General features: G+C 71.6%; 52 protein-coding genes (2 of these 52 running past the window's edge). 15 read left to right on the top strand and 37 right to left on the bottom strand.

Going from position 1 to position 56,453, the window contains the following annotated elements; genetic code table 11:
- A protein-coding gene (locus NNL39_RS07035) for an alpha-amylase family glycosyl hydrolase (RefSeq protein WP_255158340.1) crosses the window boundary here: on the top strand, window positions 1-954 show its 3' portion. 501 nt of this gene lie to the left of the window's left edge; 954 of the gene's 1,455 nt are visible here — the last part of the coding sequence; the start codon falls outside the window, past its left edge; it ends in the stop codon at window positions 952-954.
- 42 nt (window positions 955-996) lie between these two features.
- Here NNL39_RS07035 and chrA read toward each other — a convergent pair whose 3' ends face one another.
- The 11 genes from chrA to dhaK form a co-directional block, all read right to left on the bottom strand.
- Window positions 997-2,235 carry a chromate efflux transporter gene (chrA, locus tag NNL39_RS07030; RefSeq protein WP_255158337.1) on the bottom strand — a complete coding sequence of 413 codons (1,239 nt, stop codon included), beginning with the start codon at window positions 2,233-2,235 and terminating at the stop codon, window positions 997-999.
- A gap of 43 nt (window positions 2,236-2,278) precedes the next feature.
- Window positions 2,279-4,087, bottom strand: coding sequence for an ABC transporter ATP-binding protein (locus tag NNL39_RS07025; protein WP_255158335.1), 1,809 nt, complete (start codon window positions 4,085-4,087; stop codon window positions 2,279-2,281).
- Window positions 4,084-5,925 (bottom strand): ABC transporter ATP-binding protein, encoded by a 1,842-nt coding sequence (locus NNL39_RS07020; protein WP_255160908.1) that lies wholly within the window; start codon window positions 5,923-5,925, stop codon window positions 4,084-4,086. The genes NNL39_RS07025 and NNL39_RS07020 overlap by 4 nt, the downstream gene beginning before the upstream one ends.
- A 256-nt stretch (window positions 5,926-6,181) precedes the next feature.
- Complete coding sequence (gene ddaH / locus NNL39_RS13015; protein WP_322972904.1) at window positions 6,182-7,378, bottom strand: dimethylargininase; 1,197 nt, start codon at window positions 7,376-7,378, stop codon at window positions 6,182-6,184.
- A gap of 10 nt (window positions 7,379-7,388) precedes the next feature.
- Window positions 7,389-7,853: a hypothetical protein gene (locus NNL39_RS07010; protein WP_255158333.1), complete on the bottom strand. Its 465-nt coding sequence runs from the start codon at window positions 7,851-7,853 to the stop codon at window positions 7,389-7,391.
- Between the two features lie 83 nt (window positions 7,854-7,936).
- Window positions 7,937-9,532 carry a bifunctional phosphoribosylaminoimidazolecarboxamide formyltransferase/IMP cyclohydrolase gene (purH, locus tag NNL39_RS07005; protein ID WP_255158331.1) on the bottom strand — a complete coding sequence of 532 codons (1,596 nt, stop codon included), beginning with the start codon at window positions 9,530-9,532 and terminating at the stop codon, window positions 7,937-7,939.
- A gap of 18 nt (window positions 9,533-9,550) precedes the next feature.
- Complete coding sequence (gene purN / locus NNL39_RS07000; RefSeq protein WP_255158329.1) at window positions 9,551-10,144, bottom strand: phosphoribosylglycinamide formyltransferase; 594 nt, start codon at window positions 10,142-10,144, stop codon at window positions 9,551-9,553.
- A gap of 9 nt (window positions 10,145-10,153) precedes the next feature.
- On the bottom strand, window positions 10,154-11,377 hold the full coding sequence (locus NNL39_RS06995; protein ID WP_255158327.1) for a cell division protein PerM: 1,224 nt from the start codon (window positions 11,375-11,377) through the stop codon (window positions 10,154-10,156).
- A gap of 55 nt (window positions 11,378-11,432) precedes the next feature.
- On the bottom strand, window positions 11,433-12,974 hold the full coding sequence (locus NNL39_RS06990) for an APC family permease (RefSeq protein WP_255158325.1): 1,542 nt from the start codon (window positions 12,972-12,974) through the stop codon (window positions 11,433-11,435).
- 102 nt (window positions 12,975-13,076) lie between these two features.
- Window positions 13,077-16,268 carry a phosphoenolpyruvate--protein phosphotransferase gene (gene ptsP, locus NNL39_RS06985; protein ID WP_255158323.1) on the bottom strand — a complete coding sequence of 1,064 codons (3,192 nt, stop codon included), beginning with the start codon at window positions 16,266-16,268 and terminating at the stop codon, window positions 13,077-13,079.
- A 2-nt stretch (window positions 16,269-16,270) separates the two neighbouring features.
- Window positions 16,271-17,263, bottom strand: a complete 993-nt coding sequence (dhaK, locus tag NNL39_RS06980; RefSeq protein ID WP_255158321.1) for a dihydroxyacetone kinase subunit DhaK — start codon at window positions 17,261-17,263, stop codon at window positions 16,271-16,273.
- Window positions 17,264-17,307: 44 nt separating this feature from the next.
- On the opposite strand from dhaK, the gene NNL39_RS06975 reads away from it, so the two are divergent.
- Together NNL39_RS06975 and NNL39_RS06970 are read left to right on the top strand one after the other, a co-directional pair.
- A complete protein-coding gene (locus tag NNL39_RS06975) occupies window positions 17,308-17,916 on the top strand; it encodes an SRPBCC family protein (RefSeq protein ID WP_255158319.1) in 609 nt (202 codons plus the stop codon).
- On the top strand, window positions 17,913-18,605 hold the full coding sequence (locus NNL39_RS06970; RefSeq protein ID WP_255158317.1) for a DUF4166 domain-containing protein: 693 nt from the start codon (window positions 17,913-17,915) through the stop codon (window positions 18,603-18,605). The genes NNL39_RS06975 and NNL39_RS06970 overlap by 4 nt, the downstream gene beginning before the upstream one ends.
- 66 nt (window positions 18,606-18,671) lie before the next feature.
- On the opposite strand, the gene sucD is transcribed toward NNL39_RS06970, so the two are convergent.
- From sucD to NNL39_RS06940, 6 genes are all read right to left on the bottom strand, one after another.
- Window positions 18,672-19,574, bottom strand: coding sequence for a succinate--CoA ligase subunit alpha (sucD, locus tag NNL39_RS06965; protein WP_255158315.1), 903 nt, complete (start codon window positions 19,572-19,574; stop codon window positions 18,672-18,674).
- Between the two features lie 14 nt (window positions 19,575-19,588).
- Window positions 19,589-20,752, bottom strand: coding sequence for an ADP-forming succinate--CoA ligase subunit beta (gene sucC, locus NNL39_RS06960; RefSeq protein ID WP_255158313.1), 1,164 nt, complete (start codon window positions 20,750-20,752; stop codon window positions 19,589-19,591).
- 167 nt (window positions 20,753-20,919) lie between these two features.
- Window positions 20,920-22,530 carry a SpoIIE family protein phosphatase gene (locus NNL39_RS06955; RefSeq protein ID WP_255158311.1) on the bottom strand — a complete coding sequence of 537 codons (1,611 nt, stop codon included), beginning with the start codon at window positions 22,528-22,530 and terminating at the stop codon, window positions 20,920-20,922.
- On the bottom strand, window positions 22,523-22,858 hold the full coding sequence (locus NNL39_RS06950) for an STAS domain-containing protein (protein WP_255158309.1): 336 nt from the start codon (window positions 22,856-22,858) through the stop codon (window positions 22,523-22,525). Before NNL39_RS06950 ends, NNL39_RS06955 begins: the two co-directional genes overlap by 8 nt.
- Before the next feature lie 50 nt (window positions 22,859-22,908).
- Entirely contained in the window at window positions 22,909-25,242 is a 2,334-nt protein-coding gene (locus NNL39_RS06945) for an ATP-dependent helicase (RefSeq protein WP_255158307.1), read from the bottom strand.
- Window positions 25,243-25,306: 64 nt separating this feature from the next.
- Window positions 25,307-26,380: a glycerophosphodiester phosphodiesterase family protein gene (locus NNL39_RS06940; protein ID WP_407665096.1), complete on the bottom strand. Its 1,074-nt coding sequence runs from the start codon at window positions 26,378-26,380 to the stop codon at window positions 25,307-25,309.
- Window positions 26,381-26,411: 31 nt separating this feature from the next.
- On the opposite strand from NNL39_RS06940, the gene NNL39_RS06935 reads away from it, so the two are divergent.
- From NNL39_RS06935 to NNL39_RS06925, 3 genes are read left to right on the top strand one after another with little or no spacing between them, the layout of a single operon-like run.
- Window positions 26,412-26,783, top strand: coding sequence for a hypothetical protein (locus NNL39_RS06935; protein ID WP_255158303.1), 372 nt, complete (start codon window positions 26,412-26,414; stop codon window positions 26,781-26,783).
- Window positions 26,780-27,337, top strand: coding sequence for a hypothetical protein (locus NNL39_RS06930; protein ID WP_255158301.1), 558 nt, complete (start codon window positions 26,780-26,782; stop codon window positions 27,335-27,337). Before NNL39_RS06935 ends, NNL39_RS06930 begins: the two co-directional genes overlap by 4 nt.
- Before the next feature lie 44 nt (window positions 27,338-27,381).
- Complete coding sequence (locus NNL39_RS06925; protein ID WP_255158299.1) at window positions 27,382-28,185, top strand: Bax inhibitor-1/YccA family protein; 804 nt, start codon at window positions 27,382-27,384, stop codon at window positions 28,183-28,185.
- A 336-nt stretch (window positions 28,186-28,521) separates the two neighbouring features.
- Here the strand turns inward: NNL39_RS06925 and guaA are convergent, their stop codons facing one another.
- From guaA to NNL39_RS06905, 4 genes are read right to left on the bottom strand one after another with little or no spacing between them, the layout of a single operon-like run.
- A complete protein-coding gene (gene guaA / locus NNL39_RS06920; RefSeq protein WP_255158297.1) occupies window positions 28,522-30,096 on the bottom strand; it encodes a glutamine-hydrolyzing GMP synthase in 1,575 nt (524 codons plus the stop codon).
- Complete coding sequence (locus tag NNL39_RS06915) at window positions 30,093-30,509, bottom strand: DUF3817 domain-containing protein (protein ID WP_255158295.1); 417 nt, start codon at window positions 30,507-30,509, stop codon at window positions 30,093-30,095. Before NNL39_RS06915 ends, guaA begins: the two co-directional genes overlap by 4 nt.
- Window positions 30,510-30,513: 4 nt before the next feature.
- A complete protein-coding gene (locus NNL39_RS06910) occupies window positions 30,514-31,314 on the bottom strand; it encodes an SURF1 family protein (RefSeq protein ID WP_255158293.1) in 801 nt (266 codons plus the stop codon).
- Between the two features lie 37 nt (window positions 31,315-31,351).
- Complete coding sequence (locus NNL39_RS06905) at window positions 31,352-32,470, bottom strand: GuaB3 family IMP dehydrogenase-related protein (protein ID WP_255160906.1); 1,119 nt, start codon at window positions 32,468-32,470, stop codon at window positions 31,352-31,354.
- Between the two features lie 84 nt (window positions 32,471-32,554).
- Between NNL39_RS06905 and NNL39_RS06900 the strand changes: the two genes are divergently transcribed.
- Complete coding sequence (locus tag NNL39_RS06900; RefSeq protein WP_255158291.1) at window positions 32,555-33,586, top strand: Gfo/Idh/MocA family protein; 1,032 nt, start codon at window positions 32,555-32,557, stop codon at window positions 33,584-33,586.
- A gap of 118 nt (window positions 33,587-33,704) precedes the next feature.
- Here the strand turns inward: NNL39_RS06900 and NNL39_RS06895 are convergent, their stop codons facing one another.
- Window positions 33,705-34,652, bottom strand: a complete 948-nt coding sequence (locus tag NNL39_RS06895; protein WP_255158289.1) for an endonuclease domain-containing protein — start codon at window positions 34,650-34,652, stop codon at window positions 33,705-33,707.
- 199 nt (window positions 34,653-34,851) lie between these two features.
- Complete coding sequence (gene guaB, locus NNL39_RS06890) at window positions 34,852-36,354, bottom strand: IMP dehydrogenase (protein WP_255158287.1); 1,503 nt, start codon at window positions 36,352-36,354, stop codon at window positions 34,852-34,854.
- Between the two features lie 331 nt (window positions 36,355-36,685).
- Here guaB and NNL39_RS06885 point away from each other — a divergent pair, with 331 nt between their 5' ends.
- The 4 genes from NNL39_RS06885 to NNL39_RS06870 are packed head-to-tail and all read left to right on the top strand — an operon-like array spanning window position 36,686 to window position 40,602.
- Window positions 36,686-37,951 carry a branched-chain amino acid ABC transporter permease gene (locus tag NNL39_RS06885; RefSeq protein WP_255158285.1) on the top strand — a complete coding sequence of 422 codons (1,266 nt, stop codon included), beginning with the start codon at window positions 36,686-36,688 and terminating at the stop codon, window positions 37,949-37,951.
- A 12-nt stretch (window positions 37,952-37,963) separates the two neighbouring features.
- Window positions 37,964-38,944, top strand: a complete 981-nt coding sequence (locus tag NNL39_RS06880) for a branched-chain amino acid ABC transporter permease (protein ID WP_255160905.1) — start codon at window positions 37,964-37,966, stop codon at window positions 38,942-38,944.
- On the top strand, window positions 38,934-39,863 hold the full coding sequence (locus NNL39_RS06875) for an ABC transporter ATP-binding protein (protein ID WP_255158283.1): 930 nt from the start codon (window positions 38,934-38,936) through the stop codon (window positions 39,861-39,863). Before NNL39_RS06880 ends, NNL39_RS06875 begins: the two co-directional genes overlap by 11 nt.
- Entirely contained in the window at window positions 39,835-40,602 is a 768-nt protein-coding gene (locus tag NNL39_RS06870) for an ABC transporter ATP-binding protein (protein WP_407665095.1), read from the top strand. The genes NNL39_RS06875 and NNL39_RS06870 overlap by 29 nt, the downstream gene beginning before the upstream one ends.
- 184 nt (window positions 40,603-40,786) lie before the next feature.
- Here NNL39_RS06870 and NNL39_RS06865 read toward each other — a convergent pair whose 3' ends face one another.
- Both NNL39_RS06865 and NNL39_RS06860 read right to left on the bottom strand, forming a co-directional pair.
- Window positions 40,787-42,046, bottom strand: coding sequence for an ABC transporter substrate-binding protein (locus tag NNL39_RS06865; RefSeq protein ID WP_255158278.1), 1,260 nt, complete (start codon window positions 42,044-42,046; stop codon window positions 40,787-40,789).
- Window positions 42,047-42,238: 192 nt separating this feature from the next.
- A complete protein-coding gene (locus tag NNL39_RS06860) occupies window positions 42,239-43,498 on the bottom strand; it encodes an ABC transporter substrate-binding protein (protein ID WP_255158276.1) in 1,260 nt (419 codons plus the stop codon).
- Between the two features lie 66 nt (window positions 43,499-43,564).
- On the opposite strand from NNL39_RS06860, the gene NNL39_RS06855 reads away from it, so the two are divergent.
- Both NNL39_RS06855 and NNL39_RS06850 read left to right on the top strand, forming a co-directional pair.
- On the top strand, window positions 43,565-44,605 hold the full coding sequence (locus NNL39_RS06855; protein ID WP_255158273.1) for a phosphotransferase: 1,041 nt from the start codon (window positions 43,565-43,567) through the stop codon (window positions 44,603-44,605).
- Window positions 44,602-45,939, top strand: a complete 1,338-nt coding sequence (locus tag NNL39_RS06850) for an aspartate aminotransferase family protein (protein WP_255158271.1) — start codon at window positions 44,602-44,604, stop codon at window positions 45,937-45,939. The genes NNL39_RS06855 and NNL39_RS06850 overlap by 4 nt, the downstream gene beginning before the upstream one ends.
- 6 nt (window positions 45,940-45,945) lie before the next feature.
- Here NNL39_RS06850 and rarD read toward each other — a convergent pair whose 3' ends face one another.
- Both rarD and groES read right to left on the bottom strand, forming a co-directional pair.
- Complete coding sequence (rarD, locus tag NNL39_RS06845) at window positions 45,946-46,890, bottom strand: EamA family transporter RarD (protein WP_255158270.1); 945 nt, start codon at window positions 46,888-46,890, stop codon at window positions 45,946-45,948.
- A 107-nt stretch (window positions 46,891-46,997) separates the two neighbouring features.
- Window positions 46,998-47,294 (bottom strand): co-chaperone GroES, encoded by a 297-nt coding sequence (gene groES / locus NNL39_RS06840; protein WP_153982817.1) that lies wholly within the window; start codon window positions 47,292-47,294, stop codon window positions 46,998-47,000.
- 143 nt (window positions 47,295-47,437) lie between these two features.
- On the opposite strand from groES, the gene NNL39_RS06835 reads away from it, so the two are divergent.
- Window positions 47,438-48,619: a class I SAM-dependent methyltransferase gene (locus NNL39_RS06835; protein WP_255158268.1), complete on the top strand. Its 1,182-nt coding sequence runs from the start codon at window positions 47,438-47,440 to the stop codon at window positions 48,617-48,619.
- A gap of 24 nt (window positions 48,620-48,643) precedes the next feature.
- Here the strand turns inward: NNL39_RS06835 and NNL39_RS06830 are convergent, their stop codons facing one another.
- From NNL39_RS06830 to glmS, 10 genes are all read right to left on the bottom strand, one after another.
- The gene (locus tag NNL39_RS06830; protein ID WP_255158266.1) at window positions 48,644-49,381 is read right to left on the bottom strand and encodes a DUF4190 domain-containing protein; all 738 of its coding nucleotides are present in this window, start codon (window positions 49,379-49,381) and stop codon (window positions 48,644-48,646) included.
- 47 nt (window positions 49,382-49,428) lie between these two features.
- The gene (locus NNL39_RS06825; protein ID WP_255158264.1) at window positions 49,429-49,668 is read right to left on the bottom strand and encodes a DUF4190 domain-containing protein; all 240 of its coding nucleotides are present in this window, start codon (window positions 49,666-49,668) and stop codon (window positions 49,429-49,431) included.
- 102 nt (window positions 49,669-49,770) lie between these two features.
- Window positions 49,771-50,079, bottom strand: a complete 309-nt coding sequence (locus NNL39_RS06820; RefSeq protein WP_255158262.1) for a DUF4190 domain-containing protein — start codon at window positions 50,077-50,079, stop codon at window positions 49,771-49,773.
- A gap of 106 nt (window positions 50,080-50,185) precedes the next feature.
- Entirely contained in the window at window positions 50,186-51,244 is a 1,059-nt protein-coding gene (gene tsaD, locus NNL39_RS06815; RefSeq protein ID WP_255160904.1) for a tRNA (adenosine(37)-N6)-threonylcarbamoyltransferase complex transferase subunit TsaD, read from the bottom strand.
- Entirely contained in the window at window positions 51,238-51,702 is a 465-nt protein-coding gene (gene rimI, locus NNL39_RS06810) for a ribosomal protein S18-alanine N-acetyltransferase (RefSeq protein WP_255158260.1), read from the bottom strand. Before rimI ends, tsaD begins: the two co-directional genes overlap by 7 nt.
- A complete protein-coding gene (tsaB, locus tag NNL39_RS06805; RefSeq protein ID WP_255158258.1) occupies window positions 51,702-52,316 on the bottom strand; it encodes a tRNA (adenosine(37)-N6)-threonylcarbamoyltransferase complex dimerization subunit type 1 TsaB in 615 nt (204 codons plus the stop codon). Before tsaB ends, rimI begins: the two co-directional genes overlap by 1 nt.
- The gene (gene tsaE / locus NNL39_RS06800) at window positions 52,300-52,827 is read right to left on the bottom strand and encodes a tRNA (adenosine(37)-N6)-threonylcarbamoyltransferase complex ATPase subunit type 1 TsaE (protein WP_255158256.1); all 528 of its coding nucleotides are present in this window, start codon (window positions 52,825-52,827) and stop codon (window positions 52,300-52,302) included. Before tsaE ends, tsaB begins: the two co-directional genes overlap by 17 nt.
- Before the next feature lie 4 nt (window positions 52,828-52,831).
- On the bottom strand, window positions 52,832-53,926 hold the full coding sequence (gene alr / locus NNL39_RS06795) for an alanine racemase (RefSeq protein WP_255158255.1): 1,095 nt from the start codon (window positions 53,924-53,926) through the stop codon (window positions 52,832-52,834).
- Complete coding sequence (locus NNL39_RS06790; RefSeq protein ID WP_255158253.1) at window positions 53,923-54,279, bottom strand: holo-ACP synthase; 357 nt, start codon at window positions 54,277-54,279, stop codon at window positions 53,923-53,925. The genes alr and NNL39_RS06790 overlap by 4 nt, the downstream gene beginning before the upstream one ends.
- A 25-nt stretch (window positions 54,280-54,304) precedes the next feature.
- Complete coding sequence (gene glmS, locus NNL39_RS06785; protein WP_255158250.1) at window positions 54,305-56,155, bottom strand: glutamine--fructose-6-phosphate transaminase (isomerizing); 1,851 nt, start codon at window positions 56,153-56,155, stop codon at window positions 54,305-54,307.
- A gap of 58 nt (window positions 56,156-56,213) precedes the next feature.
- On the opposite strand from glmS, the gene coaA reads away from it, so the two are divergent.
- Window positions 56,214-56,453 carry the start of a type I pantothenate kinase gene (gene coaA / locus NNL39_RS06780; protein ID WP_255158248.1) on the top strand. It continues 705 nt past the right edge of the window, so the window shows 240 of its 945 coding nt (coding positions 1-240); it begins with the start codon at window positions 56,214-56,216; its stop codon lies off the right edge, out of view.

Below are 56,453 nucleotides of genomic sequence, written 5' to 3'. Positions count from 1 at the left end.
GAGGTGCAGACCTGCGAGCTCGTCAACCTCGCCGACCTGCGCACGGGCGAGCCGAGCGTGCAGCAGCGCCTGCGCGCCTACCTCGACGACCTGCTGTCGCTCGGCGTCGCGGGGTTCCGCATCGACGCGGCCAAGCACATGGCGCCCGACCACATCGCCGCGATCGTCGACGGTCTGCCCGCGGGCACGCGCGTGTACCAGGAGGTCATCCGCGGCCTCTCCGAACCCGTGCAGCCCGAGCAGTACCTCGCCACCGGCTCGGTCTGGGAGTTCACGTACGCCCGCACGCTCACGAGCATGGTCGAGAGCGGCCGACTGAACCCCGACGTCGTCTTCGGCCCCGAGGGCGGTTCGGTGCCGAGCGAGCAGGCGATCAGCTTCGTCGACAATCACGACACCGAGCGCAACGGCGAAACCCTGTCGTACGCCGACGGCGAGCAGTACGCGCTCGCCCTCGCGTTCCTGCTCGCCCACCCGTACGGCACGCCCCAGCTCACGAGTGGCTACGCCTTCGCCGGTCGGGATGCGGGGCCGCCGCTCGACACCGATGGCCGGGTGCTGCCGGCCTCGTGCGCCGATGCCGCGCCGTCGCCGCAGCCGCGATACGAGCCCGGCACATGGGTCTGCCCGCAGCGGTGGGATGTCGTGCGCGGCATGCTCGCCTTCCGCCAGGCGGTCGGCGACGCACCGCTCACCGACAGCGTCGAGTTCGTGCAGGCCGACGATGCCGCGCTCGAGCACGTGACGGGCTTCGGGCGCGGCGCTTTCGGCTTCGCCGCGTTCAACGCCGCAGCGACGAGCGCGACCGCGACCTTCGAGACCTCGCTCGCGCCGGGCCGCTACACCGAGGCCGTATCGGGAGCCGTCATCGAGGTCGACGGCGCCGGCCGCTTCACGGCCGAGGTTCCCGGCTTCGGCGTCGTCGCCCTGCACGTGGGCGCCGTCGAGCGCTGAGCGCGGTCAGAACGCGGGTCTCGGTCAGAACGCCGGTCTCGGTCAGAACGCGGAGAGCAGCATGCCGCCGCCGGCACCCACGATGACGACCGCCCACGCGGGCACCCGGACGACGACGAGCAGCACCGTGCACAGCACCGCGAGCGCGATCGTCGGCGCGTCGACGAGCGCGCTCGTCATGACGGGGTCGTAGAGCGCCGCCGCGAGCACGCCGACGACCGCGGCGTTCGCGCCGCGCACGAGCGCCTGCACCGCAGGCCGCCCCTGCAGCGCGCCCCAGAAGGGCAGCACGCCGGCGATGAGCAGCAGCCCCGGCAGGAAGATCGCCACGAGCGCCACGACGGCCAGCAGCACGCCCTCGGCGCCGGGCGCGATCGAGGCCCCGAGGAAGGCGGCGACGGTGAAGAGCGGGCCCGGCACGGCCTGCGCCGCGCCGTAGCCGGCCAGGAACTGCTGCTCGCTCACCCACCCCGGCGCGACGACCGCCGATTCGAGCAGCGGCAGCACGACGTGCCCGCCGCCGAACACGAGCGCCCCGGCGCGGAAGAACCCGTCGGCGACGGCGAGCGGCACGCTCGGCGCGAGCGCGGCGAGCACCGGCAGCGCCACGAGCAGCAGGGCGAGCAGGCCCAGGCTCGCCGCCCCGGCGCGACGCGAGATCGGGATGCGCACCGCCCCCGCGACCGGGGCCGCCCCCGCGCGGCACAGCAGCAGGCCGAGCACGGCGCCGGCCGCGATCGCCGCAAGCGTCGCCCACCCGGAGCCGACGAGCAGCACGAGCGCACCCGCGCCGACCGCGATCGCCGCACGCCGCAGGTCGGGCGTGAGCGTGCGCGCCATGCCGAGCACGGCGTGCGCCACGACCGCCACAGCGACGACCTTCAGCCCCGCGATGAGCCCCTCGGCGAGCGGCCCGTCGAGCAGCGGCGCTCCCAGCGCCGCGAGCACGAGCAGCACCGCACTCGGCAGCGTGAACGCCGCGAACGCGGCGAGCCCGCCGAGCAGGCCCGCGCGATGCAGCCCGAGCGCGAACCCGACCTGGCTCGACGCCGGGCCGGGCAGGAATTGCGCGAGCGCGACGAGGTCGGCGTACCCCTGCTCGCTGATCCACCGCCGGCGTACCACGAGGCGCTCGCGGAAATAGCCGAGGTGCGCCACGGGTCCGCCGAACGACGTGAGGCCGAGCACCGTGAACTGGCCGAGCACCTCGAGCGCCGAGCCGCGTGGAGCAGCCGCGGCGTCGTCGGACTCGAGCGCAGCATCCACGGGCCGATCGGTCACACGGCGAACCCTACCCAGGCGGCGTGAACGGCAGCAGCGCGCGCTAGACGAGCGACTCGCGCCAGGCCGCGTGCAGCTGGGCGAACTTGCCCGTGCCCGCGATGAGCTCGGCGGGCGTGCCGTCTTCGATCACGCGGCCGTGCTCCATGACGAGCACGCGGTCGGCGATCGCCACCGTCGAGAGCCGGTGCGCGATGATGACGGCCGTGCGGTCGGCCAGCAGGGTCTGCAAGGCCTGCTGCACGAGCCGCTCGCTCGGGATGTCGAGCGAGGCCGTGGCCTCGTCGAGGATGAGCACGGTCGGGTCGGCGAGGAACGCCCGCGCGAACGAGATGAGCTGCCGCTGCCCCGCCGAGACACGACCGCCGCGCTTGTTCACGTCGGTGTCGTAGCCGTTCGGCAGCGACTCGATGAACTCGTGCGCGCCGACGGCCTTCGCCGCCGCGACGATCTGGTCGCGAGTCGCGTCAGGGTTGCCGAGCGCGATGTTGTCGGCCACGGTGCCCGAGAACAGGTAGGCCTCCTGCGTCACCATGACGATCGCGCGCCGCAGGTCTTTCGGGTGCAGTTTGCGCAGGTCGACGCCGTCGAGCGTCACGGCTCCGCCGGTGGGGTCGTAGAAGCGCGCGATGAGCTTCGCGAGCGTCGACTTGCCCGCGCCGGTCGTTCCGACGAGCGCGATCGTCTGGCCGGCGGGGATGGTCAGTTCGAGGTCGGGCAGCACGACGGAGTCGTCGTTGTAGGAGAAGCGCACCTGATCGAAGTGCACCGTGCCGCGTGCCTTCCACAGGTCGATCGGCGTCGTCGGGTCGGGCACGCTCGGGGCCTCTTCGAGCACGCCCGAGATCTTCTCGAGCGCGGCCGCCGCCGACTGGTAGGAGTTGTAGAACATCGCCATCTCCTCGGCCGGATCGAAGAACCGGCGCGTGTAGAGCACGATGGCGAGCAGCGAGCCGATGAGCAGCGCGCCGTCGACGACGCGGAACGCCCCCACCACGAGCACGGCCGCGACCGTCACGTTGCCGATGAGAACGAGCCCCGGGTCGAAGATGCCGAACAGCCGGATGACGCGCGCGTTCGCGTCGCGGTAGTCCTCGACGTGGCCGGCGAACTGCCGCTCGTTGCGCGGCTCTTTGCGGAACGCCTTGACGGCGCGGATGCCCGTCATAGTCTCGACGAAGTGCACGATCAGCCGGGCCGAGGCCACGCGCGTCTGCCGGAAGAGCTTCTGCGAGCGCACCTGGAACCACCGCGTCAGCAGCAGCAGGGGAATGAGCGAGACCGCGAGCACGATGCCCGACACCGGGTCGAGCAGCACGAGCGCCGCCGCGGTGAAGCCCATGTAGAGCAGCCCCGAGACGAGCTGCGTGAGCCCCGAATCGAGCAGCTCGCGAATGGAGTCGAGGTCGCTCGTCTGGCGCGCGATGATGCGCCCCGAGGTGTACGACTCGTGGAACTCGAGCGAGAGGCGCTGCGTGTGCAGGAAGACACGCTTGCGCAGATCGAGCAGGATGGCCTGGCTCAAGCGCGCGCTGATCACTTGGAACGCGGCCGCGAGCGAGGCACCCGCGATGCCCGTGACGACGTAGGCGCCCACGATGAGCGCGACGGGCATCCAGTCGTTCTGATCGAGCAGCGCCGGCAGGCCCGTGTTGATGCCGAGGGCGATGAGCGCGGGGCCCGCCACCTGCAGCGCGATCGAGATGACGAGCACGACCATCGTGCCGACGATGCGCCAGCGCACCGGGCGCACGAGCGAGCCCAGCAGCCGCAGCGATCGGGCGCGGATCTGCTTCGATTCGGCGCGCGAGAAGTCGTCGCGCTCTTCTCCCTCGACCCCCGTGACGCTCATCGGGTCACCTCGCCCTCGTTGTCGATGACTCTGCTCTCGCGGTCGATCGCATCGCGGCGTCGACCCTCTTGCTCGGCGAGCTTGAGCTCGCGGTCGGCGCGTTCGGCCGCCGCGAGCTCCTCGTCCTCGAGCGACGAGATGACGTAGCGGTAGTGCTCGTTGCGCTTCAGCAGCTCGCTGTGCGTGCCCACGTCGGTGATGCGGCCCTCCTGCAGCAGCGCGACGCGGTCGGCCATCTGCACCGTGGACGGCCGGTGCGCGACGATGAGGCCCGTCGTCGTCGCGAGCACGCGCCGCAGCGCCGCCTCGACGAGGGCCTCGGTGTCGACGTCGAGCGCGCTCAGCGGGTCGTCGAGCACGAGCACGGCGGGGTTCGCGGCGACGGCGCGCGCGAGCGCGAGCCGCTGGCGCTGGCCGCCCGAGAGGCTCAGGCCCTCCTCGCCCACGGTCGTGTCGACGCCGTCGGGCAGGCTGTGCACGAAGTCGGCCTGGGCGATCTCGAGCGCCTCGGCGAGCACCCGCTCGGCCTCGGCGGCATCGGCCGGGTCGTCGCTCTCGGTGAGCTCCGGGCGGCCGAGCAGCACGTTGTCGCGCACGCTCGCCGAGAAGAGTGTCGCGTCTTCGAAGGCCATGGCGATGTGGCGGCGCAGCTCTTCGCGCGTGAGGTCGCGGATGTCGACGCCGTCGATGAGCACGCGCCCCGAGGTGACGTCGTACAGGCGCGTCGCGAGGGCCGTGAGCGTCGTCTTGCCGCTGCCCGTGATGCCCACGAGCGCCATGGTCTCGCCGGGTTCGAGCTCGAGGGTGACGCCGTCGAGGATTCCGGGCTGGTCGGCGGGAGCATCCTGATACCGGAACACCACGTTGTCGAACGTGAGCCGACCTGTGGGCGCCGCGACGGTGACCGGCGACGCGGGATCGGTGATCGTGTTGACCTCGTCCATGACCTCGAAGAAGCGGTCGGTGGCCGTGCGCGCATCGAAGGTCATCGAAAGCAGGAAGCCGATCGATTCGATGGGGAACCGCAGCACGGTCGCCGTCGCGAAGAACGCGAACAGCTCGCCCACCGTGAGCTCGCCGTTCGCCGCGAGCGCGACGCCGCCGAGCAGGCAGAGCGCGAACGCCACGTCGGGCACGAGCAGCAGCCAGAACCAGATGCCGGCGATCGCCTTCGCCTTCTCGATCTCGGTGCCGCGCAGCAGCTCGGCCTGATCGGCGAACTTCAGCAGCGAGTGCTTGCCGCGCCCGAAGGCCTTCAGCACGCGGATGCCGTGCACGCTCTCCTCGACCGCCGTGGCGAGGTCGCCCTGCTGGTCCTGCGCGCGGCGCGCGATGACGGAGTACTTGTTCTCGAACAGGTAGCCGTAGATCCACAGGGGGATGCTCATCACGAGGAAGAGCAGCCCGAGCCAGAGGCTCCAGTTGATGAGCACGACAAAGCCGATGACGATCGTCACCGAGTTGACGATGAGCAGCACGAAGCCGAACGACAGCCAGCGGCGGATGAGGTTGAGGTCGCTCACCGCGCGGCTCAGCAGCTGCCCCGACTGCCAGCGGTCGTGGAAGGCGACCGGCAGGTCTTGCAGCTGCGCGTAGAGCCCGTTGCGCATGCGCGCCTCGATGTGGGTGCCAGGGGTCAGCACGAACAAGCGGCGAAGCATGATGAACACGGCCTCGAGCACACCGAGCACGAGCACGATGATGGCGGCGGGCCAGATCTGCGCGGGGTCGCCGCTGCGCAGCGGACCGTCGACGAGGCCCTGCAGCACGATCGGGATGATGAGCGTGACGATGCCCGCGGCGAGCGCCGCGCCCATGCCCGCGTAGATCCACGGCATGGCGGGCTTCGCGTAGGGGTAGATGCGCGCGATCGCGCGGAAGGTGCTCAGGCGGGGCTGGTCTGGTTTCGTCGTCGACACGGTGCGTCCTCGATGGTGCTCCCCCGCTCGTGGCGGGGGGCGATGTTCAGTGGTGGCAGAAGGGGTTCCGGGGTGGCCGGGCGAAGCCTTCCAGCCTATGCGTTTGGTATGACGATTGTCGAACCTGGCCCGAATCGTGATGCGGGCGTTATCGGCGTTCGGCCTACGACCGAACTCAGCGCACGAGCACGCTCAAGCACGTGACGCAGCCCTCGAGCTTCTCGAACTCCGAGATGTCGACCGTCACCACGCGGTAGCCGAGCGAGCGGATGAGCTCGGCGCTCTGCGGCGCCGACGCTGCCATGAGCACGGCGTCGTCGCTCAGCACGACGACATGGCCGCCCTCGACCTCGGGCATGGGCAGGAAGTTGCGCCACATCGACACGTCATCGATGAGCGAGGGATGCCCCACCACGGTTCCGTCGGGCAGCGCGGTCACGGCGCTCTTGAGGTGCAGCGCCTTCGTCACGGGCACGGCGACGACATCGCGACCGTGCCGCCGCGCGATGGCCCGCAGCTGCCGGATGCCCTCGGCGTTCGTGCGGCCGCCGCGGCCGACGTAGAGCACGTCGCCGATGGGCAGCACATCGCCGCCGTCGAGCGTGCCCGGCTCGACGATGCGCTCGATGCGCAGACCCAGTTCCCGCGCGGTCTGCTCGGCGGCCTCGATCTCGGGGCGGCGCGACTCGGCACCCGGACGCGTGACGACCGCGGTGTCGCCGACCATCACGAGGGCGTCTTCGATGAACACCGAGTCGGCCAGCTCGTCGGCCGGCGGCACGTCGACGGGCGTGAAGCCCTCGGCACGCAGCGCCTCGACGTAGGCCTCCCACTGGGCGTCGGCGAGATCCATGTCGACGGGCACGCGCTCCTGGTGGGTCAGCTCGCCCTCCGCGAGGCGCGAGCTCGGCATGCGCACGATGGCCAGGCGGCGGGATGCCGCGGCGCCCGCCTGGCGCGCTATCCAGACCCGCCGGCCCACCGTGACCACCGCGAGCACGGCGACGACCTGGAACAGGAGGTTGAAGCCGAGCACGCTGATCCACAGGTAGTCGATGAGCTCGCCGCTGATCGGGTTGCCCGCCGCGACGATCGCGAGCAGCGCGCCGAGCCACGACGACACGAACGCGGCGAGCACCGCAACCGCGAGGGCGATCCAGCGGTTCTCGAGCACGCCCGCCGTGCCGATGACCGCGACGAAGACGAACAGCAGTATCGACGAGAACCCGAAGACCCCGTTGACCTGCGCGAGCACCTCGACCGTGGCGCCGTTGATCGCGGCGAACAGCACGACCGTCACGAGGTGCGTGACGAGGGCGACCGCGAGCGCGGCGAGGGCGGAGTCGAGCAGGCGGCGAGCGAGGGGCGTCATGGGTTTAACGCTACTGGGGGTTGTCGGTGCCCAGCTCCGCGATCCAGTCGTGCAACCGCACGGCGTCGGTCGGCCCTTCGAGGTACGGATTCGCGAGCACATGGATGATCGCGCGCACCCGCGCGTCCGTCATCGCGATGTCCTCCCGCACCTCGATGTCGTCGGCCCACTGCGCCAACTCCTCGACCGAGTGGGTGCCACGCGCTGTTCGCTCGAGCGTGACGCGCAGCATCCGCGGTTCAAGCTCGACAGCGCCGTCCGAGTCCCATGGGAACGCGCGCAGGGCTGCCAGGACGCGCTGTCGCTCCGGCGACAGATCGAGCAAGGCCAGCACCAGGTCGCGCCGTTCAGCCCGGAGTTCGGGCGGGAGTTCGGTCATGTCCACAGGGTCGCACGGATCGACGGCGCCGTGAGCGGTGCCCCCGATCGCATCCATCGGTCGCATGTTGCGAGGCGCACCGACGACGACGCTCATTCGGGACCGATCGACGCCCGCGATGCACAGGCCGACGCGTGCACGGACCCGTCCGGCGCGCAGAAGGCACCCGCAGCTCGCGGCTAGTGGAAGAAGTGCCGCTCGCCCGTGAGGTACATCGTCACGCCGGCCGCCTGGGCCGCCGCGACGACCTCCTCGTCGCGCACCGAGCCACCCGGCTGCACGACCGCCGCGACTCCCGCGTCGAGCAGCACCTGCAGGCCGTCGGCGAAGGGGAAGAACGCGTCCGACGCGGCGACCGAGCCGCGCGCCCGATCGCCGGCGCGCGACACGGCGAGGTGGCACGAGTCGACCCGGTTGACCTGCCCCATGCCCACGCCGACGGATGCTCCGCCCGAGGCCAGCAGAATGGCGTTCGACTTGACGGCTCGGCACGCGCGCCACGCGAATTCGAGGTCGGCCAGCTGCTCGGCCGAGGCGGCAGGGCCGGAGACGAGCTGCCAGTCGCTCGCGGGCGCGAACGCGCGGTCGGCGCTCTGCCGCAGCCACCCGCCGCTCACCTGGCGCAGCTCGACGTCGCCGAGCGCGAAGCCCGCGGGCAGCTCGATGAGCCGGATGTTCTTCTTCTCGCGCAACACGTCCAAAGCGGAAGGCTCGAAGCCGGGCGCAACGACGACCTCGGTGAAGATGGGCGCGATCGACTCGGCGGCCTCGCGCGTGATGACGCGGTTGGCGGCGATCACTCCCCCGAAGGCCGAGACCGGGTCGCAGGCGTGCGCGGCCGCGTGCGCTGAAGCGATCGAGTCGCCGACGGCGATGCCGCACGGGTTCGCGTGCTTGATGATCGCGACAGCGGGAGCCTCGTGGTCGTAGGCGGCGCGCACGGCGGCGTCGGCATCCACGAAATTGTTGTACGACATCTCCTTGCCGTGCAGCTGGGTCGCCTGCGCGATGCCGTGGCTGCCGTCGGCGCGGTAGAGCGCCGCGTGCTGGTGGCTGTTCTCGCCGTAGCGCAGCACCTGCTGCAGCCGCGCCGACACCTGCAGAGTCGAAGGGCTGCCGTCACTGGCCGGGTGCTCCGCCCGCACGCCGAGCGTGTCGGCGAACCAGCCCGCGACGGCGGTGTCGTACGCGGCCGTGTGCGCGAAGGCCTTGGCGGCGAAGCGCTGCCGCTGCGCGAGCGTCGTGCCGCCGAGCGTGAGCGCCTTCGTCACCATGACGTAGTCGGCCGGGTCGACGATGATCGCGACGTTGGCGTGGTTCTTCGCGGCGGCGCGCACCATCGCGGGCCCGCCGATGTCGATCTGCTCGATGACCGCGTCGCCCTCCGCGCCGCTGGCGACCGTCTGGACGAAGGGGTACAGGTTGACGATCACGAGGTCGAACGGCGAGACACCGAGCTCGGCGAGCTGGGCCTCGTGCGCCTCGAGGCGCAGGTCGGCGAGAATGCCCGCGTGCACCTTCGGGTGCAGGGTCTTGACGCGCCCGTCGAGCGTCTCGGCGAATCCGGTGACGGCCGCGACCTCGGTGACGGGATGCCCCGCCGCGGCGATCGTCGCCGCGGTCGAGCCCGTCGACACCATCTCGACGCCGCCCGCGGCGAGCGCCGCCGCGAGCTCGAGCAACCCCGTCTTGTCGCTCACCGAGATGAGCGCACGGCGCACGGGCACCGCGTCGCGGTGGCGGTAGAGGGCAGGGTCGTGGGCGGGGCCGGCCATTGAGGTCTCCAGGGGTGATCAGGGGGTGGATGCTGCGCCGAGCCCGATGGACCCGTCGGCGATGCCGCGCACGACGTCGATGAGCAGGCGCCTCTCGACGGGCTTGATGCGCTCGTGCAGGCTGTGCTCGGTGTCGTCGGGCAGCACGGGCACGCGCTCCTGCGCGAGGATCGGGCCCGTGTCGACGCCGGTGTCGACGACGATGACGCTCGCGCCGGTCTGCGCGACGCCGGCGGCGAGCGCGTCGCGCACGCCGTGGGCGCCGGGAAACTCGGGCAGGTACGCGGGGTGCGTGTTGATGAGCCGCGGCGCGAGTGCCTCGACGACCGCGGGCGGCAGAAGACGCATGAGTCCGCTCAGCACGACGAGGTCGGGCTGCCACTCGGCGATCGTGGCGAGCAGCTCGTCGCCCCAGGCCTCGCGCGAGGGGAACGACGAGTAGGGCACGGTGAAGGCCGGAATCCCGAACGCCTCGGCGTGCGCGAGCCCCTCGGCCTCGCGGTCGGCGCCGACGGCGACCACGTGGGCGGGGTACTCGGCATCGCGGGTCGCCTCGAGCAGAGCGCGCAGGTTCGACCCGCCGCCCGAGATCAGCACGACGACCCGCAGCACCCGCCCAGGCTACCGGGTGCGCGCGGAGGCCAGCGGCCGGGGACCCCGCACACCGCCGGCGAGCAGACCCAGGGATGCTCCGATGAGGGTCTCGACGAGCATCCACAGCCCCACGGCCGTCGGGTCGGGCCCGACGACCGCGAGTCGTCCGGGCCCGGCGGAGCCGGAGGCGACGACCGCGAGGAAGGCCATGGCGCCGGCCGCGACGAGGGCGGCGGCGAGCCCGGTGCCGAGGGCCCACAGGCCGAGGGACGCACCGTCGAGGCCGCGGACGAGCCGCGGCCGCACGGCGATACCGGCCGCGAAGGCCGCGAGCAGCGGCACGGCGAGCGTCAGGTAGCCGAGCGGCGAGGGCTCGGCGGGCAGCGCGCCGAGGATCGGCACGGCGGGAAGCGGACCGAGTGAGGCCGCGATAGGGCTCACGCTCGAGCCCGCGCCGACCGCGAAACCGGGGCCGACGAGCCAGGCGGCGGCCCACAGCACGAACGTGGGCAGCAGGGCGAGCTGCGCCGCCGTGAGCGCGATGCCGCCGAGCACTCCCGCCTGCACGCTCTCGTACAGGGCGATGATCTGGCCGTAGCCGAGCACGAGGGCGGTGGTCGTGACGAGCGAAGCCGCCACGACGACGGTTGCGACCGTGCCGAGCCCCGCTCGCAGCGCCGCGCCGCCCGCGGCAACCCAGGGCTGCGGGCCGTCGGCGATGAGGGCGCGCAGCCGCAGGCGCGCCGGATTGCTCGCGCCGATCGAGCCGATCGCGAGCCCCAGCCCCAGCACGAGGGCGGGGAACAGCAGCGCCTGCCCGCGCGACGGCAGGGCACCGGGCTGGCTCGCGCTGAGCACGACAAGCCCCGAGAGCACGACGACGGTGCCGAGCGCCACGAGCTCGCCGAGCACACGGTGCGGCTCGTGGCGAAGGCGGCGCGCGAGCGAGACCCCGGCGAGCAGGGTGCACAGCGCGAACCCGCTGAGCGCGATCGAGACCACGAACGGGTCGCCGACGCCCGTCACGTCGAGCGCGAGCGCGGTCTGCGCATCGAGCTGGAAGGTCACCGTCACCCCGTGCCCGATGAGCCAGATGATGACGGCGGCCCGCCAGAACTCCGACCAGTCGACCTGGAAGCCGAACTGCACCGCCCACATGACGGTGAGGATGCTGAGCGGCACGGCGATGCCGATACCGACGATGAGCAGCGCCTCGAGGGCGCTCAGCACGGCGGTCAGGCGGCGGGTCATGTCGGGGGCGAGCCTAGCGCCGCCCGACCGGGCGACCCGGAGTGCCTCGCGGAGGTCAGCGACCGCCGTCGATCGATCGGATGACCGGCAGATCGCTGTCGGGCACGAGCACCTCGGTGCTCTCGTTGAGCGTCTCGCCGCGGAAGAACGGGCGCGAGGCCGGCACCAGTGCCCACACGCCCATCAGCACGGCGCCGATCGCGAGCGAGCCGACGCCGACGACGAAGACGCCGCCGATGCCGAACAGCACGGTGTAGCCGTAGTCGGGGTCGAGCATGTCGACCACGGAGAACCCGAAAGCGGCCGTGAGCATGGCTGCGCCCAGGAAGGGCAGGATGCCGCGCATCCACAGCGTGCTCGCGCTCTGCAGCAGGGTGCGCCGGAAGTACCAGACGCACGCGAACCCGGTGATGGCGTAGTAGAAGGCGATGGCCAGCCCGAGCGACAGGATCGTGTCCTGCAGCAGGTTGTCGCTGATGAGCGACATGCCGACGAAGAAGGTCGACGCCACGACACCCATGAGCACGGTCGAGAATCCCGGGGTCTGGAACCGCGGGTGCACCGAGGCGAAGCGCCGGGGCAGCGCGCCGTAGACGCCCATCGCGAGGGTGCCGCGCGCCGTCGGCAGAATCGTGGTCTGCGTCGACGAGATCGCCGAGATCATGACGGCGAGCACGAGCAGCCACGCCCAGGGGCCGAGCACGGCGTCTTTCAGTGCGAAGAAGACGTCGTCGGCGTTGTTCTCGTTGCCGAGGCCGAGGCCCTCGGTGCCGAGCCCCGCGTAGGCCATCGCCGCGACCGCGACACCGACGTAGGTCACGAGCAGGATGAGGGTGGTGAGCACGGCGGCGCGGCCGGGAATGCGCTTCGGGTCGCGCGTCTCCTCGTTGAGCGCGAGGCAGGTGTCCCATCCCCAGTAGATGAACAGCGCGAGCAGGATGGACTCGACGAATCCGCTGAAGCTCGCGAAGCCGAACGGGTTGAACCACTCGAGCGTGGGCGGCGTCGCGGTGGCCGGCGCCGTTCCCGTGGCGAACGAGACGATGACGGCGACGACGAAGCCGATGAGAGCCAGGTACTGCACGCCCAGCAGGACGTTCTGCAGCCGCTCGCCGATCTCGAGGCCGCGCCAGCTGATGAACGTCATGATCGCGATGAACACCACTCCCGTCGCGGTCACGGCGACCGGGTTGCTCGCGACATCAGGGGCGATGAGCAGCCAGAGGTAGATGGCACCGATCTGGGCCAGGTTCGAGAGCACGATCATGCCCGCGACGGCGACGCCCCAGCCGGCCATCCACCCCACCCAGGGCCCGAAGGCTTTCGTGGCCCACGTGAAGGCCGTGCCGCAGTCGGGGATCTCGCGGTTCAGCTCGCGATAGGCGAAGGCGATGAGCAGCATGGGCACGAAGGCGATGATGAACGCCACGGGAGCCTGCGCACCCACGGCGAGCACGACGAAGCCGAGAGTGGCGGCGAGCGAGTAGACCGGCGCTGTCGATGCGAGGCCGATGACGGTCGACCCGGCCAGCCCGAGCGTCCCCGTGGCGAGGCCCTTGCCCTCGGCGGTGGGCGGAGCAGCGGCGGTGTCGGTCATGGATGCTCCCTCGTCAGCTGGCGTCATCGCGCCGCCGGACGGCGGCAGGGCGACAGTAGCACCGCCCGCGATCGCGGGACGAGGGGTTGACGGGTGCCGGGGTCAGGGCAGAGCCGCGCGCGCCGCAGCACGAGCAGCGGCGGGATCGGGCGCGGCGCACGCGGCCGCGGCGGCCTCCCGGCACTGCGCGAGCGTCACTCCCGCGAGCCGCGCGCCCACGGTCGGGATCGCCCGGGCGACCATCGAGAGGCTCGTGGCGCCGAGCCCGACGAGTACGGCCGCGAAGTCGGGGTCGGCCGCCGCCTCGCCGCACAAGCCCATGGGGGTGCCCGAGGCCTCGGCCGCCTCGCCCACGAGCCGGATCATGCGCAGCAGCGCGGGCTGCCACGGGTCGGCGAGCGCGGCGAGCGCAGCCGACATGCGGTCCGCCGCCATCGTGTACTGCGAGAGGTCGTTCGTGCCGACGCTCAAGAAGTCGACCTCGGCGCACAGCTCGGCGGCCGTGATCGCCGCGGCGGGCGTCTCAAGCATGATGCCGACGCTCGCGATTCCCGCCGTTCGGGCACGGGATGCGAACTCGCGCGTCTCGGCGAGCGTCGCGATCATCGGCGCCATCACGGCCACGTCGACTCGCTCGAGCGCTGCCGCCTCGGCGATCGCCTGCAGCTGCCGGTCGAGCACGCCGGGATCGCGGATCGCCGTGCGCACGCCCCGCAGGCCGAGCACGGGATTGGGCTCGTGGATCGGCGTGAAGAACGGCAGGGGCTTGTCGCTGCCCGCATCGAGCGTGCGCACGATGACGCGCTGCTCGGGAAACGCGGCGAAGACCTCGCGGTAGGCGGCGACCTGCTCGGCGATGCTCGGCTCATCGGCGCGGTCGAGGAAGCAGAACTCGGTGCGGAACAGCCCCACGCCCTCGGCGCCCCGCTCGACGGCGCGCGAGATCTCGCGCGGCGCGCCCACGTTGGCGCTCAACACGACCCGGTGCCCGTCGGCCGTGCGGCCGGGGCCGATGAAGGGGGGCAGCGTGATGACGCCGGTCGCTGTCGCCTGCTCGGCGGGGCCGGGCTGCACGATGACTTCGCCCGTGTCGCCGTCGACGAGCACGAGCGTGCCGTCGGCGATGAGCGTCGCCCCCGGCACCCCGACGACGGCGGGAAGCCCGAGCTCGCGGGCGATGATCGCCGTGTGCGAGGTCGGCCCACCCTGCTCGGTCACGAGCGCGAGGCAGCGGGCGGGATCAAGCGTCACCGTGTCGGCCGGGGCGAGATCGTCGGCGACCAGGATGTAGGGATCGCGGCGCTCGGGCAGCCCCGGCGGCTCGACGCCCGTGATCGCCGCGATCGCGCGATCGCGCACGTCGTGCAGGTCGGTAATGCGGTCGAGCAGCTCGCCGCCGGCAGCACGGTACTCCTCGGCGAGGCGGCCGATCGACTCCCAGACCGCGCGCTCGGGGGTGAGTCCGCGCTCGCGCACGGCGAGCACCGCGCTCTGCCGCAGCACCTCGTCGTCGGCGATCGCGGCGGTCGCGACGAGCACCTCGGCGCGGTGCCCGGCGGTCTCGTCGGCACGACGGCGGTAGGCCTGCGCGGTCGCGTGCAGCGCATCCGCGACGATCGCTGCCGCTGCGGCGCGAGCGGGTGGCGCCATGATGGCCGTCGCGCTCGGCTCGGCGATCGCGTGCACGAGCACGGCGACCGGCCCGATGACGCGCCCCGCGCTCACCCCGAGGGGTCCGGTGCGCGCCTCGGACGCATCGGGGTCGCTCGGCAGGGGGATGACGACCGGTTCGCCGAACCCGCTCTCGATCAGCGCGCTGAGCGCGCGCACGGCCGCCGCGGCGTCGGGGCCGGTCGCCGCGATGCGCACCGGCATGCCGGCCTTGACGGTCAGGATCGAGATGCTGAGGGGGCTGCCCGCAGGCGCGGCGGGCTTGCCCTCGACCTCGAGCGTGATCGTCGCCGCGAACGTCGAGGCCAGGGCGGCGATCTCGGCTGCGGGGCGTGCGTGCAGCCCGCCCTCGTTGCGCACGACGGCGACGATCGACACGGGTGCGCCGTCCGCCGCGTCGCTCTGGGCCGCGGGAGTGGGCACCGCTGCATCGGGGGGCGCGAGCAGGGCGAGCTTCGGAGTGAGGGCCGCGCTCGCCTCGGCGGCCACGACCGCGAGGTCGTCGCCGGCGCCCGCGCGCACGGCGGCCGCGAGCAGCCCCTCGACAAACGGCGCGGGCACGACGCGCACGTCGATGCGGCCGCCCAGCAGCTCGAGCGCCATGTCGGCGCTGAGCACGGCCGACCCGAGGTCGGTGAGCACGACGACGCCCGCGCCCTCGGAGGCCTCGCTGATCGCCGCCGCGACGCGCGTGGCGTTGGTGCCCGTGCCGCCGTCGGCACGACCGGCCGCGATCGCGATGCGCGGCGGCTCATCGCCCACGACTTCGTGCGCAAGGGCGACGGCGGCCTCGGCGAGCGCGAGGCTGTGCGAGACGAGCACGAGCCCGACCCGGGGGCTCCGCGTGCGGGCGGGCGGGGGCGCGTCGGCCACCGTTGCGGTCACTGCGGGCGCGGGTGCCCGAGGGCTCGACGATGACGACTCGCGCGCCTCGGCCGGGTCGCCGACAGCGGCCTCGCGCGCAGGCTCCCCGGTAGCGACGGCCGCGTCCCCGCCCGTGTCGAGCGCCGCGGCGAGCGCGTCGAGCAGCAGCGCGACCGAGGCCGCACCGGGATCGATCGACCCGAGGCTGCGGTCGCCGAGGTAGCTCGCCCGTCCCCGGCGCGCGACGAGCTGCGCGGTCGCGTCGCGCCCGGCGCGGGCTGCGATCGCAGCGGTGGATGCGGCGGCCGGGAGGGGCGCGCCGGTCGCGACCGCCGCATCCATGGCCTCGATCGCGGGCACGAGCGCGTCGAGCAGGGTCTTGTTGCCGGGCTCGGCGCGGCCGCGGTCGCGCACCCCCGCCTCGCCGGCGCGCAGCGCCGCCACGAGCCCCGCGCCGTCGAGCGCCTCCGCCTCGCCGCACTGGGCTCCCGCGCGCAGCAGCAGGGTGCCGAACAGTGGTCCGCTCGCTCCGCCGACGCTGCTCACGAGCGTGAGCCCGGCCCGTGTCAGCGCCTCGCGCACGCCGCCGGGAGGCTGCGCGTCGAGCTGCGCGACGACGGCCGCCGTGCCACGGCGCAGATTGGCACCGTGATCGGCGTCGCCGATCGCCGCATCGAGGGCCGTGAGGTACTGCTCGTGCGCGGCGGTCTCGGCCGCCCAGCCGCGCAGCCACGCGATCGCCGCGTCGAGGGTCAGCACGGTCAGCGCCCCCAGCGCATCGCCGGGGTCTCGACGGGCGCATCCCAGTAGGCGAGCAACTCGGCGTCGACGGGCAGCACCGTCAGCAGGCACCCGGCCATGTCGAGCGCCGTGATGGTCTCGCCGACGACGACGCGCGCCAGGCGAACGCCGACCGCCTCGAGCAGGGCCGCCACCTCGGCGAGCATGCCGTAGAGCTCGATGAGCGGTGTCGCGCCGAGACCCGACAGCATGACGATCGCGTCGCCCGCGGGCAGCGCATCGGCCACGAGCGGACCCACGAGACGCTCGGCGAGCTCGGGCATCGGCGCAAGGGGCTGCCGCTCGCGCCCGGGCTCGCCGTGGATGCCGACGCCCCACTCGATCTCGTCGTCGGCGAGCTCGAACGTCGGCGAGCCCGCGGCGGGAACCGTGGCGCCGCTGAGCGCGATGCCCATCGACCGGCCGCTCGCGGCGATGCGCGCGGCGAGAGCGTGCACCGTGTCGAGGTCGTGCCCCTGCTCGGCCGCGGCGCCCACGATCTTCTCGAGCAGCACGGTCGTGCCCGTACCCCGCCGCCCGGCCGTGTAGAGCGAGTCGGCGACGGCCACATCGTCGGCCACGACGACCGCGCGCACGTCGATGCGAGCAGCCTGCGCGAGCTCGGCCGCCATCTCGAAGTTCATGACGTCGCCCGTGTAGTTCTTCACGATGTGCAGCACGCCCGCTCCGCGCTCGACGGCGATCGTGGCGGCGTGGATCTGGTCGGGCGTCGGCGAAGTGAACACCTCGCCCGCCACCGCCGCGTCGAGCATCCCGAAGCCCACATAGCCGGTGTGCAGCGGCTCGTGCCCCGACCCGCCACCGCTGACGAGGGCGACCGTGCCGTAGTCCTTCGGCTCGGCGCGGTACACGATGCGGCGCTCGTGGTCGACCCGCACGCCGGGGTGGGCGAGTGCGAGGCCGCGCAGGGCGTCGGCCACCACGGTTTCGGGGGCGGAGATGAGCTTCTTCATCGCGCGGTCAGTCTAGGCGCGTGCCACGGTGGCACACTGAGACCGTGAGCAATCGTTCGATCCGGGTCGAGACGGTCATCGCGGCCGACCTCGACACCGTGTGGCGGCTCACGCAAGACCCCGAGTTGCACGCGCGGTGGGACGCCCGCTTCAGCCGCATCGTGCCGACCGAGCGCGGCGACGACGGGCTGTGGCGGTTTCGCTACGAGCGCCGAATGCTCGTGCGCACCATCCGGGGCACGGGAATCGCGCTCGGCTCGCGCGACGGAGCCGATGGCGCGCGCACCTCGGCGTTGCGCTTCACCACCGACGACCGGCTGTCGCCGCTGCGCGACGGTCGAGGCTACTGGCGCTACGAGCCCGTCGCGGACGGCGTGCGATTCATCACCGGCTACGACTACGCGCCGGGCTGGGGCCGGGTGCTCGACGACCTCGTCGTGCGCCGCCTCGTGGCCTGGATGACCGCGTGCAGCTTCGCCCGCCTGCGACGCTGGGCCGAGCGGGGTGAGGAGCCCGAGCGCTGGCCGTTGCCCCGCATGGCGCTGCCGGCGCGGGGCGACCGCCCGCGGGCCCGCGACTGCACGTGGAGCATCGGCCGCGCCGGCGCGATGGCGGATGCCCCCGAGAGCCTCACCGGCCTGGCGGCACCGTGAACGACACCGCAGCGAGCATCTTCGCTCGCGCCATGGGCGACGACTTCACCCGGCTGCATCCCATGCTGCAGCGGCGCTTCGGGGTCGGACTCGAGGCCGGGTACGCCTGCCACGGGCGCGGCGTCATGACGCGCATCCGTCGGGGACCGTGGTTCACCGTGCCGTTCCTGCACATCGGTCGCATCCGCAACATCCTGGCCCCCTTCGCGGGCGAGCGGGTGCCGTTCACGGTCGAGAACCACCCGTACCGCGACCCCTTCGGGCGCGAGACGGTCACCTTCGTGCGCACGTTCGACTACCCGCGGCGTCCCGGCCGGCCCGGCCGGTTCGACGCCACGATGATCCTCGGCGCTGACGGGCGCGTCGTCGACTACCTCGGCACGCACCAGCACCTCGCGGTCGACCTCGACCTGCGCGCCGAGCCCGACGGCTCACTGCGGCTGCGATCGGATGCCCAGCGCTTCTACGCCGGACCGCTCGCCTTCCGCTTCCCCTTGCTGTTCTCGGGGCGGGCCGACCTGCGCGAATCGTTCGACGACGCCACGGGCGAGTACGTGATCAGGCTCGAGGTGCGCAACCGGGTGTTCGGGTTCCTCTTCGGGTACGAGGGCCGGTTCACCTGCGTGTTCCCTCCCGCCGACGAGCCCCCGCCGCACGTGCTGCCCGTGCGGCACGAGCGACGCGAGTAGCCCGCACGGCGACGGCCCCGCATCCCTCGGAAGGGAGCGGGGCCGTCGTGCGTGCGGGATGCGGTGCTAGAGCCCCGCGATGATCTCGCGCATGAGGGCGGCCGCCTCGCTCGGCGTCTTGCCGACCTTGACGCCGGCGGCCTCGAGGGCCTCCTTCTTCGCCTGCGCCGTGCCCGCCGAGCCGCTGACGATCGCGCCGGCGTGGCCCATGGTCTTGCCCTCGGGCGCCGTGAAGCCCGCGACGTAGCCGACGACGGGCTTCGTGACGTTCGCCTTGATGAAGTCGGCCGCGCGCTCTTCGGCGTCGCCACCGATCTCGCCGATCATCACGATGGCCTTCGTCTCGGGGTCGGCCTCGAACGCCGCGAGGGCGTCGATGTGCGTCGTGCCGATGATCGGGTCGCCGCCGATGCCGATCGCCGTCGAGAAGCCCAGATCGCGCAGCTCGTACATCATCTGGTAGGTCAGGGTGCCCGACTTCGACACGAGGCCGATGGGGCCCTTGCCCGTGATGTTCGCGGGCGTGATGCCCACGAGCGCCTCACCGGGCGTGATGATGCCGGGGCAGTTCGGGCCGATGATGCGCGTGGCGTTGCCCGTGGCCTGGGCGTGCGCCCAGATCTCGGCCGTGTCGAGCACGGGGATGCCCTCGGTGATGATGACGAGGAGCGGGATGCCCGCGTCGATGGCTTCGAACGCGGCGTCTTTCGAGAACGCCGGCGGCACGAACGCGATCGACACGTCGGCGCCCGTGGCGGCCATCGCCTCGGCGACGGTCGCGAAGACGGGCAGCTCGATGCTCGAGCCGTCGGCCGCCGTGTGGCTCACCGTCGTGCCGGCCTTGCGCGCGTTCACGCCGCCCACGACCTGCGTGCCCGCCTTGAGCATGAGGGCGGTGTGCTTGGTGCCCTCACCGCCCGTGATGCCCTGCACGATGACCTTCGAGTCCTTGTTGAGGAAGATCGACATTGTTCGCGTATCCCTTACTTCGCAGCCAGCTCGGCAGCCTTGTCGGCGCCCTCGTCCATGGAGCTCGCGAGCGTCACGAGCGGGTGGGCGGCCTCCGCGAGGATGCGTCGGCCCTCCTCGACGTTGTTGCCGTCGAGGCGAACCACGAGCGGCTTCGTCGCCGCGTCACCGAGCATGCCGAGCGCCGCCACGATGCCATTGGCCACGGCGTCGCACGCCGTGATGCCGCCGAAGACGTTGACGAAGACGCTCTTGACCTGCGGGTCGCCGAGGATGACGTCGAGACCGGCGGCCATGACCTCGGCCGAGGCGCCGCCGCCGATGTCGAGGAAGTTCGCGGGCTTGACGCCGCCGTGGTTCTCGCCCGCGTAGGCGACCACGTCGAGCGTCGACATGACGAGCCCGGCGCCGTTGCCGATGACGCCGACCTCGCCGTCGAGCTTCACGTAGTTGAGGTCGTGCTGCTTGGCCTTCGCTTCGAGCGGGTCCGCAGCATCCTTGTCTTCGAGGGCCTCGTGGCCCGGCTGCCGGAAGCCGGCGTTCTCGTCGAGGCTGACCTTGCCGTCGAGCGCGACGATGTCGCCGGCGCCCGTGAGCACGAGCGGGTTGACCTCGACGAGCGTCGCGTCCTCGGCGACGTACACGCCGTACAGCAGCACGAACACGGGGGCAACCTTCTCGACCAGCTCGGCCGGGAACTTCGCGGCCACGGCGATCTCTCGAGCCTTGTCGAGCGTGATACCCACGGCCGGGTCGACGGCGACGCGCGCGAGCGCCTCGGGGCGCTCCTCGGCGAGCTGCTCGATCTCCATGCCGCCCTCGAAGCTGCACAGCGCGAGGTAGTTGCGGTTGGCGCGGTCGAGCAGCACCGAGAAGTAGTACTCCTCCTTGATGTCGGCGCCCTGCGCCACCATCACGCGCTTGACGACGTGGCCCTTGATGTCGAGGCCCAGGATGTCGCGGGCCGCGGCCTCGGCGTCATCCGCGGTCTTGGCGACCTTGACGCCGCCGGCTTTGCCGCGGCCACCGGTCTTGACCTGCGCCTTGACGACCGTGACCCCGCCGATGCGCTCGGCCGCAGCGCGAGCCTCCTCGGGGGTGTCGGCGATGATGCCCTGCAGCACGGGAACACCGTGCTTCTCGAAGAGGTCTCGGGCCTGATACTCGAAAAGATCCACGCTGCTCGTCCCATCCGCGTGCGAAAAGAGAAAGATAAGGGGATGCGGTCGGCCTCTCGATCGGGAGCTTCCGCATCGGAGAGATTTCTCGATATCGAGACAAATCGCAGTGTCTACTGTACCGCCCGCGCACCGGCGCCCACGACCGGCGGATGCCCGGCCGGAGGTCAGTCGGCGTCGTTGCGCCGCACGATCAGCACCGTGACGTCGTCGCTGCTCGCGCCGCGCGCCCGAGCCCGGATCGCCTCGATGATCTCCCACGGATCCTGCGCGAGCAGGGCCAGCGTGACGAGGTTGTCGAGCGAGCGCAGCGTGCCGTCGTAGAGGTCGAGCACGCCGTCGCTCACGACGATGAGCGTGTCACCCGGGTCGAGGTGCACGGTCTGCACGCGCCACTCGGTCTCGGGGTCGACCCCGAGCGGCGGGGCGTTCGACCGCAGGCGCTCAGACCTGCCGTCGGCGCGCGCGACGATCGAGAGGCCGTGCCCCGCATCGACGTAGCTCAGCACTCCCGAGTCCATGTCGAGCCGCGCGTGGAAGGCGGTGACGAAGACGCCCGCGTTGTCGAGGTCGACCGTGAGCGCCGCCGACGCCGCGTCGACGGCACCCGCGACGTCGCCGAACCGGGCCGCCGACCGCAGCACGGCCCGCACCGTCGCGGCGATGATGGCCGCGGCGATGCCCTTGCCCATGGCGTCGGCGAGCGTGAGCGCGGCGCCCTCACCCACGGGATACCAGTCGTAGAAGTCGCCGCCGACGGCGCGCGCGGGAATGCAGACGCCCGCGGTCTTCCACCCCGGCAGGCTCAGCAGCTGCTGCGGAAGCAGACCCTGCTGCACCTCGGATGCCCGGCTGAGCTCCTGGCTCACCGTCAACTCCTGCTGCACCCAGCCGGCGAGGTCGCGCAGCATCTCGGTCTCGCGCGCGGAGAAGTGGCGCGGCTGCGAGTCGTAGACGCAGAACGCGCCGATGCGCTCGCCGCCCGGCGCGTAGAGGGGGAACCCTGCGTAGAAGCCGAGCAGACCGGGCACGACCTTGTGCGCGTGCACGGGGTCTGCGGCGAGGTCGGGCACGACGAGCGGCTCATCGCCCTGCACCGTCACGGTGCACATCGACTCGTCGCGGGGCATCTCGACGGGGCCGAGCCCCGACACCGACTTCGCCCATTGCCGGTCGCCGTCGATGAGGTTGACGGCGGCCGTCTCGACCCCGAACAGCTGGCGGGCGAGTCGCGTGACCCGGTCGAAGCGCTCTTCGGGCGGCGTGTCGAGGATGCCCATGTCGTCGAGCGCGCGCTGCCGCGCCATCTCATCGATGACGCCCGCGATCGAGATCGAGGGCATGGCCTTCCGGGGTGGCGACCCTCCGTGACGCCGCCCGCGCACGACCGTCCAGTGGTTGTAGCCCTCGACGCGGCGGTGCTCGACGCTGTCGGAGAGCGCCTGCATGATCGGCAGCCCTCGACCTCGCTCGGCGTACTCGTCGGGCATCGCGCGATCCCGCAGATCGACGTGGTCGACCGCGCCCGCGTCGGTCGCGGTCGCCTCGATGCGGTCGTCGTAGACCACGACCGAGACCGTGAAGCTCACCGGCTCGCCGTTGTTCGAATGCTCCATGACGTTCGCCGCGAGCTCGACGATCGACAGCTCGGCCGCCATGCGGTCGGCCGGGTCGAGGTGCGGGGTCTGCGCCCAGACGGTCGCGAGCAGGTCCTGCAGCGTGTCGACCGTGTCGGGCGGGCAGTTCAAGCGGAACGTCCGCGAGACGACCTCAGGCATAGGGGAAGGCGGCGCCGACCGAGTCGAAGCTCTGCAGAACGGAGCCCATGTTGGTGAGCTCGAGCACGAGCTGGGCCTGCTCCGCGGGGCGCACGAGTCGCAGGTCGCCACCGGATGCGCGCACGGCCTTGAGACCGGCCACGAGCGCGCCCAGCCCCGAGGAGTCGAGGAACACGACCTGCGAGAGGTCGACCGCGACATTCGGGTGGTTGGCGTCGATCGCCTGCTCGATGGCCTCGCGCATGCGCGCGGCCGTCACCATGTTGAGGCGCCCGCCGACCGTGACTTCGGCGACCCCGAAGGGGTGATGCACCACCGTGATGTCCATTGCCCGTCCTCACCGTCGAATCCTGACCCCATTATGGTGCGGGTCGCGCGCTACAGCTTTTCTAGTGGAGCGATCTTGATGAGCAGGCGCTTGCGCCCCGCGGTCTCGAACTGCACTTCGGCGATGCTCTTAGGGCCCACGCCGGTCACGGCGCTCACGGTGCCGTCGCCGAAGTCGACGTGGCGGATGCGGTCGCCGACCGCGAGGGTCAGGTCGCCGTTGTCGCGCACGCTCGCCGTCACCCTGTTGGCCCACTCGGTCTTGGGCTTGCCGGCGGGCGGCAAAGACGCCGAGTAGCGGAAGCCATCGCGCCCCGAGCCGAGGCTGCGGGTGCTCGACCGGGCGCCCATGCCGGGCGAGTCGCGCCAGTCGATGAGCTCGGTCGGAATCTCCTGCAGGTACCGGCTCGGGCTCGCCACGGTCGTGTCGCCGAACGTCGAGCGCGTCATCGCGAGACTCAGATGCAGCACCTTGCGGGCGCGCGTGATGCCGACGTAGAACAGCCGGCGCTCCTCGGCCGGGCCGCCCGGCTCGGCGGCGCTCATCTGGTGCGGCAGCAGGTTCTCCTCCACGCCCGTGATGAAGACCGCGTCGTACTCGAGCCCCTTCGCCGTGTGCAGGGTCATGAGCGAGACCGTGCCGCTCGAGTCGTCGAGGTCGTCGGCCGCGGCGACGAGCGCGACCTCGGTCAGGAAGTCGACGAGGCGCCCCTCGGGGTTGTTCTTCTGGAAGTCGCGGGTCACCGCCACGAGCTCTTCCACGTTCTCCGCGCGTGCCTCGTCTTGCGGATCGCGGCTGCCCCGCAAGAGCTCGAGGTAGTTCGTGCGCTCGATGATCGTCGTGAGAACATCCGGCACCAGCATCGTGGTAACGCCGTCGGCGAGCTCATCGAGCAGCCCGGCGAGGTCGAGGATGGCCGCGGTGACTTTGGGTCCGAGACCGAGCGCCGCGGCATCCCGCAGCGCATCGTGCATCGTGCCGCCGAGCTCGTCGGCGTGGTTGGCGAGCGCCGTCTCGGTCGCCGGCCCGATGCCCCGTTTCGGGGTGTTCAGGATGCGCCGCATCGCGAGGCCGTCGGCCGGGTTCGCGACGGCGATGAGGTACGCCATGAGGTCTTTGATCTCGGCGCGCTCGTAGAACTTCGTGCCGCCCAGCACGCGGTAGGGCAGCCCCGAGCGGATGAAGATCTCCTCCAGCGCGCGCGTCTGGGCGTTGGTGCGGTAGAACACGGCGATCTGGCTGTACGGCGTGCCCGCCTCGTGCAGCTTCTGGATCTCGTCAGCGACGAACTGCGCCTCGTCGTGCTGCGTGTAGCCCGTGAAGCCCACGATCTTGTCGCCCGCGCCGACGGCCGTGAAGAGGTTCTTGGCGATGCGGTCGAAGTTGTTGGCGATGACGGCGTTGGCGGCGTCGAGGATCGTCTGCGTCGAGCGGTAGTTCTGCTCGAGCAGCACGACCTCGGCCCCCGTGAAATCGCGCTCGAACTCGACGATGTTGCGGATGTCGGCGCCGCGGAACGCGTAGATCGACTGGTCGGAGTCGCCGACGACCGTGAGGCTCGCCGCCGGGATGCCGCCGGTCGCGTCGAGCTCGACGCGCGTGTCGACGGGCACGTGGACGGGCTCGACGGGCCGCGTCAGCTCGCGGATGAGCGCGTACTGCGCGTGGTTGGTGTCTTGGTACTCGTCGATGAGGATGTGCCGGAAGCGCCGCTGGTAGAGCGCCGCGACCTTCGGGAACGCGCGGAACAGGTAGACCGTCTGCGCGATGAGGTCGTCGAAGTCGAAGGCGTTCGCCCGCCGCAGCTCGGCCGTGTAGCGCCGGAACAGCTCGAGGAACATGACCTCGGTCGGGTCGTTCGGGTTCAGCTGGCGGCTGTAGCCCTCGGCGTCGACGAGCTCGTTCTTCAGGCGCGAGATCTTGCCCGCCACGGCGCTCACCGTGAACCCGAGCGTGTCGGCCTGCATCTCCTTCACGAGCCGCTTGATAAGCGCACGCGAGTCGGCCGAGTCGTAGATCGTGAAGGCCGCACCGAAGCCGAACTGCTCCGCTTCGCGCCGCAGGATGCGCACGCAGGCCGAGTGGAACGTCGAGATCCACATGCCCTGCGCGGCCTCGCGCCCCACGAGCAGCTCGACGCGCTCGCGCATCTCGGCCGCGGCCTTGTTGGTGAACGTGATGGCGAGGATCTGGCTGGGCCACAGTTCGCGGTCGCGGATGAGCCGCGCAACGCGCCGCGTCAGCACCGCGGTCTTGCCCGAGCCCGCGCCCGCGACGATGAGCAGCGCCGCCGACCGGCTGAGCACGGCCGTGCGCTGCTGCGGGTTCAGCCCGTCGAGCAGCGGATCGGCGTCGGCGAGAGAGGCGGAGGCGGGGGTGCTCATGACCGCCCCAGTCTAGGTCGCGCCCCTGACGCACCCGGCGCGAGCATCCGGAGCCATCGTCGGCTCAGAGCGCGGCGCGGGCTTCGATGGCGAGGTCGGGCTGGTCGGCGAACACGCCGTCGAGACCCGTGCGCATGATGGCCGTGAAGAACGCGAGCCAGTCGCCGTGGGCGGCGGCCGCGGTGCCGATGCGGCACGGCGCGGGCAGGAAGCGGTTCTCGGGGCGCAGCGTCCACGTGAAGACGCCGAGCCCCGCGGCGTGGGCGCGGTCGACGAGGTCGGAGGCCGCGAGGCCGCCGCCGATCGACCGCCAGGCCGAGCTGGGGCGGCTCGCGCCCCGCGGCTCCGCCCGCACGAGCAGCGCGGTGTCGACGCTCACGCCGTCGATGCCGGACGCGCGCAGGCGGGCGAGCCCGGCATCCGTCAGATGCCCCGCGTACGAGAGGGCGGCGGCGCCGTGGCGTGCGACGAGATCGGCGGGGCTGCCCGACTTCTCGAGCAGGTAGACGTACTCGGCGGGCAGCCCGCGATCGCGCAGCTGCAGCAGCACCGACTGCTCGAAGGCCTCGACGACGAGCCGCCCCGGCTGCGCCGACGACCAGCCGGTGAGCTCGGCGGCGATGAGCTCGTCGAGGGGCAGGCCGATCGACGCGAAGTAGGTGGCGTGCTTGACCTCGGCGACGAGCCGCACGGGTTCGCCGGTGCCCGGCGCGGGAGCGGCCTCGTCGAGCAGGCGGAGCAGGTCGCGCAGCCGCAGCACGGGGTAGCGCCCGTCGAAGCGCGCCGAGGCTCCGCGCAGTTGCGGCAGGCGCTCGCGGGCGCGCAGGGTGCTGAGCTCGGCCCACGTGAAGTCCTCGGTGAACCACCCGGTCAGGCGCTGGCCGTCGATCTCGCGCGTCGTGCGGCGGGATGCGAACTCGGGCCGCTCGGCCACATCGGTCGTGCCGCTGATCTCGTTCTCGTGGCGCAGCACGAGCTCGCCGTCGCGCGTCGCCACGATGTCGGGCTCGATCGCCTCGGCGCCGAGAGCGAGGGCCAGGCGGTAGGCGGCCTCGGTGTGCTCGGGCCGGGAGCCGCTCGCGCCGCGGTGCGCGACCACGAGGGGTCGCGCGGGTCGCGCGGGCGTGTGCTCTGTCACCTCGACCACGGTACGGGATACCGTCGAGGGCATGAGCGACGTGCAGCCCGAGAGCGCGCCCGCGTCGGCGGCGCCTCCGGCCGAGCACCTCGTCACGCCGCCCTCGCCGGTCGCGCCCGAGGCCGCCCTGCCCGAGGCGATCGACGCCGGCCTCGCCCTGCCCGCGCCGCCCGCTCCCCCGCGAGCGCGCGTCAACGCGCTCGCCGTCGCGGCGCTCATCCTGGCGGCGCTGTTCAGCCCGCTCGCCGCCCTCTTCGGCCACCTCGCCGCCGGGCAGATCGGGCGGTCGCAGGGCCGCGAGCGCGGGGCCGTGATCGCGTGGATCGCGGTCGGGCTCGGCTACCTCTGGCTCGTCGCTGCGATCGTCGCGGGCGTCGCGGTCTGGCTCGTCATCGGCGCATGAGCACGAGCGACGCCGACGCGCTCCCCCATCGCCCGGGGTGGGTCGAGCCCGCTGCGCGCCTGCCGCTGCGCTGGGGCCGCTATCGCGACCGGGTGATCATCGGGCTCGTGCTCATCGTGGGCGGGCTCGTGCACCTGCAGTCGGCGAGCACGCTCAACCTGCTGCCGCTCGTCGTCGGCAGCACCGCGCACCTGCTGGGCTGGCTGATCCTGCCCGCCACCGCGTGGCGTCGGCTCGTTCCGCTGCTGCCGAGCGGGCTCGTCGTCTGGCTGCTGCTGACCGGGCCGCAGGCGATGTGGACGCTCAGCGTGTGCTTCGTCTGCTGGCTCATCGCCCGGCACCGCCCGTGGCGCAGCTATCTCGCCCTCGGCCCCGTGCTGCTGAACGGCGTGCTCGCGGTCGCGGTGTTCCGCGACTACGCGCAGACGCCGCTCGCGCTCGGCATCTCGGCGGTCGTGCTCACCGGCTCGGCCTGGTGGGCGTGGGCGCTCGCACGGCCAGCGCCGGGCATCCGGAGCCGCGGCGAGGCCGCGCCGCCCTCAGCCGCGCCTTAGGCACCCGCCAGCACATTCGAGGCGAGATTCCCTACACTCTGGGTATGGCCACTTCCAACCCCGCATTCTCCAACTCCCCCGCCTTCTCGCAGAGTGCGACCAAGGCGGTGCAGTGGACCCAGGAGCCCAGCGCCGAGCAGCTCGACGAGCTGTACGCGCGCTCGTCGGCGACGCCCGACCAGATGGACCGCATGACGTACGAAAACACGATCCAGAAGGTCGTGGGCGCCTTCGCCGTGCTGATGCTGTTCGCCGCCGTCGGCTGGTTCGTGCCGATCCTCATGATCCCCGGCGCGATCGTGGGCTTCGTGCTCGCGCTCGTCAACATCTTCAAGAAGGAGCCGTCGCCCGGCCTGATCCTCGCCTACACGGCGGCGCAGGGCCTCTTCGTCGGCGGCATCTCGATGACGTTCAACGCCGCGTTCGAGGGCATCGTCATCCAGGCAGTGCTCGGCACGTTCGCCGTGATCGGCGTCACGCTCGCCCTGTTCGCGAGCGGCAAGATCCGCGCCTCGAAGCGCGCGACGAAGATCTTCCTCGTCGCGATGATCGGCTACGCGCTCTTCTCGCTCATCAACTTCGGCCTCATGGCGTTCGGGGTCACCGACAGCATGTTCGGTCTCCGCGACACCCCGTTCCTTGGCATGCCGCTCGGCTTCTGGCTCGGCATCCTGGTGATTCTGCTCGCCGCCTACTCGCTCGTGCTCGACTTCGACTCGATCCAGACCGGTGTGCGGCGCGGAGCACCCGCCAAGTACGGCTGGACGGCCGCCTTCGGCATCATGGTCACCGTCATCTGGCTGTACCTCGAGATCCTGCGCCTCCTCGCGATCCTGCGCGGCGACTAACCGCGCAGCGCGCACCGCGCACCCGATTCAGGATGGGGCCGCCCTTCGGGGCGGCCCTTTCTCGTTCCCACGACTGCTCGAGGATGCGGAGGTCGGCCCGCCGCGATTCCAGCTTCCCGCGGCTCCGCCGCTCCACGCTCCGGCCCCTCCCGCTCAGGCATTGTGCCCTTCGCGGCATGTGCCGTCGGCGGCACATTGCGTCAGCGGCAGATCCCCTGCCGGGGCCTCACGTGACCCGAGCGCCGGGACGGCGCTCGGCGCTGGCGTCGCGCGAAGGCCAGAAATGGCCTTCGCCTTCAGCTCCAGCGCGCCGAAACGGCCTCGCTCAGAGCGCGGTCATTCCCATTCAATCGTGCCCGGGGGCTTCGAGGTGACGTCGAGCACGACGCGGTTGACGCCGGCGACCTCGTTGGTGATGCGGTTCGAGATGCGCGCGAGCACGTCGTAGGGCAGGCGCGTCCAATCGGCGGTCATCGCGTCCTCCGACGACACGGGGCGCAGCACGATCGGATGCCCGTACGTGCGCCCGTCGCCCTGCACGCCCACCGACCGCACGTCGGCGAGCAGCACGACCGGGCACTGCCAGATCTCGGCGTCGAGCCCGGCCGCGGTCAGCTCGGCGCGCACGATCGCGTCGGCCTCGCGCAGCAGATCGAGGCGCTCCTGCGTGACCTCGCCGATGATGCGGATGCCCAGGCCGGGGCCCGGGAAGGGCTGGCGCGCGACGATCGGCTCCGGCAGGCCGAGCTCGCGCCCGATCGCCCGCACCTCGTCCTTGAAGAGCGTGCGCAGCGGCTCGACGAGCGCGAACTGCAGGTCGTCGGGCAGCCCGCCCACGTTGTGGTGGCTCTTGATGGTGGCCGTGCCCGAACCGCCGCCCGACTCGACGATGTCGGGGTACAGCGTGCCCTGCACGAGGAACTCGATCGCGCCGCCGTCGTGCGCCGCCTCGGCGACGAGGTCGACGGCGGCCTGCTCGAAGGTACGGATGAACTCGCGGCCGATGATCTTGCGCTTCGTCTCGGGGTCGGTGACGCCCGCCAGGGCGGTCAGGAACTGCTCGCGAGCATCCACCGTCACGAGACGGATGCCGGTCGCGGCGACGTAGTCCTCTTCGACCTGGCGGCGCTCGTCGGCGCGCAGCAGTCCGTGGTCGACGAAGACGCAGACCAGCTGGTCGCCGACCGCCTCGTGCACGATCGCGGCCGCAACAGCCGAGTCGACGCCGCCGGAGAGCCCGCAGATCACGCGCGCGGAGCCGACCTGCTCGCGGATGCGCGCGACCTGCTCGGCGATGACGTTGCCGCTGTTCCAGTCAGCGGGGATGCCCGCCGCGCGGTGCAGGAAGTTCTCGAGCACGCGCTGGCCGTACTCCGAGTGCTTGACCTCGGGGTGCCACTGCACGCCGTACATCTTCATCTCATCGCTCGCGAAGGCCGCGACGGGGGTGTCGGCGGTCGAGGCGAGCACGGCGAAGCCCTCGGGCGCGCGGGCGACCGAGTCGCCGTGGCTCATCCACGTCGTCTGGCTCTCGGGCTGGCCGGCGAGCAGCGCGCCGCCGTCGCCGTGCACCGTCATCGCCGTCGCACCGTACTCGCGGCGGCCCGTGCGCGCGACCTCGCCGCCGAGCTGCTGCGCCATCACCTGGAAGCCGTAGCAGATGCCCATCACGGGCACCCCGAGCTGCAGGATTCCCGGGTCGAGGGTCGGCGAGCCCGGCTCGTAGACGCTCGAGGGGCCGCCGCTCAGCACGATGCCCGCGGGCTGCTTCTCAGCGACCTCGGCCGCCGTGATCGTGTGCGGCACGATCTCGCTGTAGACGCCGGCCTCGCGCACGCGACGGGCGATCAGCTGCGCGTACTGCGCGCCGAAGTCGACGACGAGCACGGGGCGGTGGGCGGTGTCGCTCATGCGGCGGCCTCCAGGTCAGCGATGATCGCCTCGACGTCGCGCGGCACCTGGCGCTCGAAGAAGAACGAGAGGAACGGGATGATGCCGCCCATGGCGATCCACAGGAACTTCCAGAACGGCCAGCGCAGCACGCGCCACAGCACGAAGTCGCACGCGAGGTAGAGCACGTAGAGCCAGCCGTGCACGGCGAGCAGGAAGATCGAGACGTTGAAGCCCGTGATCGCGTCGGGGTCGGTGAGCGCGAGGCCTCCGGATACCCCGCCGAACTCGATGTCGACGCCGAACCCGTAGCGGCACACCATCATGACGACGAGGCCCAGCAGGAAGATGCCCGTGATGATCGACGAGACCTTGTAGACCCCGAGGGTGCGTCGGATCAGGGGAATGTCTGCGCGCTTCGGGCCGATCGCCATGCACTCAGTTTAGGGGCGCGGGCTGAGCCGTCTCTGCGTTCGTGGCCGCCGCGATCTTCTCCTGCTCGTCACGCACGAGGCGCCACCACAGGTAGATCGCGAAGCCGCCGAAGATGACCCACTCGATCGCGTAGAACAGGTTGAGCAGGTTGAGCTCGGTCTGCTGCTCGGGCGGGGGCGCCGCGATCGTCTCGAGCCCCGCGGGCGCGTCGTCGAGCACGAGGTAGCCCGAGAAGACAGGGCCCGGCTCGGCCCACAGGTTGACCAGCTCGGCGACGGCGATCGCCGTGCGTTCACCCGCCTCGAAGTCGCTGATCTGCGGCGACTCGCTCGGCACATAGCGGCCGGTCAGGTCGGCCTCGCCGACCGGCAGGGTCGGGATGCCCGCCCCAACTGGCCCGTACCCGACAGCCACCGCGAGGCTCGCGCCGCCCTCGGTCACGACGTGGCGGATGACCCAGTCCCCCGGCTCGCCCGCGGCGCCGGATCCGTCGTCCCCGCTGAGCCGCCCCGTGACGACGAGGTCGTCCCCGGGCATCCACTCGCCGCTCACGGTCACGAGCCGGCCGCTCGCGTCGGTCGTCATCACCTGCTGCGGCTCGGCCACCGACTCGAGCGGCACGGGCGACTCGGTCTCGCGCTCGTCGACCACGGTCGACTCGAGCGAGCGCTCGAGCTGCCACTGCCCGAGCGCCGCGAAACCGCCCGCGACACCCAGCGCGAGCAGCAGCGCCGCGATCCAGCGCGGACGCCGGGCGACGCGCCAGAACGGCGGAAGCGAGGGAACGGGGGCGTCGGTCGCCATCGGCGGGGGTCTCCTCCTGCGCGCGCGGGCGCGAGGCTCAGTGCGCCGAGTAGGGCGCCACGACCACGTCGACCCGCTGGAACTCCTTGACGTCGGAATAGCCCGTCGTCGCCATCGATCGTCGCAGAGCGCCCATGAGATTGACCTGACCGTCGGCCGTCGTGCTCGGTCCGAACAGCAGCTGCTCGAGCGGGGCGAGCTGGCCGACGTGCACGCGCTTGCCGCGCGGCAGCTCGGGGTGGTGCGCCTCGGCGCCCCAGTGCCACCCGCCGCCCGGAGCATCCGTCGCTCGCGCGAGGGTGCTGCCCAGCATGACCGCGTCGGCGCCCATCGCGACGGCCTTGACGATGTCGCCGCTCGTGCCGAGGCCGCCGTCGGCGATGACGTGCACGTAACGGCCGCCCGACTCGTCCATGTAGTCGCGTCGCGCGGCGGCGACGTCGCTCACCGCGGTCGCCATCGGCGCGTGGATGCCCAGGCTCAACCGCGTCGTCGACGCGGCCCCGCCGCCGAAGCCGACGAGCACCCCGGCCGCGCCCGTGCGCATGAGGTGCAGCGCCGCGGTGTAGGTGGCGGCGCCGCCCACCATCACCGGAACGTCGAGCTCGTAGATGAACTTCTTGAGGTTGAGGGGCTCGCTGCCGTTCGAGACGTGCTCGGCGCTCACCGTCGTGCCGCGGATGACGAACAGGTCGACCCCGGCGTCGATGACGGCCTGGTGGTGCTCCTGCGTGCGCTGCGGGCTGAGAGCGCCCGCGACCGGCACGCCCGCCGCACGGATCTCGGCGAGTCGCGCGCCAATGAGCTCGGGCTTGATGGGCTCGGCGTAGATGCGCTGCATCTCGGCCGTCGCGCCCGCCTCGTCGAGCTCGCGGATGCGGGCGAGCTGCGCCTCCGCATCCTCGTACCGGGTCCACAGGCCCTCGAGGTCGAGCACGCCGAGGCCGCCGAGTCGCCCGATGGCGATCGCGGTGGCGGGGCTCACGACCGAGTCCATGGGGGCCGCGATGACGGGCATCGCGAAGGTCAGCGCGTCGATGCTCCAGGCCAGCGACACGACCTCGGGGTCGCGCGTGCGCCGACTGGGCACCACGGCGATGTCGTCGAACGAGTACGCCCTGCGTGCCCGCTTGCCTCGGCCGATCTCGATCTCCATCACCCCGCCAGCCTATCGGGCGGGCGCGCGCGGGTAACGTGGCGCTCGGCGGTCGATGCCGACCGCCGCCGACAGGAGGGCACCATGGCCGGCAGCGCACTGAGCATCGAGCGACCGGGCGCGCACGGGGTCGAGCCGCTGCGGGTCGCCGTCGTCGGCACCGGCGGCTGGGGAGCCCAGCACGCGCGCGTCGTCACCGACCGCGTCGACACCGAGCTCGTGGGCGTCGTGGGTCGCGACCCGTCGCGCACCGAGGCCCGTGCGGCCGCGTACGGCACGCGCGCCTACACCTCGATCGACGGGATGCTCGAGGCCGAGCATCCCGATCTCGTCATGGTGAGCCTGCCGAACGAGGAGCACTTCGCGCCCACGCTGCAGCTGCTGCGCGCGGGCGTGCCACTGCTCGTCGAGAAGCCGCTCGTCTTCGAGCTCGCCGAGGCCGACGCGCTGCTCGACGCCGCGGGCGACACGTTCTTCGCCATCAACTTCAACCACCGCTACGCCGAACCCGTGCTGCGCGCGCGAGCCGCCATCGCGGCGGGCGAGCTCGGCGACCTCGTGTTCGCCACCTGGCGCTTCGGCGGCGAGGCCAACCGCGGGCCCTCGCCGCACGCCAACCTCATCGAGACGCAGTGCCACGGCTTCGACATGCTCGAGCACCTGTGCGGGCCGATCAGCTCGGTGGCCGCGCAGATGACCTCCATGACCTACGGGGCCTTCAGCACGGTCGCCATCGCGCTCGAGTTCGCATCGGGAGCCGTCGGAACCATGCTCGGCTCGTACGACTCGTCGTACGCCTACCCCGACACCCAGCGCGTCGAGCTGAACGGCACCGCGGGCCGCGCGGTCATCCACGACACGGTGCGCTCGCTCACGCTGCAGTCGGTGGGTGACGAGACCGAGCGGGTGTGGCGGGCCGGCTACTTCAACGACGAGGCGCGCTCCTTCGAGCGCACCGTCGACCGGCACCTGGATGCTGTGCTCGCGGCCCTGCGCACCGGCTCACCGCCGCCCGTTCCCGCGTCGGCGGGTCGCCGTGCGCTCGAGCTCGCGCACGCCGTGATCCGCTCGCACGAGACCGGAGCCCGCATCCCGACCCCGCCGCCGGGCGCGTAGCCGCGCGCGCCCGCCTGCCACTCGCGCTCGCCCGCCCCCAGGTGATGCCGTGCGTTTCGGCCAACACCGTGCGCCGAACTGCACGGTCTCTGCCGAACAGCACGGGTTGACGAGCGCCTCAGCCGATGAGCCCATGCCGCCGGAGGAGCCGACGCAGGCGCTCCGGCTCGCGCAGGTCATCCCAGACGATCCGCAACACGGTCCACCCCGCGGCCCGCAGTCGATCTTCCCGCTTCTTCTCCTCGATCACGATGTCTTCCGCCGAGCGAGCAGCGCCTCGCAGGGGCGCGCGATACTTCTTCGCGCCGTCGAATTCGAGCACGATGCGCCGCTCGGGCCAACAGAAGTCGACACGCGCGAGCCACAGCCCGTCGTCGACGATGTCGACTTGCAGTTCAGGATGCTCAGCACCGAGGTCGGCGAGCACGACGCGAGTCCACGACTCCCCCGCCGACTCACTGTGACCGTTGGCAAACGCCGCTACACGTTCGACCCGGCGGACTCCCCGCTGCAGCTGGAGTGATTCCGCCATCGCGAGAAGCTCGCTCGCACCGTCTCCGGCTCCACGGTGCCCGTTCGCGCGCAGCGCGGAGTCAGCGGTCACGACTCCGGCTAGAAAGCCTTCCCGCGCGCTGACCTCGATCGCCGTGCGGTAGGGGTCGGTCGTGCGAACCCACCCGAGATCGAGCACCCCCGTGTGGCGATCGTCATGAGCCCGCCATGCGATTCCCCCGCGCACACGAGTGCCATCGGCGACGGAGTTAAGCGCGCAGACGCGCTCGGGCCACCGGCCCAGATAGGTGAGGTCCAACACCGCTGCGGCCGACGCGGCCGCGAGCACGACCTGGTTGCCCAGTCGAGCCGCGGTGGCTCGACAGCGCAGAACGTGCCGTTCTCGCGGCGTCGCCGATTGCCATACGACGGCATTGACATACACGCCTCGAGCCAATCGCACGAGGGTGCCCGCGGTCGCGACCCGGCGGAGAGCTCGAGTGTCGTAGCCGAGTGCGTCGAGGGTGCCCGAGACGAGCATCCCCTCGTTCATGAGGTGGTGGGGAATCTCCATGCCGGCAGTGTGAACCGACCACAGCGCCCCCACCCGTTGACCAGAGTGAGCAGGTGGATGCTCGCTCCCGCTTGCTCGCGGGGAGGAGCCCGTGCGCTGCGGTCATGACCGTGCACGACGGCGCACGGTCACAGCCGAAGCGCACGGTCCTGGGATAGCACGAAGCGCCGTGTGCGCGCCGCGCACACTCCGCGCGCGCCTAGCGACGGTAGTTCGGCGCCTCGACGACCATCTGGATGTCGTGCGGGTGCGACTCCTTGAGCCCCGCGGCCGTGATGCGCACGAACTTGCCGCGCTGCTTGAGCTCGGGGATCGTGCGAGCGCCCGTGTAGAACATCGACTGCCGCAGTCCGCCGAGCAGCTGGTAGACGACCGAGCCCACGGGCCCGCGGTACGGCACCTGGCCCTCGATGCCCTCGGCGATGAGCTGCTCGTCGCTCGGCACGTCGGCCTGGAAGTAGCGGTCGCGCGAGTACGAGGTCTTCGTGCCGCGCGTCTGCAGCGCGCCGAGCGAACCCATGCCGCGGTACGACTTGAACTGCTTGCCGTTCACGAAGATGAGGTCGCCGGGGCTCTCGTCGGTGCCCGCGAGCAGCGAGCCGAGCATGACCGTGTCGGCGCCCGCGACGAGCGCCTTAGCGATATCGCCCGAGTACTGCAGACCGCCGTCGGCGATGACCGGGATGCCCGCCTCGCGTGCGGCGAGCGAGGCCTCGTACACCGCCGTCACCTGCGGCACTCCCACGCCCGCGACGACGCGCGTCGTGCAGATGGAGCCCGGACCGACGCCGACCTTGACGGCGTCAGCCCCGGCATCGATGAGCGCCTGCGCACCCGTGCGGGTCGCGACGTTGCCGCCGATCACGTCGATATGCGCGAATGCCGGGTCCGCCTTGAGCCGAGCGATGATCTCGAGCACTCCGCGCGAGTCGCCGTTGGCGGTGTCGACGACGACCACATCGACGCCCGCGTCGCGCAGCGCGCCCGCGCGCTCCCACGCGTCGCCGAAGAATCCGATGGCGGCACCGACGCGCAGGCGGCCCTCGGCATCCTTCGTCGCGTTCGGGTACTGCTCGCTCTTGTCGAAGTCCTTGACCGTGATGAGACCGCTCAGCCGCCCGGCCTCGTCGACGAGGGGCAGCTTCTCGATCTTGTGCTGGGCGAAGAGGGCGAGCACGTCGTCCTGCGAGATGCCGACCGGGCCGGTGATGAGCGGCGCGGGGGTCATGACGTCGCGCACGAGCGTGGTCGCGGCCTCGAAGCGCGAGACGAAGCGCATGTCGCGGTTGGTGATGATGCCGACGAGGCGGCCGTCGCCCTCGACCACGGGGAGGCCGGAGACGCGGAACTGGCCGCACAGAGCATCCACCTCGGCGACCGTCGCATCGGGCGTCGTCGTCACCGGGTTGGTGATCATGCCCGATTCCGAGCGCTTCACCTTGTCGACCTGCTGCGCCTGGTCGGCGATCGAGAGGTTGCGGTGCATGATGCCCATGCCGCCCTGGCGGGCCATGGCGATCGCCATGCGGGCCTCCGTGACGGTGTCCATGGCGGCGGAGAGCAGCGGGGCGTAGACCGAGATACGGCGCGTCAGGCGCGAGGTGGTGTCCGCCTCGCTCGGAATCACGTCGGTGTGCGCGGGCAGCAGCATGACGTCGTCGTACGTGAGTCCGATGAATCCGAACGGATCGGGCTGGTCCATTGTTCCCCTTGGCTGTGCGGTTCTGTCGGCACCGGGGTGCCGTGTGATCGCTCCCACGCGCACGCGCGGTCTGAGCCCGGATGCCGCGCTGAATTCCGGTGTCTTATCTTAAGCCGGTTAGGTCGAAACCTATTCCGTCGCAATAATGGCTGAGCGGATCGGTCGAAGCCGGAAACACCTCGGCAACAAACGATCCGTATCGTCACCGTCGACGAACAGGGCCTGCTGGCCCGCGAGATGCACCCGTCTCGACCCGAAACGACCTGGAGGTTTCGTGGCACACGCTGCTAGCAGACCACTCCCCCGACGTGCGCACCGCCGCCTCGCCGCCGTGCTCCTCGCCGGACTCGTCTCTGCGCTCACCCTGTCGATCGCCGCGCCGGCCGCGGCCGACGAGGTCGGGCTCGACGAGTACGACTTCAAGATCAGCGGCCTCGTCGAGCTGGCGGACGAGCCGCTCTCCGACGTGCTGCTCGTCGTCGAGGGCGGCGGATTCCGCGTCGAGGTCGAGAGCGGAGAGGACGGCCGCTGGGCGGTCGGCGTTCCGGAGAAGGGCGAGTTCACCGTCACGCTCGACGAGAACACGCTCCCCGAGGGCATCGCGGTCATCGACCCCGAGCTCGAGCAGCCGAACGTGCGCACGATCACGGTCGGGCAGTCGGGCAGCGCGGTCGCCAACTTCTTCATCGGCCAGGGCGAGCGCAACACCGTGAGCCTGTTCGACCAGGTGATCGAGCGCATCTTCAACGGCCTCAACTTCGGACTGCTGCTCGCGCTCGCCGCCATCGGCCTCTCGCTCGTGTTCGGCACGACGGGCCTCAGCAACTTCGCCCACGCCGAACTCGTGACCTTCGGCGGCCTCATGACGCTGCTGTTCGGCTCGATCATGGGCCTTCCGATCTGGATCGCGATCCCGATAGCCCTGGTACTCAGCGCGGGCTTCGGGTACGTCAACGACTCAGCGCTGTGGAAGCCTCTCCGCAAGCGCGGGGTCGGACTCATTCCGATGATGATCGTCTCGATCGGCCTCTCGCTGGCGGTGCGATACACCTACCAGCTCTTCTTCGGCGGCGACCCTCAGCAGCTCCCTGGCGCGACCGACCCGAGCTTGTCCATCGGCGTGTTCGGCCTCTCCTGGGTCGACGTCGGCAGCATGGCGGTAAGCGTGATCGTGCTCCTCGGTGTCGCGTACTTCCTGCTGCGCACGCGCATCGGCAAGGCGACCCGCGCGGTCTCCGACAACCCCTCGCTCGCTGCGGCGAGCGGTATCGACGTCGACCGCGTCATCCGCATCGTCTGGGTGATGGCCGGTGCTCTCGCGGGACTCGCCGGAGTGCTCTGGGCGTACTTCCGTCCGGGTGTCAGCTGGGACATGGGCTTCCAGATCTTGCTGCTGACCTTTGCGGCGGTGACACTCGGTGGTCTCGGTACGGCCTTCGGCGCGCTCGTCGGATCCCTCATCGTCGGGCTCTTCGTCGAGCTCTCGACGCTCATCATCCCCTCCGATATGAAGTATGTCGGAGCGCTGGTGATCCTCATCCTGGTGCTGCTCGTGCGGCCCCAGGGCATCCTCGGACGCAAAGAACGAATCGGCTAGGGGCTGACCATGATCGACTGGATTCAAATCATCTCCAACGCCTCGCAGGAGATCATCTCCCCGACGACGGCGGCCTACGCCCTCGCGGCGATCGGGCTCGCGATCCACTTCGGCTTCACGGGCCTGCTGAACTTCGGCCAGGCGGGCTTCATGATGCTCGGCGCCTACGGATTCGCCATCGCGACCCTGACCTTCGGCTGGCCGGTGTGGGCGGCGATCCTCACCGGGGTCGTGGCCTCGATCGTGTTCGCGCTCATCCTCGGTATCCCGACCCTGCGATTGCGGGCGGACTACCTCGCCATCGTGACGATCGCCGCCTCCGAGATCGTGCGCCTGCTGTTCACCACCAACGAATTCGAGCCCGTGACCGGCTCGGCGAACGGCCTGCAGGGGTACAAGGGCGGCTTCGAGGCCCTCAACCCTATCCCCCCGGGCACGTACGGCTTCGGCCCGTGGGTCTACAACGAGTACGACTGGTGGGTGCGCATCTTCGGATGGGGTCTCGTCGCGATCGCCGCGTTCATCACCTGGCGCCTCTTCAAGAGCCCCTGGGGCCGGGTGATCAAGGGCATCCGCGAAGACGAGGATGCGGTGCGCGCGCTCGGCAAGAACGTGTACTTCTACAAGATGCAGTCGCTCATCATCGGCGGCGTGTTCGGCGCCCTCGCCGGTATGGTCTTCATCCTGCCCCGCGCGGTCGTGCCCTCGAACTACCAGACCTCGCTGACGTTCTTCATCTACGCGATCCTGCTGCTCGGCGGCGCCGCGACCGTGTTCGGGCCGATCATCGGCTCGGTCATCTTCTGGGTGCTGCTCTCGTTCTTCTCGGGCTTCATCGCCCGCGCGGTCGAGGTCGGCTGGCTGCCGTTCTTGACGAACGTCCAGGCCGGTCAGCTTCGCTTCATCGTGGTGGGGGTCGCGATCATGCTGATCGTCATCTATCGACCACAAGGAATCTTCGGCAACAAGAAGGAGCTGGCCTTTGTCAAGTAGCGCCGGCGCTCAGGGCGCCCCCATCAAGTCGACCGGCCTGCACATCGGCGAGCCGGCCCCCGGCGTGAAGAAGGTCGACCCGATCATCGTGGCCGACAACATCACGCGCACCTTCGGCGGCCTCACGGCCGTCCAGGTCGACCACCTCGAGATCCCGCGCGGCGCCATCACGGCCCTCATCGGCCCGAACGGCGCCGGGAAGACGACGCTCTTCAACCTTCTGACGGGCTTCGACAAGCCCGACACCGGGGAGTGGACCTTCGACGGCCAGGGCATCTCGGGCATCCCCGCCTTCAAGGTGGCCCGCAAGGGCCAGGTGCGCACCTTCCAGCTCACGAAGGCGCTCAGCCTGCTCACGGTGCTCGACAACATGAAGCTCGGCGCGAAGGGCCAGAGCGGCGAGAGCCTCGCCCGCGCGCTGTTCCCGTGGTTCTGGCGCAAGCAGGAGGCCGAGATCGAGGCGCGCGCGATCGAACTGCTGACGCGCTTCAAGCTCGACGCCAAGAAGGACGACTACGCCGCGAGCCTCTCGGGCGGGCAGCGGAAGCTGCTCGAGATGGCGCGCGCGCTCATGAGCCAGCCCTCGCTCGTCATGCTCGACGAGCCCATGGCCGGCGTCAACCCGGCGCTCACGCAGTCGCTGCTCGACCACATCCTCAACCTCAAGACCGAGGGCATGACGGTGCTGTTCGTCGAGCACGACATGCACATGGTGCGCCACATCGCCGACTGGGTCGTCGTGATGGCCGAGGGCCGTGTTGTCGCCGAGGGCGACCCGCACGAGGTCATGGCGAACCCCGCGGTGATCGACGCCTATCTCGGCTCGCACCACGACGAAGACCTGGGCGACCTCGACACCGGGGTCATGACCGCGATCAAGGAGCTGGCCGATGACGACGCCGACGACGCAAAGCAGTGACGCCGTGACCGACACCCGCAAGGTGGTCGTGCACGTCGATGCCGTCACCGCGGGCTACCTGCCCGGCATCAACATCCTCAACGACTGCTCGCTCACCGCCTACGACGGCGAGCTCATCGGCATCATCGGCCCGAACGGCGCCGGCAAGTCGACACTGCTGAAGGCGATCTTCGGTCTCGTGAAGGTGCGCGAGGGCACGATCTCGCTCTACGGCGACGACATCACCAACCTCAAGGCCAACAAGCTCGTCGCCAAGGGCGTGGGCTTCGTCCCCCAGTCGAACAACGTGTTCCCGACGCTCACGATCCAGGAGAACCTCGAGATGGGGCTCTTCCAGAAGCCGAAGGAGCTCGACCACCGGCTCGCCTTCGTGGTCAGCATCTTCCCCGAGCTCGGCAAGCGCCTGGGCCAGCGGGCGGGATCGCTCTCGGGCGGTGAGCGCCAGATGGTGGCGATGAGCCGCGCGCTCATGATGAGCCCCGAGGTGATCCTGCTCGACGAGCCGAGCGCCGGGCTCTCGCCCGTGCGGCAGGACGAGGCGTTCCTGCGCGTGAAGGAGATCAACAAGGCCGGCGTGACGACCATCATGGTCGAGCAGAACGCGCGCCGGTGCCTGCAGATCTGCGACCGCGGCTACGTGCTCGACCAGGGCACCGACGCCTACACCGGCACGGGCCGCGAGCTGCTGAACGACCCGAAGGTCATCGGACTCTACCTGGGCACGCTCGGGCAGGATTAGCCCGCCAGACGGCCGCACAGGGCCCCGTCGAGCGTTCGCGCTCGGCGGGGCCCTTGTCCGTCGGTCGCCCGTCGCGCTGGTCGCTCACGGTCGTCGACGGCTCCGGATGCGATGCCCGCGCTGTCGGCGCACGAAGAAGGGCCCCGACCGAGGTCGGGGCCCTTCCCAGTCGCGCTAGCCGGAGCTAGTTGATGCGCTCGTAGGTGTTGTCGGCGAGGTACTGGTAGATGCCGATCGTCGCCTCGGTGGGGTCACCGTTCTCGTCGAACGTGATCGGGCCCGAGGGTCCGTCGTAGTCGACAACGCCACCGTCGAGGATGATGGCCGCGGCCGACGCGAAGTCGGTCGCCTTCTCGCCATCGCCCGAACCACCGGAGACCTCCTGCAGCTGGGCCGCGATGTCGGCACCCTCGGTCGAGCCGGCCGCGAGAGCGGCGAGCGCGAGCAGGATGACGGCGTCGTACGACTCGGCCGCGTAGCTGAAGTCAGCCAGATCGGCGTCAACCTCGAGCAGACGGTCCTGGAAGTTGCCCAGGGTCGAAATGTCGAGACCCGGCAGGGTGCCCTTGGCGCCCTCGACGAGACCCGGCTCGAAGTCCTCGCTGTAGTTGGCGAGGTTGCCGTCGACGAAGTAGAGCTGGTTGCCCGGGTAGCCCGCACCGACGAGCGACGGCACCACAACGCGCGCCTGCGCGAAGGTGATGACGGCGATCGCGTCGGGAGCGGCTGCGGTCAGCGCGGAGATCTGAGCATCGAAGCTCGTGTCACCCTCGTTGAACAGCTCCTCAGCGACGACCTCGCCACCCGCGGCCTCGAAGGTCGCACTCACGGCCTCGGCAAGGCCGGTGCCGTAGGCGTCGTTGAGCACGAGCAGGCCGAGCGTGGCCGCGCCATCCTCAGCGATCAGGTTGCCGAGCACCTCGCCCTGCAGCAGGTCGCTGGGGGCGGTGCGCCAGTAGAGGTTGTCGTCGTCGTACGTCGTAAACGCGGGCGACGTGTTCGCGGGCGAGAACTGCACGACGCCGGCGGCCACGATCTGGTCGATCACGGTGAGCGAGACGCCCGACGACGCGGCACCGACGATGGCCGAGACGTCCTGCGAGAGCAGGTCGGTCACCGAGACGGTGGCGGTGTCGGTCGTGGTGTCACCCGAGTCGCGGTAGATGGCCTCGACGGTGATGCCGAGGTCGGCCTCGTTGATCTCCTGCACAGCGAGAGCAACACCCGCCTCCTCGGGCGGGCCGAGGAACGCGAGCTCACCACTCTGCGGGAGAATGGTGCCGATCTTGAGGGTGAGGTCTTCTGCAGGACCGTTCGGCTCCGCGCTCTCGGTCGGTGCGCAGGCGCTCAGGACGAGCGCGCTGGCGCCCAGAACGGCAATGCCGCTCAGGACCGACGTGAGAGAACGCGAGCGACGGCTCGAAGCCGTGGTGAAAACGCCCATGTTGCTCCTTGGGTTTCGAATGTGTTCAGGATGCGGAACCACAAAGGTGGCCGCTTAGTCACCGTACGGTGATCAGACTTCATTCACAACACATTCGGGTTACATCCCTGTAACACCACGAAATGGAGGTCGGACGGGATTTTCCCGACGAATTCTTTCGTCTCGCGCGGGTGAGAGCGACGGATTCCGTCGTCAGCGCGCGACGATCGGGAGGACCCCGACGCGCTCGGCGACGTTCTCGGCCGTGTAGCGGTAGAGCCCGAGGTCGCCCTCCACGACGTCGCCGGCCTCGTCGAGCGTGAGCGGACCGGAGAGGCCCTCGTAGTCGATCGCCGGCTCGGTCGACAGCACCTCGATGCACTCGCCGAAGCTCGCGCAGGGCACGCCGTCACCCGCCGCCAGGGTGAGGGTGCGGGCGATCGAGAGCCCGCCGTCGTCGTCGGCCACCGCGGCCGCGAGGGCGGCGAGCACGACCGCGTCGTAGGTCTCGGGGGCGTAGCGAAAGGTGCGCAGGAAGGGGTCGGACTGCCGCAGCCGCGTGATGAACTGCTCGCTCGCGTCGGCGCCCTCGAGCACACCCGAGACGCCCTCGAGCAGCCCGGCCTCGACCGACTCGGAGTAGTCGGCGAGGTTCTGCGCCGTGAGCCACAGCTGCTCGGGGGCGGCGCCCCGCTCGATGAGCGCCGCGAGCACGGCTGCGTTCTGCTCGGCGAGCGGCGTTCCCGTCGCCAGGATGACCGCATCGGGCTCGCCGCCCGTCACGCTGAACGCGAGCCGGTCGACGTTCGTGGCCGCGTCGAGCTGCTCGATCGACGAGAGCCGCATGCCCTCCTGCTCGAGAGCCGCCCGCACGGCGAGCTCGAACGAGAAGCCCAGCGCATCCCCCGTCGTGATGAGCGCGACCGACTGCCCGCCGTCATCGGCAACGGCCCGCACGATCGCGGTGGCCTGCTGGTCATAGGCCGGGATCGTGCGGAAGAACACGCCCTGCGGCGCGGCCGAGCGAACCGTCGGGTAGGTGGCGGCGGGTGAGATGACGGTGACGTCGGCCGCCTCGGCGAGCGGGATGAGGCGCTCGGCGAGCGCCGAGCTGGCCGGGCCGATGACGACGTCGACCTCGCGCTCGACGAGCTCGGCGAAGGCCGTCTCGAGTCGATCGTCGGAGGACGCGCCCGAGTTGCGATAGAACACCTCGACGGGTTCGCCGAGCACCCCGCCGGCCGCGTTGATGTCGCGCACGGCGATCTCGACCGCCGCCACCATGGCGGGGCCGATGAACGAGACATCTCCCGACATGGGGAACAGCGTGCCGATGCGCAGCACGCCGTCGCCGGTCGGGCCGACCGTCTCGCTCGGAGTCGGGGTCGGGGTCGGCAGCGGGCGCGGCGCCGCGCATCCGGCGAGCACGACAGCGGCGGCGACGCCCACGGCGACGAGGGCGAGTCGAGACATCGGGGCGCTCCTTCTCGAGACCAGGGGTTACCGGGCACCCTACTCCGAGCGGAATAGGCTGACGACGTGCCCGCGCCGTCACCCTTGCAACTGACTGCCGCGTTCGCGCCCATCGACGAAGCCATGGCCGCCGAGCTCATCGGCCGCACGCACGGCCTCGCCGTGCGATCGATCGCGCGGCTCGCTACCGAGCGCGACGACACCTTCCGAGTGCGGACCGATCGCGGCACCGTCGTGGCGAAGTTCGCGCACCCCCTCGACACGGCGGCGACGATCGAGGGGCAGCTCATGGTGCTCGCGGCCCTCGAGCGCGAGCACCCCGGCCTGCCCGTGCCGCGCATCGTGCTCGCCCGCGACGGCGCCCGCAGCGTGGCCGTCGACGACGATGCGGGCGACGCCCGGCTGCTGCGTGTGCTGACCCACCTCGAGGGCGAGACGCTCGGCGCCGCGCCGCGGCCGCTCAGCGCCCTGCGCGCGCTCGGGGCCCTGCACGCCCGGCTCGCAGCCGCGATCGCCGCGATCGGCGACGCCGAGCCCGCACTGCACGGAGCGGCGACGCCGTGGAATCTGCTGCACCTCGAGCACTACGGCCCGCACGTCGACGGCATCGCGCAGCCCGAGCTGCGCGACGAGGCCGCGCGCGTGATCGACCGCGTCGGGCGGTCGGTGCTGCCGCGCGCCGCCGCCCTACCCGCACCGCTCGCCCACAACGATCTGCACGGCGACAACGTGCTCGTGCAGCCCGAGCCCTTCGCGGTGACGGGCGTGCTCGACTTCGGCGACATGACCCGCACGCCACGGGTCGCCGACCTCGCGGTCGCCGCCTCGTACGCGCGCGGCCGCGTCAGCGCGACGAGTGACCCCTGGGCCGCCGCGCGCGCCTACGTCGCCGGCTACGAGGCCGAGCAGCCGCTCACCGACGAGGAGCACGCGCTGCTGCCCGAGCTCGTGCTGCTGCGCCTGGCCCAGCGCGGCATCCTGAATTCTGCGATCGCCGCCGCGAACCCGGCGGCCGCGGCGTACGCGAGCCGCAACCTGAGCGCCATCGCCCGCGATCTGCGCGAGCTCGGCGCGAGCATCCCGAGCACGATCGGAGCGAGCGAATGATCGGCCCCGCCACGTACTACCGGCCCGAGCACCGCGCGAGCCTCGACGAGCGCACGCGCGCCCTCGTCGACCGGCGCGAGGCCGTGCTGTCGCCCGGCTACCGCCTGTTCTACGCGCACCCCGTCGAGTTCGTGCGCGGCAGCGGCACGAAGCTCTACACGCGCGACGGCGACGAGTACCTCGACGTCTACAACAACGTGCCCTCGGTCGGCCACGCCCACCCCCGGGTGACGGCCGCGATCGCCGAGCAGTCAGCCCTGCTCAACACCCACACGCGCTACCTGCACGAGGGCCTCATCGACTACGCCGAGCTGCTGCTCGGCTCGTTCCCCGCCGCGCTCGACACCCTCACGCTCGTCTGCACGGGGTCCGAGGCCAACGACCTCGCCCTGCGCGTCGCGACGCACGCGACGGGCCACCGCGGCGTCATCGTCACCGAGAACGCCTACCACGGGGTGACGACCGAGATCGCGGCGATCTCGCCCTCGCTCGGCGGCGCCGACTCGCTCGCCGACTGGGTGCGCCCCGTGCGGCCCCCGGTCGGCGACGGCACGGCGATGCTGCGGGATGCCCGCGCCGCGATCGCCGAGCTGCAGGCCGCCGGACACGGGGTGGCCGCGCTCATCGTCGACACGGCCTTCGCGAGCGACGGCTTCATCCCGCCCTCGCCAGGCACCCGCGCGGCGCTCGTCGCCGTGCAGCGCCTCGTGCACGACGCCGGCGGGCTCGTCATCGCCGACGAGGTGCAGCCCGGCTTCGGACGGCTCGGCATCGGCGGGCCCGGCTCGGGCGACGGCGCGGCGAGCCTCTGGGGGTTCCCCCGCCACGGCCTCGAGCCCGACCTCGTGACGATCGGCAAGCCCATGGCCAACGGGCAGCCCGTCGCCGGCCTCGTCGCGCGCCGCGCGCTCATGCAGGCCTTCGGCGAGCGCGTGCGCTACTTCAACACCTTCGCGGGCACGCCCGTCGCGGTCGCCGCGGCGCGGGCCACGTGGGACGTGCTGCACGAGGATCGCCTTCCCGAGCATGCCGCGGTCGTCGGCACCGAGCTGCGGGGCATGCTCGACGAGCTGGCCACACGCCACGACCGGCTGCGCGGCGTGCGCGGCAGCGGGCTCTACCTCGGGGTCGACATCGTCGACCCCGCCACGGGCGACCCCGACTCCCCCGCTGCGGTGAACCTCGTGGGCGCGCTGCGCGAGCGCCGCATCCTGATCAGCGCCTCGGGGCGCGACAATGCCGCCCTCAAGCTGCGCCCGCCGCTGCCGTTCTCGCGCGCCGACGCCGAGCGGTTCATCACCGAGTTCGACGCCGCGCTCTCCGAGCTGGGCTGAGCGGGGTCAGACCGTCTCGACCGGTCCGGTCTCGAGCGGCAGGGCGCGGCGCTCGCGCGTGGCGCGGCGACGCTGCACGACGGCCTCGACCGAGAGCACCACGAGCGCGAGCCAGACGAGCGCGAAGCCGATCCAGCGCTCGAGCGGCATGGGCTCGAGCAGCACGGCGACACCGAAGATGAACTGCAGCAGGGGGGCGAAGTACTGGATGAATCCCATGACGCTCAGCGGCAGCCGGCGCGTGGCCCCCGCGAAGAGCAGCAGCGGCACCGCCGTGATGATGCCCGCGAGCGAGAGCAGCACGGCGTGGCCGAGCCCCGAGGTGCCGAGCGTGATGCCGCTCGTCAGCTGCACCGCGACCAGGGCGACGATCGCGACCGGAACGAGCCACGCCGTCTCGAGGGTGAGCCCCGCGACGGCGGAGACCTGCCCGCCCATGCGGTTCTTGATGTAGCCGTAGAAGCCGAACGAGAACGCGAGGGCGAGCGAGATCCACGGCGGCTGCCCGTAGCCGATCGCGAGCACGAGCACGGCGAGCACGCTGATGCCGACGGCGACCCACTGCCCGACGCGCAGCCGCTCGCGCAGGAACACGACGCCGAGGGCGATCGAGACGATGGGGTTGATGAAGTAGCCGAGTGCCGCCTCGACGACGAACCCGTTGGTCGAGCCGTAGACGTAGACGATCCAGTTGATGGCGATGAGGATGCCGGCCAGCAGGCTCAGCCCCATGATGCGCCGGTCGCGCAGTAGCGCGACGAAGGGCGCGAACGCGCGCGTCACGGCGAGCAGCAGCACGCAGAACACGAGCGAGAGCACGATGCGCCAGGCCACGATCTCGACGGGTGTGCTCGGGTCGAGCAGCAGGAAGTAGAGGGGCAGGAAGCCCCAGAGCCCGTAGGCGCTGATCGCGAGCGCGAGACCGCGGGAGGACAGGCGCGAGTCGGGCACGGTGTCACTGTATCCCGGGCGCGGGAGCTCGCCGCGCGGCCCCCGGACAGCACGAACCCCCGACCGCGCGAGGCGGACCGGGGGTTCGGATGCGGGTGAGGATGCGCCTAGCGCACGACCACCGCGAGCACGTCGCGAGCCGACAGCACGAGGAACTCCTCGCCGCCGTACTTCACCTCGGTGCCGCCGTACTTCGAGTACAGCACGCGGTCGCCGACGGCGACGTCGAGCGGAACACGGTTGCCGTTGTCGTCGATGCGGCCGGGGCCGACGGCGACGACTTCGCCCTCCTGGGGCTTCTCCTTGGCGGTGTCGGGGATGACGAGACCCGAGGCGGTGGTCTGCTCCGCCTCGACCTGCTTGATGACGATGCGATCCTCGAGCGGCTTGATGCTGACCGACACGGTTGACCTCTTCTTTCTTACGACGATGAGGGGGTTGGCACACTCGACGTGCGAGTGCCAGAGCAACTGTACCGAAGCGGTTAGCACTCACGCAATCCGAGTGCCAACGACACCGAATGGCGGCGGGGTGGGAGGATCGGGGCATGGATGTCGCCGAGCTGCGTGAACTGCTGACGCCCGAGGCGCTGCGGCTGCTCGACGAGCTCGAGCCGAGCGGCGCGGTCAGCGATGCCGTGGCGCTCGTCTCGCGGTTACGCAAGGCCGGGCATCCCCCCGCTCTCGTCGCCGCCGTGCTGACCCAGTACCGGCTGCGGCGCAAGGCCGAGGCGAAGTTCGGTCCCTTCGCGCAGCGCATGCTCTTCACCCAGGAGGGGCTCGAGCAGGCGAGCCGCTTGCGCGTCGCCGCCGTGCACGCGGGCCGCTTCGCCGCCGCGGGCCTCACGCGCGTCGCCGACCTCGGGTGCGGCATCGGCGGCGACGCCATGGCGATGGCGTCGCTCGACCTGCGCGTCACGGCCGTCGAGCGCGATGAGGCGACGGCCGCGATCGCCGCCTACAACCTCGTGCCCTTCCCGACCGCGCAGGTCGCGCACGGCGACGCGCTCGAGCAGCCTCTCGACGCGGTCGATGCGGTATGGCTCGACCCCGCGCGCCGCGAGGGGGCATCGCGCCTGTCGTCGCCCGACGACTGGTCGCCGAGCCTCACGCAGGCCCTCGCGATCGCGCGGCAGCGACCAGGGGGCATCAAGCTCGCGCCGGGAATGGACCGCGCGCTGCTGCCCGAGGGCCTCGAGGCGCAGTGGATCTCGGTCGACGGCGAGGTCGTCGAGCTCGTGCTGTGGAGCGGCGCGTTGGCCCGCCCCGGCGTCGGACGAGCAGCGCTCGTGCTGCGCGGCGATGAACTGCCCGCCGAGCTGCGCGCTGCCGCCGACAGCGACGACGTCGAGCCCGGCCCGCTCGGCGAGTACCTCTACGAGCCCGACGGCGCCGTCATTCGCGCGCGCCTCATCGGCGACCTCGCGCGCTCGATGGGGGGTCGGATGCTCGACCCGACGATCGCCTATCTCACGGCCGACCGGCCGACCGCGACCCCCTTCGCGCGCGGGTTCCGCGTGCTCGAACGACTGCCGCTCGACACCGCACGGATCAAGCGTGCCCTCGCGTCGCGCGGCATCGGCGTGCTCGAGATCAAGAAGCGCGGAGTCGACATCGATCCCGCGGCGCTGCGCCCGAAGCTCGCCCTCCGCGGCGCCGAGTCGGCGGTGCTCGTGCTCACGCGATCAGCGGGCGAGCGCGTGGCGCTCATCGCCGAGCGCTGCGACTGAGCCCCTCGCCGCGCGATCGAGCCGTCAGCCGCCGAAGCCGACCGCCCCGATGAACAGCAGCGGCAGCAGCGTGAAGACGACGATCAGCAGCACCCACAGCAGTCCGAGGCCGAGCCCGGCGTAGCCCGTCGCGAGACCCGCGATCGCCATGCCGCGCGCGTGCGGTTCGCGCTTGAGCGCGAGGTGGCCGAGGACGACACCCGCGATGGCCGGCAGCAGCCCGAAGAAGAAGAACGACAGCACGAGGCCCATGATGCCGAAAACGAGGGCGAGCACGCTCAGCGTCGACGAGGGCGCCGTCGGCAGCGCGGTGTAGGGGGTCGGCGCGCCGACGATCGGAGCCGCGGGGGCAGCCGTTGCGGCCGGGGCGTACGGGTTCGGGCGAGCGGGCTCGGCGGCCTCCGGTGCCGGAGGCGGAACCGGCAGGGCAGCGGTCGCGGCAGCAGGTGCCGCGGCGGACGCGGCAGCGGGCGCCTTCGTCGCCGCAGGAGCCTTCGTCGCCGCAGGAGCCTTCGCCGCGGCAGGCGCCTTCGCAGCCGCAGGAGCCTTCGCTGCGTCAGGAGCCTTGGCTGCCGCAGGAGCCTTGGCTGCCGCAGGCGCCTTCACAGCGGCAGGCTTCGTCGTCGCCGCGGCCGGCTTCTTGGCTGCGGGCGCTGTCTTCGGGGCCGCGGCGCTCGCAGCGGCGACGGAGGGAAGCGGAGCATCCGCCCCGCCTTGACCGGGGGCCGGCGGCGGGGGCGGGGGAACGGTCGAATCAGCCACGGGGCTCTCCTTCGGCGTGCGGTCGATCAGGGTGGTCAGGGTCGGCGTCAGAACGCCATGGCTCCGAGCATGGTGAGGAACACACCCCAGAAGGCGAACCAGGCGACGGTGCCCACCCAGCCGATGATCGTCGCGGCGAGCGCCAGCCCCCGACCGGCCTCGCCGGTCTGCGCGATCTGGCGCAGCGTGATGTGCCCGAGCACGGCGCCCGCGATCGGGACGAGGATCGCGAGGATGAGGGCGACCGGTGCGAGGCGATTGGTCGTGCGGGTGGCGGGTGCGGTCATGGGTATCGTGCCGTTCGGCTCGGGGTTCGGGCGTGCTCCGCACATGATAGAGGCTCGCACCGAGGGTTCACCTCGGTGCGAGCCTCGAATCCGCTCAGGCGGCTAGTACGAGAAGCTCCCGCTGCCCGCGGCGATCGCGAAGAAGCTGATCCAGAGGATCGTGCCGATCAGACCGGCGACGAGACCGAGGTAGCCGAGCACGAGACCGGCGATCGCGAGGCCGCGGCCGTTCTCGCCCGTCTTCTTGATCTGGCTGAGGGCGATGTGCCCGCAGATCACAGCACCGAGCGAGATGAAGAAGGCGAGCACGAGCGAGACGATCGCGAGGGTGTTCGTCTTCGCACCGGTGGGCGCGGAAGCGTACGGGGTCGGAGCGGGCTGGGCGGGCGGCGGCGGGGTGACGTCAGACATGAAGGCTCTCCTGGATGGTGGACGATGCGGCCCGAACGGGCACGACCATGCTGACAGTGTGGTGAGGGGGTGTCAACGCGCCACGACGCGCGCCGTCACGGTGCGCTCACGCCTGGATGAGCGTCACGGGCAGGGTCGAATCGGCGCTCACGTCGAGCGCCGAGGGCGCGTGGCCCGCGGCGATGAGTTGCGCGGCGAGCGCGGCGATCATCGCCCCGTTGTCGGTGCAGAGCGACAGGGGCGGGATGCGGAGCTCGACCCCGGCCGCGGCGGCCCGCTCGGCGGCCAGGCCCCGCACCCGCGCGTTCGCGGCGACGCCCCCTCCGAGCAGCAGGCGCGGCACACCGAGGTCGGTGCAGGCCGCGATCGCCTTCGCCGTGAGCACGTCGGCGACGGCCTCGCGGAACGAGGCGGCGATGTCGGCGACGGGCACCTCGAGCCCCGCATCCCGCAGCTTCTCGACATGCCGCGCGACCGCGGTCTTGAGGCCCGAGAACGAGAAGTCGTAGCGGTGCCGCTCGAGGTCTTTCGGCAGCGTGAGCCCGCGCGGGAACCGGACGGCGGCGGGGTCGCCCTCGGCCGCGACACGGTCGATGTGCGGACCGCCCGGGTAGGGCAGGCCGAGCAGGCGCGCGACCTTGTCGAAGGCCTCGCCCGCCGCGTCGTCGATGGTCTCGCCGAGCAACTCGACGTCGCTCGTGAGGTCGCGCACGTGCAGCAGCGAGGTGTGGCCGCCCGAGACGAGCAGGGCGATCGTGGGCAGCTCGATCTGCGTCTCGCCCTCGGTGCGCAGCACGTCGGCGCCGACGTGGCCGACGAGGTGGTTGACGGCGTAGAAGGGTTTGTCGAGCGCGACGGCGAGCGCCTTCGCGGCACCGACCCCGACCATGAGCGCTCCGCTCAAGCCGGGGCCGCTCGTCACGGCGATCGCGTCGAGCTCGTCGAGCGTGACGCCGGCCGTGTCGAGCGCTTGCCGCAGGGCGGGCTCGAGAGCCTCGAGGTGGGCGCGCGCCGCCACCTCGGGCACGACACCCCCGAAGCGCGCGTGCTCCTCCATCGACGACGAGATGACGTTGGCGAGCAGGGTCGTTCCGCGAACGATGCCGATGCCCGTCTCGTCGCAGCTCGTCTCGATGCCCAGGACCAGTGGCTGCGCGCTCACGATCCCGCCTCCCAGCGCATGACGATCGCGTCGACGTCGTCGGGTTGGTAGTAGCGGGGCCGCACGGCGATCGGTGCGAAGCCGTGCCGTTCGTACAGTCGCTGGGCGCCCGGGTTGTCGGCGCGCACCTCGAGCAGCACGTCGTCGACGCGACGCACGCGCGCCTCGTCGAGCAGGCGGGCCACGAGCAGCGCTCCGATGCCGAGCCGCCGGTGCTGCCCGTCGACGGCGATGGTCTGAATGTCGGCCTGCGTCGCGCCGACCGGGGCGCTGAGCCCCGCGTAGCCGACGATCGCCTCGCCGACCAGCGCCACGAGATAGCGCGTGTGCGGGGCGGCGAGCTCAGCGGCCATCATCTCGCGGCTCCAGGCGTCGGAGGGGAAGGTCGCGATCTCGAGCGCCATGATCGCGTCGAGATCGTCGAGGTCGGCGTCGCGCAGCTGCACCTGATCGGCCTGCATCAGCTCACCCGCTTCGGGCTCGAGAGCGTCACGTCGGGCGCGCGCAGGTAGAGCGGCTGGGGTGCCGCGAACGGCAGCCCCGCGGCGAGCCGCGCGAGGGCGACGTGCGCGAGCGGGGCAGCGGGGATCTCGACGACCTCGTGGGCGGCGACCCCCTCCTCTGGCATCCACTCGATGCGGGCGACGAGGTGCGCGGGCGCCACGACCGTCGGCAGGGGCAGGGCGGCCGCGTAGGTCGTGACGGCGACCTCGCGGCGGCGGGCATCCGTCACCACCGAGAAGCGCCCCGCGGCCACGCCGCCCTCGACGAGCGCGAGGGCGACGGCATCGTGGCTCGGCACCGGCAGCAGCGGGATGCCGCGCGCGAACGCGACCGCGCGCGCCGCCGCGATGCCGACGCGCAGGCCCGTGTACGGCCCGGGGCCGATGCCCGTGACGACCCCGGTGAGCGCCGCGGCCGAGACGCCCTCGGCATGCAGCACGGCGTCGAGGAACGGGCCGATGATCTCGGCGTGCCGCCGGGTGTCGGGGGTGGACCGCTCAGCGAGCACGCGCCCGTCGTCGGCGACGACCGCGACCGCGGTGCCCGCGGAGGTGTCAATCGCGAGCAGCATGCAGCCAGCCTAGGTCGGCCCAGCGCGCGCCGACGCCCGTGATCGTGACCGTGCGGGGTTCGATCGGCGCGGCGTCGGGGTCCGGTGCGGAATCGTCATCGGTCGTCGCGGCCGTGCCCTCGCCCGCGCCCGACGGCCGCTCGATCGTCACGGCGAGCCACTCGTCGACCAGGTGCTCGAGCAGCCCGGCGCCCCACTCGACGACGACGATCGACCCCGCGAAGTCGAGATCGAGGTCGTCGAGCTCGGCGGCGTCGCGCAATCGGTAGGCGTCGACGTGCACGAGCGGCGGTGCATCCGGGCGCGGATGCGTGCGCGCGAGCACGAACGTGGGGCTCGTCACGGCACCCCGCACGCCGAGCGCGGCACCGAGGCCGCGCGTGAGCGTCGTCTTGCCCGCACCGAGCTCTCCCGTGAGCAGCAGCACGTCGCCCGCCCCGAGCTGCTCGGCGAGCAGGGCGCCCAAGCGCTCCATCGCGTCGGGGTCGGCGATCGTCAGCGAGACCGACATGCGCTCATGCCCCCGTTCGGTGCACACGCCGGCCGAGCCGCGTGACGAGCTCGTAGGCGATCGTGCCGGCGGCGTCGGCCCACTCATCGACGCCCGGGTCGCCCTCGGCCGGATCGCCCCACAGCACGGCGCGGTCGCCGATCTCGACGGGGGCGTCGCCGACGTCGACCACGACCTGGTCCATCGCGATGCGGCCGACGACGCGGTGCACGCCGTCGCCGATCCGCACGGGGGCGTCGACCGCCGCGCGCGGAACACCGTCGGCGTAGCCGAGCGGCACGAGCGCGAGCGTCGTCGGCACGGTTGTGCGATGCAGGAAGCCGTACGAGACCCCGCTGCCCGCGGGCACGCGCTTGAGGCCGACGACACGCGCGCTCAGCTGCATCGCCGGCACGAGCGGCAGCGTGCCACGCAGGTGGCGCTCCGGGGCGATGCCGTAGAGCCCGATGCCGAGCCGCACCATGTCGTAGCGGGCCGCCGGATGGTCGAGCGCCGCGGCCGAGGCGGCGAGATGCCGGATGCCCGGGTCGAGGCCGACGCTGCGCACCGCATCCAGGAACCGCTCGAAGGCGACCACCTGCCCGCGGTCGTCGTCGGGCGAAGTGTTCGAGAGGTGGCTGAACACGCCACCGAGCGCGACCTCGCCCGCCGCGACGTGGGCGGCGAGCTGCTCGACGAGCGGACCCCACTCGGCCTCGATCACGCCGTTGCGCGAGAGCCCCGTGTCGACCTTGATGTGCACGGTCGCGCGGTGGCCGCTCGCCGCCGCGCGTGCGAGCTGGGGGCCCGAGCTGATGCCGAGCGCGATGCCGGCCTCCGCGGCGGCGGCGAAGTCGGCCTCGGGGTCGTGCAACCACGCGAGCACGGGCGCATCGATGCCCGCGGCACGCAGCTCGAAGGCCTCGTCGAGGTCGGCGACGCCGAGGTGGTCGACCCCGGCCTCGAGGGCGGCGCGCGCGGCCGTCACCGCGCCGTGGCCGTAGCCGTCGGCCTTGACGATCGCCATGGCGTGGGTCGTCGGCACGAGGCGTCGCAGGGTGGCGGTGTTCGCGCCGATCGCTTCAGCCGAGATGCGCGCCTCGCGCAACGGCCGCGTCATGACTCGGCCACCACGAAGGCGATCGCGACGCCCGCGTCGTGTGACATCGAGAGGTGCAGCGAGCCGATGCCGCGCTCGGCCACGATCTCGGCCGCACGCCCGCTCACGACGAGATCGGGGTTGCCCTCAGCGTCGGGTACCACGCGCATGTCGTGCCAGCCGACACCGTCGGTCGCCCCGAGCGCCTTCATGAGCGCCTCCTTCGCGGCGAAGCGCCCCGCGAGCGAGCGCAGGGGCAGGTCGCGCTCGTTCTCGGCGAAGAGCCGCTCGCGCAGGCGCGGGGTGCGGCTGAGGGCCCGCTCGAAGCGCGCCAGGTCGACGACGTCGACTCCGATCCCGACGATCCGGCCCATGGTGCCCTCCGCCCGCTGCCCGGGCCTACTCGACCGTGACCGACTTGGCGAGGTTGCGCGGCTGGTCGACGTCGAGGCCCTTCGCCGCCGCGAGCTCCATGCCGAAGATGTGCAGGGGCACGACGGCGAGCAGCGGTTCGAAGAAGGGCGAGGCGAGCGGGATGCGGATGACCTCGTCGGCGTGCGGCAGCACAGCGACGTCGCCCGCTTCGGCGATGGCGATGACGCGCGCCCCGCGGGCCCTGATCTCTTGGATGTTCGAGACGACCTTCGCGTGCAGCGAGCTCGGGTCACGCGGGCTCGGCACGATCACGAAGACGACCTGCCCGGGCTCGATCAAGGCGATCGGCCCGTGCTTGAGCTCACCTGCCGCGAAACCCTCCGCGTGGATGTAGGCGAGCTCCTTGAGCTTGAGGGCCCCCTCGAGGGCGACGGGGTAGCCGACGTGCCGGCCGAGGAACAGCACCGACTGCGTGTCGGCCATCCACTTCGCCATCTCCCGGATGCGCTCCCCCGAGTTGAGCACGGCCGCGAGCTTCTCGGGCACCGCCTGCAGCTCGGCGACGAGGCCGCGCGCCCGCTCGGGCTCGAGCGCCCCCCGCACCTGCCCGAGCTGCAGCCCGAGCAGGTAGATCGCCGTGATCTGGGCGACGAATGCCTTGGTCGACGCGACCGCGACCTCGGGGCCCGCGTGGGTGTAGACGACGGCGTCGGACTCGCGCGGGATCGTCGCGCCCTGCGTGTTGCAGATCGAGAGCGTGCGGGCGCCCTGCTCGCGCGCGTACTTCACGGCCATCAGGGTGTCCATCGTCTCGCCCGACTGGCTGATCGAGACGACGAGCGTGCGGGGCGAGAGCACGGGCTCGCGGTAGCGGAACTCGTGCGCGAGCTCGACGTCGACGGGCACGCGGGCCCACTGCTCGATCGCGTACTTGCCGACGAGGCCCGCGTAGTACGCCGTGCCGCACGCGATGATGAGCACGCGGTCGAGCCCGGTCAGCACGTCGTCGCCGAGTGCGGCGAGCTCGGGCAGATCGACGAGTCCGTCGTGCACGCGGCCGAGGATCGTCTTCGCGACGGCCTCCGGCTCTTCGCTGATCTCCTTCGCCATGAAACTCGACCAGCCGCCCTTCTCGGCCGCCGAAGCGTCCCAGTCGACCTCGAAGGTCGAGGGCGTCACGGGCGCGCCGCCGAAGTCGACGACCTCGACGCGGTCGGGGCGGATCGTGACGACCTGGTCCTGCCCGATCTCCATCGCGCGGTGCGTGTATTCGACGAAGGCCGCGACATCGGAGCCGAGGAAGTTCTCGCCGTCGCCCAGCCCCACCACGAGCGGCGAGTTGCGGCGAGCGCCGACGACGACGTGCGGCTGATCGGCGTGCACGGCGACGAGCGTGAAGGCGCCCTCGAGCCGCTGCACGGTCGCGAGCATCGCCGTCGTCAGGTCGCCCGACTCGCGGTAGGCGTCGCCGACAAGAAGAGCCGCGACCTCGGTGTCGGTCTCGGAGGTGAACGCGTGCCCGCGCTCGAGCAGCTCAGTCTTGAGCTCGAAGAAGTTCTCGATGATGCCGTTGTGAATGAGGGCGAGGCGCCCGCCATCGCCCAGGTGCGGGTGGGCGTTGCCGTCGGTCGGCCCGCCGTGCGTGGCCCAGCGCGTGTGGCCGATGCCGGTCTGGCCGTCGGCGATCGGAACAGCCGCGAGGTCATCGGTGAGCATGCCGAGCTTGCCCGCGCGCTTGCGCGTCGCGAGGGCGCCGTCATCGCCCACGACGGCGACGCCGGCGGAATCGTAACCCCGGTACTCGAGCCGCTTGAGCCCGCCCAGCAGCACCTCGACGCTGCCCCGGGTTCCGACGTAGCCCACGATTCCGCACATGAGGGTCCATTCTACGGCTCGCGTCCTCGCCCACGCCCCCGGGGGTACTGTGGAGCCGATGAGCGATCCGGGCGCAGCACGCGACACCTCGCCGTTCGACGAGATCGATCGGCGGCGCTGGGCGGCGCTCGCACCCTCCGCCGCGCATCCCCTCACCGAGACCGAGCTCGTGCAGCTGCGCGGCCTCGGTGACGCCCTCGATCTGCGCGAGGTCGACGAGGTCTATGTGCCGCTCAGCCGGCTGCTGAGCCTCTACGCGGTCGGGGCGCGCGAGCTGCACCAGGCCACCCGCAGCTTC

The organism is Microcella humidisoli (genome assembly GCF_024362325.1).
GTDB classification, from domain to species: domain Bacteria; phylum Actinomycetota; class Actinomycetes; order Actinomycetales; family Microbacteriaceae; genus Microcella; species Microcella humidisoli.
Note: the sequence above shows the minus strand (reverse complement) of the source record. Positions and strands in the feature narration are given on the sequence as shown.

Excerpts from the sequence above, each read along its gene's own strand:
- NNL39_RS06935 (WP_255158303.1), top strand. The coding sequence starts at position 26,412 with ATGAGCGACGTGCAGCCCGAGAGCGCGCCCGCGTCGGCGGCGCCTCCG.
- NNL39_RS06905 (WP_255160906.1), bottom strand. The coding sequence starts at position 32,470 with ATGGAGATCGAGATCGGCCGAGGCAAGCGGGCACGCAGGGCGTACTCG.
- NNL39_RS07025 (WP_255158335.1), bottom strand. The coding sequence starts at position 4,087 with ATGAGCGTCACGGGGGTCGAGGGAGAAGAGCGCGACGACTTCTCGCGC.
- NNL39_RS06870 (WP_407665095.1), top strand. The coding sequence starts at position 39,835 with ATGACGACGCCGACGACGCAAAGCAGTGACGCCGTGACCGACACCCGC.
- tsaB (WP_255158258.1), bottom strand. The coding sequence starts at position 52,316 with ATGCTGCTCGCGATTGACACCTCCGCGGGCACCGCGGTCGCGGTCGTC.
- NNL39_RS06835 (WP_255158268.1), top strand. The coding sequence starts at position 47,438 with ATGGATGTCGCCGAGCTGCGTGAACTGCTGACGCCCGAGGCGCTGCGG.
- NNL39_RS06990 (WP_255158325.1), bottom strand. The coding sequence starts at position 12,974 with ATGACCGACACCGCCGCTGCTCCGCCCACCGCCGAGGGCAAGGGCCTC.
- sucD (WP_255158315.1), bottom strand. The coding sequence starts at position 19,574 with ATGTCGATCTTCCTCAACAAGGACTCGAAGGTCATCGTGCAGGGCATC.
- NNL39_RS06900 (WP_255158291.1), top strand. The coding sequence starts at position 32,555 with ATGGCCGGCAGCGCACTGAGCATCGAGCGACCGGGCGCGCACGGGGTC.
- NNL39_RS06790 (WP_255158253.1), bottom strand. The coding sequence starts at position 54,279 with ATGGGCCGGATCGTCGGGATCGGAGTCGACGTCGTCGACCTGGCGCGC.
- purH (WP_255158331.1), bottom strand. The coding sequence starts at position 9,532 with ATGGCCGGCCCCGCCCACGACCCTGCCCTCTACCGCCACCGCGACGCG.
- rimI (WP_255158260.1), bottom strand. The coding sequence starts at position 51,702 with ATGCAGGCCGATCAGGTGCAGCTGCGCGACGCCGACCTCGACGATCTC.
- NNL39_RS06915 (WP_255158295.1), bottom strand. The coding sequence starts at position 30,509 with ATGGCGATCGGCCCGAAGCGCGCAGACATTCCCCTGATCCGACGCACC.
- NNL39_RS06850 (WP_255158271.1), top strand. The coding sequence starts at position 44,602 with ATGATCGGCCCCGCCACGTACTACCGGCCCGAGCACCGCGCGAGCCTC.
- guaB (WP_255158287.1), bottom strand. The coding sequence starts at position 36,354 with ATGGACCAGCCCGATCCGTTCGGATTCATCGGACTCACGTACGACGAC.
- NNL39_RS06910 (WP_255158293.1), bottom strand. The coding sequence starts at position 31,314 with ATGGCGACCGACGCCCCCGTTCCCTCGCTTCCGCCGTTCTGGCGCGTC.
- NNL39_RS06930 (WP_255158301.1), top strand. The coding sequence starts at position 26,780 with ATGAGCACGAGCGACGCCGACGCGCTCCCCCATCGCCCGGGGTGGGTC.
- NNL39_RS07020 (WP_255160908.1), bottom strand. The coding sequence starts at position 5,925 with ATGCCGTGGATCTACGCGGGCATGGGCGCGGCGCTCGCCGCGGGCATC.
- glmS (WP_255158250.1), bottom strand. The coding sequence starts at position 56,155 with ATGTGCGGAATCGTGGGCTACGTCGGAACCCGGGGCAGCGTCGAGGTG.
- NNL39_RS07010 (WP_255158333.1), bottom strand. The coding sequence starts at position 7,853 with ATGAGCGTCGTCGTCGGTGCGCCTCGCAACATGCGACCGATGGATGCG.
- NNL39_RS06825 (WP_255158264.1), bottom strand. The coding sequence starts at position 49,668 with ATGACCGCACCCGCCACCCGCACGACCAATCGCCTCGCACCGGTCGCC.
- NNL39_RS06820 (WP_255158262.1), bottom strand. The coding sequence starts at position 50,079 with ATGTCTGACGTCACCCCGCCGCCGCCCGCCCAGCCCGCTCCGACCCCG.
- NNL39_RS06895 (WP_255158289.1), bottom strand. The coding sequence starts at position 34,652 with ATGGAGATTCCCCACCACCTCATGAACGAGGGGATGCTCGTCTCGGGC.
- NNL39_RS06860 (WP_255158276.1), bottom strand. The coding sequence starts at position 43,498 with ATGTCTCGACTCGCCCTCGTCGCCGTGGGCGTCGCCGCCGCTGTCGTG.
- alr (WP_255158255.1), bottom strand. The coding sequence starts at position 53,926 with ATGACGCGGCCGTTGCGCGAGGCGCGCATCTCGGCTGAAGCGATCGGC.
- NNL39_RS06950 (WP_255158309.1), bottom strand. The coding sequence starts at position 22,858 with ATGGACATCACGGTGGTGCATCACCCCTTCGGGGTCGCCGAAGTCACG.
- NNL39_RS06955 (WP_255158311.1), bottom strand. The coding sequence starts at position 22,530 with ATGCCTGAGGTCGTCTCGCGGACGTTCCGCTTGAACTGCCCGCCCGAC.
- guaA (WP_255158297.1), bottom strand. The coding sequence starts at position 30,096 with ATGAGCGACACCGCCCACCGCCCCGTGCTCGTCGTCGACTTCGGCGCG.
- NNL39_RS06925 (WP_255158299.1), top strand. The coding sequence starts at position 27,382 with ATGGCCACTTCCAACCCCGCATTCTCCAACTCCCCCGCCTTCTCGCAG.
- NNL39_RS06865 (WP_255158278.1), bottom strand. The coding sequence starts at position 42,046 with ATGGGCGTTTTCACCACGGCTTCGAGCCGTCGCTCGCGTTCTCTCACG.
- dhaK (WP_255158321.1), bottom strand. The coding sequence starts at position 17,263 with ATGAAGAAGCTCATCTCCGCCCCCGAAACCGTGGTGGCCGACGCCCTG.
- ddaH (WP_322972904.1), bottom strand. The coding sequence starts at position 7,378 with ATGACGCCCCTCGCTCGCCGCCTGCTCGACTCCGCCCTCGCCGCGCTC.
- NNL39_RS06995 (WP_255158327.1), bottom strand. The coding sequence starts at position 11,377 with ATGACCCGCCGCCTGACCGCCGTGCTGAGCGCCCTCGAGGCGCTGCTC.
- NNL39_RS06945 (WP_255158307.1), bottom strand. The coding sequence starts at position 25,242 with ATGAGCACCCCCGCCTCCGCCTCTCTCGCCGACGCCGATCCGCTGCTC.
- tsaE (WP_255158256.1), bottom strand. The coding sequence starts at position 52,827 with ATGTCGGTCTCGCTGACGATCGCCGACCCCGACGCGATGGAGCGCTTG.